Source organism: Aliiglaciecola aliphaticivorans, from assembly GCF_054782055.1.
On the sequence record NZ_BAAGTF010000044.1, the window covers coordinates 1 to 57,671 of the forward strand.

At 41.2% G+C, this 57,671-nt stretch carries 45 protein-coding genes (1 of these 45 running past the window's edge); 19 read left to right on the forward strand and 26 right to left on the reverse strand.

What is annotated here, in order from left to right:
* Positions 1 to 709: transposase (locus tag ACYVIL_RS17835; RefSeq protein WP_460313870.1), on the forward strand; the 709-nt coding region annotated here is incomplete at its 5' end.
* 641 nt (positions 710 to 1,350) lie between these two features.
* On the opposite strand, the gene ACYVIL_RS17840 is transcribed toward ACYVIL_RS17835, so the two are convergent.
* The 4 genes from ACYVIL_RS17840 to ACYVIL_RS17855 all read right to left on the reverse strand — a co-directional run bounded on the left by ACYVIL_RS17840 (position 1,351) and on the right by ACYVIL_RS17855 (position 6,542).
* Positions 1,351 to 2,871 carry a catalase gene (locus ACYVIL_RS17840; protein WP_303473942.1) on the reverse strand — a complete coding sequence of 507 codons (1,521 nt, stop codon included), beginning with the start codon at positions 2,869 to 2,871 and terminating at the stop codon, positions 1,351 to 1,353.
* 220 nt (positions 2,872 to 3,091) lie between these two features.
* Entirely contained in the window at positions 3,092 to 4,060 is a 969-nt protein-coding gene (locus ACYVIL_RS17845; protein WP_460313872.1) for a hypothetical protein, read from the reverse strand.
* Positions 4,053 to 4,652, reverse strand: coding sequence for a sigma-70 family RNA polymerase sigma factor (locus ACYVIL_RS17850; protein ID WP_460313874.1), 600 nt, complete (start codon positions 4,650 to 4,652; stop codon positions 4,053 to 4,055). The genes ACYVIL_RS17845 and ACYVIL_RS17850 overlap by 8 nt, the downstream gene beginning before the upstream one ends.
* Positions 4,653 to 4,673: 21 nt before the next feature.
* A complete protein-coding gene (locus tag ACYVIL_RS17855; RefSeq protein WP_460313876.1) occupies positions 4,674 to 6,542 on the reverse strand; it encodes a vWA domain-containing protein in 1,869 nt (622 codons plus the stop codon).
* A 413-nt stretch (positions 6,543 to 6,955) separates the two neighbouring features.
* On the opposite strand from ACYVIL_RS17855, the gene ACYVIL_RS17860 reads away from it, so the two are divergent.
* Genes ACYVIL_RS17860 through ACYVIL_RS17870 form a run of 3 tightly spaced genes read left to right on the forward strand, consistent with a single transcriptional unit; the run spans position 6,956 to position 14,419 of the window.
* Positions 6,956 to 7,993 (forward strand): efflux RND transporter periplasmic adaptor subunit, encoded by a 1,038-nt coding sequence (locus ACYVIL_RS17860; protein ID WP_460313935.1) that lies wholly within the window; start codon positions 6,956 to 6,958, stop codon positions 7,991 to 7,993.
* 14 nt (positions 7,994 to 8,007) lie between these two features.
* Positions 8,008 to 11,358, forward strand: a complete 3,351-nt coding sequence (locus tag ACYVIL_RS17865; RefSeq protein ID WP_460313878.1) for an efflux RND transporter permease subunit — start codon at positions 8,008 to 8,010, stop codon at positions 11,356 to 11,358.
* Positions 11,351 to 14,419, forward strand: coding sequence for an efflux RND transporter permease subunit (locus ACYVIL_RS17870; protein WP_460313880.1), 3,069 nt, complete (start codon positions 11,351 to 11,353; stop codon positions 14,417 to 14,419). The genes ACYVIL_RS17865 and ACYVIL_RS17870 overlap by 8 nt, the downstream gene beginning before the upstream one ends.
* Before the next feature lie 155 nt (positions 14,420 to 14,574).
* Here the strand turns inward: ACYVIL_RS17870 and ACYVIL_RS17875 are convergent, their stop codons facing one another.
* A complete protein-coding gene (locus ACYVIL_RS17875) occupies positions 14,575 to 14,979 on the reverse strand; it encodes a tellurite resistance TerB family protein (RefSeq protein WP_303473934.1) in 405 nt (134 codons plus the stop codon).
* A 74-nt stretch (positions 14,980 to 15,053) separates the two neighbouring features.
* On the opposite strand from ACYVIL_RS17875, the gene ACYVIL_RS17880 reads away from it, so the two are divergent.
* From ACYVIL_RS17880 to ACYVIL_RS17905, 6 genes are all read left to right on the forward strand, one after another.
* Positions 15,054 to 15,599: an RNA methyltransferase gene (locus ACYVIL_RS17880; RefSeq protein WP_460313883.1), complete on the forward strand. Its 546-nt coding sequence runs from the start codon at positions 15,054 to 15,056 to the stop codon at positions 15,597 to 15,599.
* Between the two features lie 139 nt (positions 15,600 to 15,738).
* Complete coding sequence (locus tag ACYVIL_RS17885; RefSeq protein WP_303473932.1) at positions 15,739 to 16,911, forward strand: hydroxymethylglutaryl-CoA reductase; 1,173 nt, start codon at positions 15,739 to 15,741, stop codon at positions 16,909 to 16,911.
* A gap of 193 nt (positions 16,912 to 17,104) precedes the next feature.
* Positions 17,105 to 18,403 (forward strand): efflux RND transporter periplasmic adaptor subunit, encoded by a 1,299-nt coding sequence (locus ACYVIL_RS17890; protein WP_460313885.1) that lies wholly within the window; start codon positions 17,105 to 17,107, stop codon positions 18,401 to 18,403.
* Positions 18,404 to 18,483: 80 nt separating this feature from the next.
* Positions 18,484 to 19,200, forward strand: a complete 717-nt coding sequence (locus ACYVIL_RS17895; protein ID WP_303473930.1) for an ABC transporter ATP-binding protein — start codon at positions 18,484 to 18,486, stop codon at positions 19,198 to 19,200.
* 9 nt (positions 19,201 to 19,209) lie between these two features.
* Entirely contained in the window at positions 19,210 to 20,520 is a 1,311-nt protein-coding gene (locus ACYVIL_RS17900; protein WP_460313887.1) for an ABC transporter permease, read from the forward strand.
* Positions 20,521 to 20,533: 13 nt separating this feature from the next.
* On the forward strand, positions 20,534 to 21,763 hold the full coding sequence (locus ACYVIL_RS17905; protein ID WP_460313889.1) for an ABC transporter permease: 1,230 nt from the start codon (positions 20,534 to 20,536) through the stop codon (positions 21,761 to 21,763).
* A 239-nt stretch (positions 21,764 to 22,002) separates the two neighbouring features.
* Here ACYVIL_RS17905 and ACYVIL_RS17910 read toward each other — a convergent pair whose 3' ends face one another.
* The 10 genes from ACYVIL_RS17910 to ACYVIL_RS17955 all read right to left on the reverse strand — a co-directional run bounded on the left by ACYVIL_RS17910 (position 22,003) and on the right by ACYVIL_RS17955 (position 31,684).
* Positions 22,003 to 22,170, reverse strand: a complete 168-nt coding sequence (locus tag ACYVIL_RS17910) for a hypothetical protein (protein ID WP_303473927.1) — start codon at positions 22,168 to 22,170, stop codon at positions 22,003 to 22,005.
* A 124-nt stretch (positions 22,171 to 22,294) separates the two neighbouring features.
* Complete coding sequence (modC, locus tag ACYVIL_RS17915) at positions 22,295 to 23,365, reverse strand: molybdenum ABC transporter ATP-binding protein (RefSeq protein ID WP_460313892.1); 1,071 nt, start codon at positions 23,363 to 23,365, stop codon at positions 22,295 to 22,297.
* Positions 23,362 to 24,042, reverse strand: coding sequence for a molybdate ABC transporter permease subunit (modB, locus tag ACYVIL_RS17920; protein ID WP_460313894.1), 681 nt, complete (start codon positions 24,040 to 24,042; stop codon positions 23,362 to 23,364). Before modB ends, modC begins: the two co-directional genes overlap by 4 nt.
* Positions 24,042 to 24,806, reverse strand: coding sequence for a molybdate ABC transporter substrate-binding protein (modA, locus tag ACYVIL_RS17925; RefSeq protein ID WP_460313896.1), 765 nt, complete (start codon positions 24,804 to 24,806; stop codon positions 24,042 to 24,044). The genes modB and modA overlap by 1 nt, the downstream gene beginning before the upstream one ends.
* A 19-nt stretch (positions 24,807 to 24,825) precedes the next feature.
* Entirely contained in the window at positions 24,826 to 25,488 is a 663-nt protein-coding gene (locus tag ACYVIL_RS17930) for an SDR family oxidoreductase (protein ID WP_303473922.1), read from the reverse strand.
* Complete coding sequence (kdsB, locus tag ACYVIL_RS17935; protein WP_303473920.1) at positions 25,488 to 26,255, reverse strand: 3-deoxy-manno-octulosonate cytidylyltransferase; 768 nt, start codon at positions 26,253 to 26,255, stop codon at positions 25,488 to 25,490. Before kdsB ends, ACYVIL_RS17930 begins: the two co-directional genes overlap by 1 nt.
* A gap of 2 nt (positions 26,256 to 26,257) precedes the next feature.
* Entirely contained in the window at positions 26,258 to 26,458 is a 201-nt protein-coding gene (locus ACYVIL_RS17940) for a Trm112 family protein (RefSeq protein WP_303473919.1), read from the reverse strand.
* 5 nt (positions 26,459 to 26,463) lie between these two features.
* Positions 26,464 to 27,456 carry a tetraacyldisaccharide 4'-kinase gene (lpxK, locus tag ACYVIL_RS17945; RefSeq protein WP_460313899.1) on the reverse strand — a complete coding sequence of 331 codons (993 nt, stop codon included), beginning with the start codon at positions 27,454 to 27,456 and terminating at the stop codon, positions 26,464 to 26,466.
* Positions 27,457 to 29,208 carry a lipid A export permease/ATP-binding protein MsbA gene (msbA, locus tag ACYVIL_RS17950; protein ID WP_303473917.1) on the reverse strand — a complete coding sequence of 584 codons (1,752 nt, stop codon included), beginning with the start codon at positions 29,206 to 29,208 and terminating at the stop codon, positions 27,457 to 27,459.
* 145 nt (positions 29,209 to 29,353) lie between these two features.
* The gene (locus ACYVIL_RS17955) at positions 29,354 to 31,684 is read right to left on the reverse strand and encodes a DNA internalization-related competence protein ComEC/Rec2 (RefSeq protein WP_460313901.1); all 2,331 of its coding nucleotides are present in this window, start codon (positions 31,682 to 31,684) and stop codon (positions 29,354 to 29,356) included.
* Positions 31,685 to 31,722: 38 nt separating this feature from the next.
* On the opposite strand from ACYVIL_RS17955, the gene ACYVIL_RS17960 reads away from it, so the two are divergent.
* Entirely contained in the window at positions 31,723 to 32,247 is a 525-nt protein-coding gene (locus tag ACYVIL_RS17960) for a DUF2062 domain-containing protein (protein WP_460313903.1), read from the forward strand.
* Between the two features lie 46 nt (positions 32,248 to 32,293).
* Here the strand turns inward: ACYVIL_RS17960 and ACYVIL_RS17965 are convergent, their stop codons facing one another.
* The 4 genes from ACYVIL_RS17965 to smc form a co-directional block, all read right to left on the reverse strand.
* Complete coding sequence (locus tag ACYVIL_RS17965) at positions 32,294 to 32,716, reverse strand: DUF1801 domain-containing protein (RefSeq protein ID WP_460313905.1); 423 nt, start codon at positions 32,714 to 32,716, stop codon at positions 32,294 to 32,296.
* A gap of 292 nt (positions 32,717 to 33,008) precedes the next feature.
* Positions 33,009 to 35,042: an NAD-dependent DNA ligase LigA gene (gene ligA / locus ACYVIL_RS17970; protein ID WP_460313907.1), complete on the reverse strand. Its 2,034-nt coding sequence runs from the start codon at positions 35,040 to 35,042 to the stop codon at positions 33,009 to 33,011.
* A gap of 78 nt (positions 35,043 to 35,120) precedes the next feature.
* Positions 35,121 to 36,602 (reverse strand): cell division protein ZipA, encoded by a 1,482-nt coding sequence (zipA, locus tag ACYVIL_RS17975; protein ID WP_460313909.1) that lies wholly within the window; start codon positions 36,600 to 36,602, stop codon positions 35,121 to 35,123.
* A 20-nt stretch (positions 36,603 to 36,622) separates the two neighbouring features.
* Complete coding sequence (gene smc / locus ACYVIL_RS17980; RefSeq protein ID WP_460313911.1) at positions 36,623 to 40,102, reverse strand: chromosome segregation protein SMC; 3,480 nt, start codon at positions 40,100 to 40,102, stop codon at positions 36,623 to 36,625.
* A 142-nt stretch (positions 40,103 to 40,244) separates the two neighbouring features.
* Between smc and cysZ the strand changes: the two genes are divergently transcribed.
* Positions 40,245 to 40,994 carry a sulfate transporter CysZ gene (cysZ, locus tag ACYVIL_RS17985; RefSeq protein ID WP_460313913.1) on the forward strand — a complete coding sequence of 250 codons (750 nt, stop codon included), beginning with the start codon at positions 40,245 to 40,247 and terminating at the stop codon, positions 40,992 to 40,994.
* A gap of 92 nt (positions 40,995 to 41,086) precedes the next feature.
* Here the strand turns inward: cysZ and ACYVIL_RS17990 are convergent, their stop codons facing one another.
* The 3 genes from ACYVIL_RS17990 to nlpI form a co-directional block, all read right to left on the reverse strand.
* A complete protein-coding gene (locus tag ACYVIL_RS17990) occupies positions 41,087 to 42,766 on the reverse strand; it encodes a putative bifunctional diguanylate cyclase/phosphodiesterase (protein ID WP_460313915.1) in 1,680 nt (559 codons plus the stop codon).
* Positions 42,767 to 42,859: 93 nt separating this feature from the next.
* On the reverse strand, positions 42,860 to 44,296 hold the full coding sequence (locus ACYVIL_RS17995; RefSeq protein WP_460313917.1) for a tetratricopeptide repeat protein: 1,437 nt from the start codon (positions 44,294 to 44,296) through the stop codon (positions 42,860 to 42,862).
* Positions 44,297 to 44,312: 16 nt separating this feature from the next.
* Positions 44,313 to 45,206 carry a lipoprotein NlpI gene (gene nlpI, locus ACYVIL_RS18000; protein ID WP_460313919.1) on the reverse strand — a complete coding sequence of 298 codons (894 nt, stop codon included), beginning with the start codon at positions 45,204 to 45,206 and terminating at the stop codon, positions 44,313 to 44,315.
* 275 nt (positions 45,207 to 45,481) lie between these two features.
* Here nlpI and cdd point away from each other — a divergent pair, with 275 nt between their 5' ends.
* The 4 genes from cdd to ACYVIL_RS18020 all read left to right on the forward strand — a co-directional run bounded on the left by cdd (position 45,482) and on the right by ACYVIL_RS18020 (position 48,928).
* The gene (cdd, locus tag ACYVIL_RS18005) at positions 45,482 to 45,874 is read left to right on the forward strand and encodes a cytidine deaminase (protein ID WP_460313921.1); all 393 of its coding nucleotides are present in this window, start codon (positions 45,482 to 45,484) and stop codon (positions 45,872 to 45,874) included.
* Between the two features lie 160 nt (positions 45,875 to 46,034).
* On the forward strand, positions 46,035 to 47,273 hold the full coding sequence (locus ACYVIL_RS18010) for an adenylate/guanylate cyclase domain-containing protein (RefSeq protein ID WP_460313923.1): 1,239 nt from the start codon (positions 46,035 to 46,037) through the stop codon (positions 47,271 to 47,273).
* Between the two features lie 21 nt (positions 47,274 to 47,294).
* Positions 47,295 to 48,446, forward strand: a complete 1,152-nt coding sequence (locus ACYVIL_RS18015; RefSeq protein WP_460313925.1) for a cupin domain-containing protein — start codon at positions 47,295 to 47,297, stop codon at positions 48,444 to 48,446.
* Positions 48,447 to 48,469: 23 nt separating this feature from the next.
* Positions 48,470 to 48,928: a GNAT family N-acetyltransferase gene (locus ACYVIL_RS18020; protein ID WP_303473901.1), complete on the forward strand. Its 459-nt coding sequence runs from the start codon at positions 48,470 to 48,472 to the stop codon at positions 48,926 to 48,928.
* A 48-nt stretch (positions 48,929 to 48,976) separates the two neighbouring features.
* On the opposite strand, the gene ACYVIL_RS18025 is transcribed toward ACYVIL_RS18020, so the two are convergent.
* The 3 genes from ACYVIL_RS18025 to ACYVIL_RS18035 form a co-directional block, all read right to left on the reverse strand.
* A complete protein-coding gene (locus ACYVIL_RS18025) occupies positions 48,977 to 49,405 on the reverse strand; it encodes a DUF4826 family protein (protein ID WP_460313928.1) in 429 nt (142 codons plus the stop codon).
* Positions 49,406 to 49,423: 18 nt separating this feature from the next.
* A complete protein-coding gene (gene ydiJ / locus ACYVIL_RS18030) occupies positions 49,424 to 52,477 on the reverse strand; it encodes a D-2-hydroxyglutarate dehydrogenase YdiJ (RefSeq protein ID WP_460313937.1) in 3,054 nt (1,017 codons plus the stop codon).
* A gap of 153 nt (positions 52,478 to 52,630) precedes the next feature.
* Complete coding sequence (locus tag ACYVIL_RS18035; RefSeq protein ID WP_460313930.1) at positions 52,631 to 53,458, reverse strand: hypothetical protein; 828 nt, start codon at positions 53,456 to 53,458, stop codon at positions 52,631 to 52,633.
* 70 nt (positions 53,459 to 53,528) lie between these two features.
* Between ACYVIL_RS18035 and ACYVIL_RS18040 the strand changes: the two genes are divergently transcribed.
* Positions 53,529 to 54,467, forward strand: a complete 939-nt coding sequence (locus ACYVIL_RS18040) for a fatty acid desaturase family protein (protein WP_460313932.1) — start codon at positions 53,529 to 53,531, stop codon at positions 54,465 to 54,467.
* 186 nt (positions 54,468 to 54,653) lie between these two features.
* Positions 54,654 to 54,872, forward strand: coding sequence for a PGPGW domain-containing protein (locus tag ACYVIL_RS18045; RefSeq protein WP_303473897.1), 219 nt, complete (start codon positions 54,654 to 54,656; stop codon positions 54,870 to 54,872).
* Between the two features lie 79 nt (positions 54,873 to 54,951).
* Here the strand turns inward: ACYVIL_RS18045 and ppsA are convergent, their stop codons facing one another.
* Entirely contained in the window at positions 54,952 to 57,324 is a 2,373-nt protein-coding gene (gene ppsA, locus ACYVIL_RS18050; RefSeq protein ID WP_303473895.1) for a phosphoenolpyruvate synthase, read from the reverse strand.
* Positions 57,325 to 57,535: 211 nt separating this feature from the next.
* On the opposite strand from ppsA, the gene ppsR reads away from it, so the two are divergent.
* Positions 57,536 to 57,671, forward strand: partial view of a posphoenolpyruvate synthetase regulatory kinase/phosphorylase PpsR gene (gene ppsR / locus ACYVIL_RS18055; RefSeq protein ID WP_303473894.1) — the 5' end (the start) only. 677 nt of this gene lie beyond the right edge of the window; only the first 136 of its 813 coding nucleotides appear in the window; the start codon lies at positions 57,536 to 57,538; its stop codon lies off the right edge, out of view.

The following is a 57,671-nucleotide window of genomic DNA, read 5'->3' on the forward strand; positions in this document are numbered from 1 at the left end:
CTGGACGGACAAACAAGTGTGCGCAAGATGGCATAAATTACACAAAGGAACGCTGTTAACCCAGCAATTCTTGAGTAGTGAAACCACATCGTTTTCTGCGCCAGAATTAGACAGTTTGCAAGCCACGTTATCCATCTATCGACAACGGCTAATGGATATCAGTTGGTTCATGCGCGAACTTAACGAACCCATTGCGCGAAAAGCCAATCATGAAGACCAATGCACCGGCCATTTCTGGGAAGGACGCTTTAAATCTCAAGCGCTATTAGATGAGCATGCAATAGCCGCATGCATGGTTTATGTGGATTTAAACCCAATTCGGGCAAAATTAGCCAGCACACCTGAAACCTCTAAACATACCAGCGTCAGACGACGTATTATCGACTTGAAACACGGAAAACAACCTTCAACATTGATGCCATTTGTAAGCAACGTATTAACCCGTCAGGCAACCGTGATACCGTTTAATCTTATAGACTATCTAAAGTTAGTCGACCTTTCCGGGCGTAGTCTACATCCCACTAAAAGTGGTGCAATAAATATGAATCAGTCACCTATCCTTCAGCGACTTGGTTTTGATGAACAAACTTGGAATACCCTTTTTTCAAGCTTCGAAGAAACTTTTAGTGTCGCAGCGGGCCAAAACGACACTCTTAAAAGTTATAAACGACGACGTCGACATAAGCGCTTAGTTGGTTCAATTAAATAATAATTCAATCAAGTTAATTTCTGAATCGAAAAATACTGCTTAGTCATATATCGGCAAAACTATCGCGCACCTAATTAACTGCCACACTTCAATATTTCGTTTTTAGCTCATTTTAAAAAAGAATTATATTCACTTTTAGCTTGTCTATAAAAATAATTTAGCATTACATATTGATATTCATACAAAGTAGTGTCTGTCTAATTAAATAATTAACTATGCCTGTCCAAATTTAAAGATCATACAAAGCTATGCCTGTCCATTTAAACAATTTAATAATAATTCAATCAAGTTAATTTCTGAATCGAAAAATACTGCTTAGTCATATATCGGCAAAACTAACGCGCACCTAATTAACTGCCACACTTCAATATTTCGTTTTTAGCTCATTTTAAAAAAGAATTATATTCACTTTTAGCTAGTCTATAAAAATAAATTAGCATTACATATTGTTATTCATACAAAGTAGTGTCTGTCTAATTAAATAATTAACTATGCCTGTCCAAATTTAAAGGTCATACAAAGTTATGCCTGTCCATTTAAACATGCCTGTCCAATTTAAAAAACATAAAAAACACGATTTGTCCACAAAAAAACACCGTTTTAACATGCTAAAACGGTGTTTATGTTTGTCGAAGTTTTATTTACAAACAACTTGATAGATGAATAGCAGGATCCGCTTCTCTTGCTTTTATTGCATCTGCAACTGTTAAGCCTAGTGCTTTAGCTATACCCTCACCGTATTCTGGGTGACATTTATTACAATTGCGAATATGACGAAATTTAATAAAATCAAAAGTATCACCCATTTGCCTTGCAGTATTTTCAAATAGAGCTTGCTTTTGTTCATCATTCATTAAATTAAATAATGCACGAGGCTGACTGAAATAGTCTTCATCATCTTCACGGAAATCATAACGTTTAGCATAGCCATCTATTTTCAAAGGAGGTTCCGCGAACTGTTGTTGCTCCTGCCACTGTTGAAAGCTATTAGGTTCGTAGTGAGGTTTATCGCCGTAATTGCCGTCGACTCGACCTTGACCGTCACGAGCATTACTATTCACAGGGCAGCGGGCTTTGTTCACCGGAATTTGATTCAGGTTCACACCCACTCGATAACGTTGAGCATCTGCATAATTTATCAGTCTAGCCTGCAGCATACGATCTGGTGAAACACTAATACCTGGAACTAAATTACTGGGAGCAAAGGCTGCTTGCTCAACATCTGCAAAATAGTTTTCAGCGTTTTTATTGAGCTCAAACTCACCAACTTCTATTAATGGGTAATCTCCTTTAGGCCACACTTTAGTCAAATCAAAAGGATGGTAAGGAACTTTATCCGCTTCAGCCTCTGGCATAATTTGTACATACATCTTCCACTTAGGAAAATCTCCCTGCTCGATGGCCTCATAGAGGTCTTTTTGATTGCTTTCTCGATCCATAGCAACCACGTCTGCAGCTTCGCTATCGGTTAAGTTTTTAATACCTTGTTGAGTGCGGAAATGAAACTTAACCCAATAGCGTTCGCCTGCCTCGTTCCAAAAGCTATAGGTGTGAGAGCCAAAACCATGCATATGCCGATATGAAGCTGGAATACCACGATCACTCATTACCACAGTTACTTGATGCAACGCTTCTGGCAATAATGTCCAAAAATCCCAATTATTTGTAGCCGATCGCATATTAGTACGAGGGTCACGCTTAACTGCTTTGTTTAAGTCTGGAAATTTAAGAGGATCTCGCAAAAAGAAAACAGGGGTATTATTGCCAACCATATCCCATATCCCTTCTTCAGTATAAAACTTCAAAGCAAACCCTCGAATATCGCGTTCAGCATCAGCGGCACCGCGCTCTCCAGCTACCGTACTAAAACGCGCAAACATTTCAGTTTTTTTACCTACCTCACTAAATATTTTGGCGCGAGTGTATTTACTAATATCTTGAGTAACGGTGAACGTACCATATGCCCCTGAACCCTTAGCATGCATGCGCCTTTCAGGAATGACCTCACGTACAAAGTTGCCAAGCTTTTCATTTAACCACACGTCTTGCGCTAAAACCGGACCTCGTTTGCCTGCAGTTAAACTATTTTGATTGTCGACTACCGGCGCGCCACTGCTAGTAGTGAGGTCTGTTGGTTCATATGGACATTTTTTATCGCTCATTACACTTGCTCCTGTTAGAAACTAATCGGTATTTCATGTTTAGATCACAACTACCACAATTTTCGAAGTATAGAAGATGTCTTATTTTTTACTGAACATTAAAAATTTAAAAATAAATTTATGACTGTCCAACAATTTAACCTTAGAAATTAAAAAAATCATGCCTGTCCCAAAATACCTTTACCATGAAATAATGACACTAAACTGGTATTAATAGAGACTACTTAGCTAATTTCTCTTGTTGTTCTTGCGTTAACACTTTCCAATATTTTTCGTCAATCTCAACCAAAGGATCAGACATTTTGAGTAGCGACAAATAATCGAAAATATCTCCCTGCAATCTTTTTAACTCCTTACTTTTAAAGGAATCTGAGTTAGTTAGTGCAGCCTGTCCTTCAAGCTTTTTCAACAAGTTATCAAGATATTCGGTATTAACCTGAATCTTTGATTTTGAATCTTGAATATCACTAAATGCTGCTGCAGTATCTAATATAGACAATCTTTTGTTGGCTTGTTGTTCTTTTTTGGCTGACTGCTCAGTTGCCTGTCTGGCAAGTAAATCAGCTTTTTTCAATGCCATTTGTTCGGCTTCTTCCTGACTCAAGGCTATTTCTTCTGGAATTTGCTCATCAACTTCGACCTTTAAGGGTAGCTCAAGCTCCAATGCCAAGGGTTCAATTTCCACATTATCCATTGCCTTGGCAGCTAAAGTTAACGCTTCTTTTTCAGCATATTGGGCCCGCTCAGGTTCATCCAGCTGTTGCTCTGTAAATTCTTCTTTCTGGGGCAATGGTGCACTCGCCATTCGCGTCGAAACTGACGGTTTACTTAAATCTTTAGTTTGCAATTTAGCTTTGCTAGCTCCTTCTCTTTCATCCAAAGTCGCTTGATCAGCAATTTCATAGCTATCTACATCAGCCTGTGGTGCCTGTTCAAAACGCGGGTCGAACTGCTCGTACTGCGTGTAAACCACTAAGCTAATGAACATCACTGAAGCAGCAATTGATGCAGGCCATTGCCATTGTCGCCATTTAGTTGGCTGATTTTTAGCATCAATACGTTGCTTCGCTAAGGTTAAAATGTGGCTGTCCACTAACTGGGAAGGTGCTGGTTTATTTTGAGATTGGTATAAATTGCTGACTTCTGAGTCAACTATATCTTCACTAGAGGATGTTGGATTGTTATTCATGATGGGCATCCTCGGTTCCCCAATCTGGCATCTTTTTAGATAAACAGTCTCTTAACTGAGCATAGGCATAACGTAATCTACTTTTCGTTGCTTCATGGGAAGAACCAACGATCTCCGCAATTTGTTTTATCGTTAACGTCGACTCTTCTTTAAGTAGAAAAACATCCAAAAACTTCACGGGTAACCTTTTCATGCATTCTTTCAGGAAAAACCGCTGTTTATCAGCTATCAGCATTTTCTCCCCCCTAGTTTGATGAACTTCTGAGTCATTAATTTGGCCCTCTGCATCGTCCACAGAATCATCAATCACCTTTTCGACAACTTGCAAATGCCTCACTTGATCAACTACTCGGTTGCGCGCCATTGTGTATAACCAAGTTGAAAATTTAGCGTTTGGCTCAAATGACTCCGCATGATCGATAACTTTACTCCAAGTATCCTGAAATAAGTCTTCGGCTAATTGCTGATTTTTCAATTGCCTCAACAAATAACGATACAGACCGCCTTTATGTCGTTCATATAAAAGCTTAAACGATACTGAATCTCCACCAGCAAATCGTTTAAGCAATTCTTCATCTACTACTTGATTCAAACGAATTTATCTTCCCTTAAATTAATAAGACCTAGCCAATCTCACACCCTGTGTCTTAGTTTCTGTATTTTGTTTGCGCTCTTCATGGGTAGTTGAACCCGTGATTTCTGACTTCAGAGTTTTCGCCATTCTCACCAAAGAAACAAATTCAGCACGATAGCCATAATCATCCTTGCCTTTGTTGTCATTAGCAAGTTCTATAATCTTTTCAAAATCTAAATTTGCAGTGTATTTACTATTTCTCAATAATTGTGCAAAACCCACAACAGAAGTCGCAAATTTAAAATCAACAGATTGGGCATCGAAATCAATAATATTTTGTTTTTCAATTATTTGGTCAAGCAAAATACTGTTATCGTCATCCATGGGTTTATATCTTAGCTTGACATGTGCCAGTTCGTTTTCCAAATTAGAAGCGTCACTATTATGATTTTGTTTATAGCGTAAATCGTCGTTAAACTTGACTCCACCTTGCAATACCACTTCATAAAAAGCCGTCACAGTGTGGCCATCGCCTATTTCTCCGGCGTCTACCTTATCGTTGTTGAAATCCTCATTTTTCAAATTACGATTTTCATAACCAATTAAGCGATATTCAGCCACAGTATTGGGGTTAAACTCCACCTGAATTTTCACGTCACGGGCAACAGATTGCAAAGTCGCATTCAACTCTTCCACCAGTACTTTTCGTGCTTCCTGTAACGTATCAATGTAAGCGTAATTACCATTTCCTTTGTCAGCTAACTGCTCCATTAAATGATCATTGTAGTTACCTTGACCAAAGCCTAAGGTTGTGAGTTCAATACCTTGTTGTTTTTGTTGTTCAACTAATTCGATTAATTGTTGATGATTAACCCTACCTACATTGAAATCACCGTCGGTGGCTAGGATCACCCGATTGACGCCATTTTTCTTAAATGCCTGCTTAGCCAATTTATATGCCAGTTCAATCCCCTCACCTCCATTGGTTGAACCACCAGCGGATAAACGATTTAACGCTTGCTCGATTTTTACTGTCTGATTCGCCACGGTAGGCTCCAGCACCACGCCAGATGCGCCTGCATAAACCACAATAGCAACGCTGTCATTTTCAGTTAATTGTTTTGTCAGCATAGTTAGCGCACGCTTAACTAAAGGTAACTTGTTTGCAGAGTTCATAGAGCCCGACACATCCAACAAAAACACTAAATTTTTATCACTACCATTAACCTCCTGGTCAGATCCATCTGTTTGACTATTTTTTGGCTTATCTAAAGAATGAGCCTTTAGGCCAATTCGCATCAACAAACGCCCGTCATTCCAAGGTGAATTAGCCACTTGAGTATCAATTACAAAAGGATGCTCAGGGTCATCAGCTACGGGATATTGATAATCAAAATAATTCACGAACTCTTCGATTCGTATGGCATCAGCTGGCGGTAGCCACCCCTGATTTAGCATCCGCCTGGCGTTGCTGTAGCTCCCTGTATCCACATCTATTGAAAATGTAGAAACAGGATTAGTATTGGTTGTAAATACCTGATTTTCTTCTTGTTGTTGATATTTTTCAGTAAAGGTGGGGTTCTGCGGCATTTGTGGCGGATAATAACCAGGTGAAGTGGCGGATAAGTCAGCCATGGCAAACTCTTGAGTTTGCAGTCGCTGCCTCTTTTGCAATGCTCCTTGAGCCCTAGCGTGTGCCTCTGCCCGCTGAGCAGCTACCATAACCTCCTCAGTCTTAGCTGAATCTTTAACCTGTTTTTCATTTTCATTGATTGTGCAAGCCGCAATACTCAAGGCAAGTCCAGTCGTAGCAAACAAATAACTCATTCTTCTGAGGGTAAATTTAGGTTTAGTTACTAGGTTAATAGTATCTTGACGTTTTGAGTTGTCTGATTTATTCGTGTTCATTTTTATTCCTTTTACACTTAGTTATCAGTACCAACGAATGAGTATTAAAAAGGGGTTATTTATTTTTCAATATCTTATCAAAATGTATTCTGCAGCTTTTTCACTCAACTATTAGCAAATAAACCAAGTATTAGTAAATTTAACCAAACACAGTTAATCAATTTCAAAATAAAATTCATGAATGGCTATATCCACTTGATTTATATAGTTTTTTACAAGTGGCATGGTGAGTGCTTAGTTTACAGAAAAGGACTCTCTTACGAGTGGTCATTAATCAAAGCACAATGCAAATTGTCGTTACGAACTTAATTTAAAATGTTTGGTTAAATTTGGAAAATACAATGGACACTAATAATTATCACAACCATATTTCAATTTCACGCTCATCACTAAAACAGTTATCCCTAGCCGTTATGATTTGCTCGAGTTTCTTATTGACCGCATGTGGACAGGCAGAAGCCAATAAAAACGAAAAAACCGAAACAGAACAGGCTAAAGTTATTCCAATTCCAGTTGAAGTGAAGAGTTTGAGCCGTGGTGATATTTCTTCTAATTATGCAACAACCGCCGTTTTAGAGGCAAAAGAAGAAGCCTTTGTGGTTGCTAGAGCATCAGGGATCATTGATCAGATTTTAGTAGAAGAAGGTGATTACGTTAAAAAAGGCCAAATATTAGCGAAACTAGATCCCGAACGTTATGAATTAAACTTATTAAGAGCAGCGGCTGATTTACAAGGTATTGAAAAGGAACTTGCGAAAGTTAATAAGGTTTATCACAAAAAACTCATCAGTGATGACACTTATGACAAACTCACAGCTCAATATGAATCAGCAAAAGCAACCTTAGCCTTAGCTAAACTCGATTTAAAAGAGGCAACCATAGTCGCGCCTATTAGTGGCTATATCGCAGAAAGAAATGCAAAAGTGGGCAATCTAACGGAATCCTTCCAGCGCGAGCGCATGTTTCATATTGTGCAACAAAAGCAGCTATACGGAATTGTTTACCTACCAGAAAAAGAACTCTCTCGCGTACACGAAAATCAACAGGCTAGCCTATCAATATCTGCACTGAACGATACACTCATTAATGCTTATGTAGAGCGTATTAGCCCTGTCATTGACGCAAAAACTGGCACTTTCAAAGTCACCCTTAGGGTACCCAACGAGGATAATTTGCTAAAAGCAGGGATGTTCTCTCAGGTCAGTTTAAATTACGACACCCGTCAAAATGCGACTTTATTACCGCGCAAAGCTTTACTCGCCATTGACGACAAAACCAACGTGTTTGTGGTCGACGCCAATGGGATTGCTAACAAAATAGCCATTAAAGTTGGCTACCAGGAAGGCAACTTCGTAGAAGTGACCGAAGGTCTAATTGGTGGTGAAAAAGTAGTAGTGACTGGTCATCAAAACCTCAAAGACAAAGCTGTTGTTGAAATCGTAAACAGCTAATTGGGGAACAAATTATGAATCTAATTGAAATTGCGGTGAGACGTCCGGTAACCGTGTGGATGTTCACCTTAGCAGTACTGCTATTCGGCTTTGTTTCTTTATCACGTTTATCATTAAACCTGTTACCGGAGTTATCCTACCCCACACTTACAATTCGCACAGACTATGTGGGCGCGGCGCCTGGGGAAATTGAGCAATTAGTCAGCAAACCCATTGAAGAGGCCGTGGGCATTGTCAAAGGGGTGCGTAAAGTTACCTCGGCTTCAAAAGCAGGACAGTCAGATGTCGTTTTAGAGTTTGACTGGGGTACTGAAATGGATATGGCCAGCTTAGAGGTAAGGGAAAAGCTCGATGTTCTGTTATTGCCCCTGGACGTTAAACGGCCGCTGTTATTGCGATTTAACCCAAGTTTAGATCCGGTCATGCGCTTTGGACTTGGCGCAAACAAGGCAAATTCTGATAACGCCAGCTCTGCTAATCCTTCTTTTTCACAACAACCAAGTATGGATGAAGGGAGTATGAAGCGGATCCGGACCTACGCTGAAGAAGATATCAAGCGTAAGTTGGAGTCCGTTGAAGGAGTCGCTTCAGTGCGCGTCGGAGGAGGCCTGGAAAACGAGATCCATGTTTTGATCGATCAGCATCGCACGAGTCAATTAAACATTCCGTTAGCCGAGATAATCAAGCGATTAAAAGATGAAAATGTCAATGCTTCCGGAGGCCGTGTCGAAGACGGTTCCCAGGAGTACATCGTCAGAACCCTGAACCAATTTCAAACTTTAGACGACATGCGTAACTTGTACATTGCCACACGTGATGGCAGACACATTCGTTTAAGCGATGTGGCAGACGTAAATAATGCCTATAAAGAACGTTCATCCGTCACCCGCTTTGATGGATTCGAAGGCGTTGAAATTGCCATCTATAAAGAAGGCGATGCCAACACGGTTAACGTGGCTAATGCAGTAAAAACTAGGCTTGAAACCTTAAATCAAACATTGCCTGAAAACTACCAAATCCAAATGGTCTACGATCAATCTTTGTTTATTGCCAGTGCTCTTGAGGAAGTGAAATCGGCTGCCATCATAGGCGGAATCCTGGCCATGTTTGTGTTGTATTTTTTCCTGAAAAACATCTGGCCTACGTTAATAATTTCCATTTCCATTCCCGTGTCCATAATTGCCACCTTTAACTTAATGTATAGTTACGATATTAGTTTAAACATTATGAGCTTGGGCGGTATTGCCTTGGCTATTGGTTTGTTGGTTGATAACAGCATAGTGGTGCTGGAAAATATCGACAGGCATAAAAAACACAATGCCAATACATTAGAGGCTGCTGCCCAAGGAACAAAAGAAGTATCAATGGCCATAGTCGCCTCCACCCTCACCACTATGGCGGTATTTTTCCCATTGGTATTTGTTGAAGGCATTGCAGGTCAATTATTTAGTGATCAAGCCCTTACGGTGACCTTTGCACTTGCGGCATCCTTAGTGGTGGCACTCACTCTGATCCCAATGTTAGCTGCAAGAGAAAAATCTCGTCGCCCAAGCAAAGAAGTTGATTTAGGTCCTAGGAATATTAAACAAAAACCATCGGGTTGGTTACAACTAACCGGTTACTACCTGCTATTACCATTCACTCTTTTAGCAAAACTGCTGTTTTATGTGCTCCCGCTAGTATTAACAAGCCTGATTTTAGCTGTATTTAACGGGCTATCCAAATTGTTATCCGCACTATTCAAACCCGTACTATGGCTTTTCGATAAATTCTACAAGCTAATATCAGCAGCCTATTACTATAGTCTCAATGTTGCTATGCAAGCGCGCTTTGCAGTAGTCGCCATTGTGCTCACCTGCTCTGCATTGTCCCTGTTACTTTTGCCTAAAATTGGATTGGAATTGATCCCGCCACTGGCTCAGGGAGAATTTGATGTGGAGATTACCTTACCAACTGGCTCTAAGTTAGAAAATACTGATGCAGTGCTGGCGTCGTTGGCTACCTTTACGCAACAACAACCACAGGTTGCACGCACGTATTCATTAGCTGGCACCGGCAGTTTAATGAATGCCTCTCCCTCACAAGGTGGTGATCATTGGGGAAAATTAAATGTGGTAATGGCCAGTGAAGCTTCAACTGAAGATGAACAGCAGGTTATTGCTGCCATGCGCCAATATTTGAGCAATCAAGCGGGATTGCAAAGTAAATTTGGTACCCCCGAACTATTTAGTTTTTCCACCCCACTGATGATTGAAATATCTGGATACGACCTACAAATGTTAAAACGTTACGGTGACAAACTTGCACAAGTGCTGTCTGAAAATGGACGATTTGCGGATATCAAAAGCTCCCTGAAAAATGGTAACCCAGAATTAAGGGTACTCTTTGACCATGCCAAGCTAGCGCAACTAGGTTTGAATGCACCCGATGTGTCTAAATTAATTGCAGCTAAGATTGGCGGCGAAGTAGCCAGTCAATTTAGTATTGATGATCGCAAGATAGATATTTTAGTGAGAAACCAACATACCCAACGAGACTCCATTCAAGATATCTCTCAAATTGTCGTCAATCCGAGTAGCGCCAATGCAATTCCATTGGCTGCGGTTGCCTCGATTGAAATGTCGGTAGGCCCAAGTGAAATAACCAGAGTCGGTCAACAGCGGGTTGTATTGGTTAGTGCAAACCTTAACTATGGTGATTTAGGAACCGCAGTAATTGACGCCCAATCAGCCATAGAAACCCTCAATCTACCAGTCAGTTTACAAGCTAGGGTCACAGGTCAAAGTGAGGAAATGGAAGCGAGCTTTAATTCTCTATATATGGCATTAGCCCTAGCTATTTTCATGGTGTATTTGGTCATGGCATCACAATTTGAGTCCTTACTACATCCATTCTTAATTTTATTTACCGTGCCTATGGCCTGTGCCGGTTCAATTTACGGTTTATATTTAACCAATACCAACATCAGTGTCGTGGTGTTTATTGGCCTCATTATGCTCGCAGGTATTGTTGTAAACAACGCCATAGTATTAATTGATCGCATTAATCAACTACGTGCAAATGGGGAAGAAAAAATAGCAGCCATTAAACAAGCTGCACATAGCCGCTTGCGGCCAATTCTTATGACCACTCTGACCACAATTTTGGGCTTGCTGCCCATGGCCATTGGCTTAGGTGAAGGCTCTGAAATTCGCACACCTATGGCTATCACAGTAATATTTGGCCTGTTGTTCGCCACGTTTCTTACCTTATTGATGATCCCAGTCTTATACAGCCTATTTGATCGCAAAACTTTCGCCGCAGATAACGACAAGACGACTATTCAACACACTAAAACTGATACAAATGAGGTGGTGTATGGATAAGTTCGCCCATGCTGGCGCTGCATTGGCAAGCTTTGCCATACGACGTCCGGTTACCATCTCAATGGTGTTCTTTTCATTGTTAATCATGGGGTTGGCAGCCAGTCGACTGTTGCCATTGGAGAAATTTCCAGGCATAGATTTTCCGGAAATATTCATCCAAGTTCCCTACAAAGATGCAACGCCGGCGGAAATCGATAAAATGATCACTCAGCCCGTGGAAGAGGCGTTAGCCACTATGTCGGGAATTAAACGCTTGCGCTCCCGTTCTACGGAAAATAATGCGGAAATTCAAATTCGCTTTGATTGGGATGCCAATATTAAAGCCAAAAGCATAGAAGCCCGAGAAAAAATCGATGCGATACGCCATCTGTTACCAGAAGATGTAGAACGGGTATTAGTATTTAAATTTAATTTGAAAGATATGCCGGTATTTCAACTCAGATTGTCCAGTGACCGCGATATTTCCAATTCCTATGACTTACTTGAACGTAATCTAAAAATGCCCATAGAACGCATTAAAGGTGTCTCAAAAGTAGAGTTGTACGGGGTTCAGAAAAAACAAATCTCCATTCGTTTAGATCCCCAACGTATAGCAGCACTGCATATCGATACTGGAAAATTAACCAAAACCTTAAGGGACGCTAACTTTTCCATGACGGCCGGTCAGTTTTTTGATTTAGACCAAAAAATCACCGTTAATCCAGTGGGAGAATACCGGAGTATACAGGAAATTGAAGATCTTATTGTTCAGCCCAATGTGCGCTTAACCGATATCGCCACCGTTAAATATGAAACCCCACGGGCGGAAGAAGGACGCCATTTAGATCGCACCCATGCCATTGGTTTAAATATCTTTCGAGAATCCGGTGCGAATTTAGTCGCGGTATCCGATGCGGTTATGCAAGAAATTGAAAAAGCCCGCAATAGCACCGCGTTCAATGGCATTAACCTATTTATTATGGATGATGAGGCTGACTCGGTCACCACCTCCCTTCAAGACTTACTTAATTCAGGCCTGATCGGTGCAGTATTATCGATCATTGTTTTGTATTTATTTTTACGCAACTTAGCCACAACCTTGGTAGTGGTATTGTCTGTGCCCTTTGCAATATGCATAACATTAGCCTGCATGTATTTCTTAGGTTATACCCTCAATATTCTGTCATTAATGGGCTTGATGTTAGCGGTAGGCATGTTAGTAGACAATGCTGTGGTGGTCACAGAGAGCATTTTTCAAGCCAGAGAAGACGAACCTGACCCAGTGGAAGCAACGAAGAAAGGCGTCGCTTTGGTAAGTTTGGCGGTGATCGCTGGAACGGCTACCACAGCCATCGTTTTTTTACCCAATATTGTAGGGGCCAAAGAAGAAATTACGGTGTTTTTAGAACATGTAGCCGTGTCTATCTGTATTTCATTGTTTGCTTCTTTGATTTTAGCGCAAACGCTCATTCCCTTATTAACCACAAAGTTGAAAATAAAACCTAAGCCAAAACATATTAAGCCATCAAAACTGAAAGCCTTGTATAGGTCTATCTTAACCTGGACCCTTGCAAACCAAGGTAAGACGGCATTGATTGCAGTACTGATTTTAGTGAGCACTATAATCCCCATGAACCTGTTGAAAAGCGATGAGCAAAACAATGGTAACAATGGTCGTATTTGGTTGAATTACAATGTGCAGGCTAATTACAGCCTTCAGGAAGTAGAAAAGACAGTAGTTAAAATGGAGGACTATTTATACGCCAATAAGGAACGCTTTTACATTAAGCAGGTGTACAGCTATTTCACCACAGGTGAAGCACAATCAGGCATTACGTTAGAAGATGATATCCCCATTAAAATTGCAGATCTTAAAAAACGCATTAAAGATGAATTTCCTGCATTTGCACGGGCAAAACCGTCTTTCCAGTGGAATGAGAGCAGTGGCGGCGGCGTCAAAATATCATTATTCGGACAGTCATCTGAAACCTTAATGGAAATTGCCGATGAAATTGTCCCTGTATTGGCAAGTGTTGACGGTTTAACCGATGTTAAAGCGGATATAGATGGTCAAAATTACGAGTTACAAATTAAGGTTGATAGGAACAAGGCCTTTCGATTTGGTTTAAACACTCAGGATGTGGCGACTATGATCAGTACAGCACTGCGCGGTTCAAACCTACGCACATTCAGAAATGCCAGTAATGGAGAAATAGATATTCGATTGCTTTACGATGAAACATTGCAAACATCTATCGATGGGCTACGCAATTTAATTGTGTTTAGAAACCTTGAGCAAAATGTCACTCTGGATATGTTGGCTGATTTAACCATCAAACCAAGGATGTCTCATATTCAGCGAGACGGCAGACAAACAGCACTGAGCATCGGCGCGAATTTAGAAAGCGACCTCACCATTGAAGAAGCAAAAGAACGTATTGAAGCCATTATGGCCAATGTGCAACTTCCCAACGGTTACTCTTGGGCGTTAGACGGCAGTTTCCAGCGCCAGGACGAAGACGAAGGGGTAATGATCACAAACATGCTTTTAGCTGTCTGCATGATTTATATTGTTATGGCTGCGCTTTTCGAATCCTTGTTATTACCCACTTCGGTATTAACCTCGTTAATATTTTCATTTACAGGCGTGTTTTGGGCATTCTTAATTACCGGCAATCCCATGACGGTAATGGGCATGATAGGCATGTTAATTTTAATGGGAATAGTGGTGAACAATGGCATCGTCTTGGTCGACCGGATTAATCAATTGGTTAATCAAGGTTTAGCAGTTCACGACGCCATCATTGAAGGCTGTCTTACTCGGGTTAGGCCCATTTTAATGACCGTATCTACTACTGTACTTGGACTTGTTCCCCTGGCGTTGGGTGATGTGAGCATTGGCGGTGACGGCCCGTCTTACTCTCCAATGGCTATCGCCATAATAGGCGGTTTGCTATTCAGTACCTTAACTAGTTTATTTTTAGTCCCTTTAACGTATTTATTGCTGCTCAAATTACGTCGCAATACTGTACAGATGATATCGGATAGTAAACACCTAGTGGCGAAAATTACCGGAGCTTGAGGAATCGATAGAAAATGGCGCTCATGATGTCTCTTCATGAGAGCCTTTATCGACCGAAGGCTCTTAATTGGCTGATGGCTCTTAATTGGCTGATGGCTCTCAACTGGCTGATGGCTCTTATAAACTAATTAAGAGCCTTAAAAGGCGATTTGCTGTTAGCGTTTATCTGCTAATTTGTCCATTAGAAATGCTATGGCGGCCTTTTCAGACGGCGCAAAGTCACCATCGGCATTGGCGATTTCTTCAGCCAACTTTAAAGCTTGTAATTTCATCCAGGGATCTGACAATAGAATCGCGCGATGGGCTAAAAAGTTTTCAATTTCGTCTTCCGCAATGGCATCGACGACTTTCCTTTCAAGGGTAGTGTAATAATCTAGTTTATCGATATCGCTAGACCATTCCAGTTGTGCTAACCAGTCCTGCATATAGCGCCTTTCTTGCTCGTCAATCACGCCATCAATCATTACAAACATAAGCGCAATATCAAATAAAGCCTGACGTTGAATTTGATCTTTACACTGCCCCAAGTCTAACGCTTGAATAAAAATGGTAAACCTCATCAACTTACTCCATGGTGTTTTATAATCCAATCTACAGTATCCTAGTCCAAACTATCCTAATCTGCTAATCCAAAATGGTTAAATCTACCCAACAAAATCAAACGAATCATTGCATTGTCGGACTTATCAACCCCAAAAGTCCTACCAATGTAGGGGCAACATTGCGAGCTGCAGGGTGCTATTGCGCCAAATCAATTGTGTATACTGGCAAACGCTATGAACGCGCTAAAAACTTCGCCACTGACACCAAAAATGCCAATACACACATTCCGTTAATTCCTAAAGAAACGCTATTTGACGACTTACCAGAGGGTTATCAAAAAATCGCATTTGAATTAGTCGAGGGAGCAACACCACTACCCCATTTCCAACATCCAGAGAAGGCAATGTATATTTTTGGGCCGGAAGACGGTTCGATACCACAACAGGTTCTGAATCAATGTGATGACGTAGTTTACGTCCCTACGAAAGGTTGCATGAATTTAGCAGCGTCAGTGAACGTGCTCTTGTATGACCGAATGGCAAAACAACAAGACACCATATATTCCGATGACATCATTCGCAGCAGCCGAGATACCAATAATAAACTTAAACGAAAAGTGCCTTTTCCTGTGAAATAGTCAGTCAAATCAAGCCAAACACAAAATAATTACAAATTTATTACATACTTCCTTTCTAAATAGGCTTAATTATGCATTAATTGAGAAACAGCACCTTTTACGCTGTTTCCATTGTTGTCGATAAAAAAGGAACTCTACTATGTCTGAAGATACTCGGATTCCCCGTAACCCAGAGAATGATCACACTGTTGAAATGGCAAAAACCCGACGGGAGTTTTTGAAACAAAAAACCGGGGCGGATTTAAAATACACAGGTGAATTCAGTATCGATCCCGGGGTTTTACCCGGCAATGTAGAAAACTTTATTGGTATTGTGCAAATGCCTGTAGGTATCGCTGGCCCAGTGCAAATCAATGGTGAAAGTGCTAAAGGTTTATTTTACGTTCCCCTCGCCACGACAGAAGGTACCTTAGTGGCCAGTTATAGCCGAGGAATGCGGGTAATCAACGAATGTGGCGGAGTAAAAACCACAGTTGTGGAAGGTTGGATGCAACGCGCTCCAGCGTTTATTTTCGAAGATGCCAGACAAGCCCGTGATTTTGGCCAATGGGTAGAGCACAACTTTGAACATATTAAAGCCGTATCTGAGTCTACAACCAGTATTGGTAAATTAGAACACATTCAACAATGGTCTGTGGCAAAAACTCAGTATTTACGGTTTAACTACACAACAGGTGATGCGGCCGGCCAAAATATGGTGGGTAAAGCAACCCTAGTGGCATGTGAATGGATCAAAGCCAACTCCCCTATTCCATGTATGTATTTGCTTTCTGGCAATATGGATACAGATAAAAAACACTCCCATTTAAATATGCTGCACTCCAGAGGAAAACGCGTCATTGCTGAGGTGATATTGAAAAAAGAGGTGTTAGCACGGGTAATGAACGTCGATACAAAAGTATTAGCAGGAGCCACCACTCTGGCCAATAATGGCGCTCAATTAGCGGGGGCAGCTTATAATGGTCCTCACTCTGCGAATGGTATTGCTTCACTATATATTGCCACTGGCCAAGACGAAGCAAACGTAGTTGAGTCTCACGCTGGTATGCTATCCCATGAATTGCTCGATAACGGTGATTTTTATCTAGCCGTAACCTTACCTTCATTGATTGTAGCCACCTTTGGTGGTGGAACAGGGTTACCCACTCAACACGAATGTTTACAGTTACTCGATTGCGTAGGTAAAGACAAAGCCAATAAATTCGCTGAAATTGTGGCGGCAACGGTATTAGCCGGCGATATTTCACTGGCCTGTGCTGTTATCGCTGGTCATTGGGTTAGCAGTCACGACAAAATGGGTCGTAATCGCTAAGCTCATATAACATCAAAAAATTAACGCAAAGCGCCTGAGAGACCGGGTGCAGTGCAAATTGTGCCTATAATTAAAAGCCAGATACGGTTTAGGTTTCCCCTTTAAATTAAATTTATTTTAGGATCATTTAAACCTTTTCATCTTCACCTTCGACTTACTCTCTGATTGTTCTAATAATTTCAGAGAAAATGTCATGAAAATTGAAGATACCAGTGGGCAAGACGTCGTACTGGCGAATAAAAAACATAAAAAACCCTTTATCATCATCGTCGTCGTTGGTATTGCCTTATTAGCCAGCTATTTTACCCTAGCCCCCGCGTTGAGTAATTGGTCAAGTTCTGACTATTCCATTTCAGCTCAGCGCTTGCGTCTTGGTACGGTTCAAAAAGGTAACCTGGTAAGAGATTTATCAGTTCAAGGTCGAGTGGTTGCGTCGGTTAGTCCAAGACTTTACAGCCCTGCTCAAGGCACCATTACCTTTAAAGTAGATGCTGGCGATTCAGTGAAAATGAATCAAGTGTTGGCATTAATTGACAGCCCAGCTTTGACCAATGAACTAAAACAAGAAGAGTCCAGCTTACAACGTTCGCAAATGGAATTAGATCGGGAAAAAATACAAGCTAAAAAACAAGCGTTAGAAAATCAAAAAGCAGTGGATCTCGCTTTAGTCGCCTTAACCGCGGCTGATCGGGAAAAACGCCGGGCCGACAAAGCTTATGCAACCCACTCTATCAGTCAAATCGACTATGAAAAAGCCCAAGATGATTTACAAAATGCCAAACTCGTCCACCAACATGCGGTGCGAGATGCCCAATTAAATCAAGAAAGCCTGGCCTTTGAAATTCAAACTAAACAATTGCAACTGGCTAGACAACGACTGCTGGTAGAAGAATTAACCCGCAAAGTCGACGAATTGACTATGCGCTCTCCAGTCAATGGCATCGTCGGCAATTTAGCTGTTCAGCAGAAAAATCAAGTAACCCAAAATCAGCCCATTTTAAGTGTAGTGGACTTATCGGAATTTGAATTGGAAGTTGATATTCCAGAAAGCTATGCAGACGATTTGGCAATAGGTATGCCCGCAGAGGTCAGTTTCAATGGCGAAACGCATTCAGCCACTCTGGTCACTATCTCACCTGAAATTGAGAACAATCAAGTGAACGGAAGAGTGCGTTTCGCCGCCCAAAATGCCGCTGGAGAGACCTTAAAGCAACCTCAAGGATTGCGTCAAAACCAGCGTTTAACCACCCGTATTCTGATGGAAAGCAAAGCGGATGTGTTAATGGTGCAACGAGGACAATTTCTTGACAGTGGTAGTGGTCGAATTGCTTATATAGTGAAAGATGGTATGGCGGAAAAAACCACAATTTCCACCGGTATCCGCAGCCTGTCAAATGTTGAAATCATGCACGGATTAAATGCAGGTGACACCATCATTATTTCTGGAACAGAACAATTTAACGGTGCCCAACGAATTCTTATCACCAATTAAAATGCTCGGTCGTGAATACCCAAAATGAAAATTCTAGCGACAAAAATTCAAAAAATAATAGAAACGAATAAGGAAAGTAGATGCTAACCATGACAGACGTAAAAAAAGTGTTTCGTACCGATCTCATTGAAACCCATGCCCTACGCGACTTTAATTTGCAGGTAGATGAGGGCGAGTTCGTAGCCGTCACCGGCCCTTCAGGCTCAGGAAAAACCACCTTTTTGAACATCGCGGGCTTATTAGAAACCTTTGAAGGTGGCACCTATCAGTTAGATGGTCAGAATGTAAGTCACCTAAATGATAGACAGCGCAGCCAACTCAGAAATGAAAAAATTGGGTTTATTTTTCAAAGTTTTAATCTTATCCCAGATTTAAATTTGTTCGATAACGTAGACGTGCCTCTGCGTTATCGCGGTTTCAAACGTAATGAACGTAAAAAGCGCATCGAAGAAAGTTTAGAATTAGTGGGGTTAGCTAATCGTATGAAACATCTACCCTCACAACTTTCTGGAGGCCAGCAACAGCGTGTTGCCATAGCACGTGCCCTTGCTGGTAATCCGAGGTTTTTACTTGCCGATGAACCAACTGGTAACTTAGATACTAAAATGGCATTAAGTGTATTGGAGTTATTGAAACAAATTAACCAGCAAGGTACCACTATCGTGATGGTAACCCACGATCAGCATTTAGCCTCCCAAGCCAAACGCAACATTTATGTGCGTGATGGTCAGGTAAGTGAAATGAGTGGCATCGCCGAGCCTGCTCATATAGAAATGCATCAAGCTGCCATAGGCTAAGGAACAACAATGTTTACTTATTATCTTCGCTTGGCCATGAAAAGTATTAAACGCAATCCTATTCTCAGTGCCTTAATGATTACCGCGATTGGCCTTGGCATTGGCGCTAGCATGACAACGGTTACCGTTAACTACTTAATGTCTGCCAATCCTATCCCCCATAAAAGCGAGCAACTTTTTTACGTGCAATTAGACAGTTGGTCTGAGTTCGAACCTGCAAGAGAGCCTAATGATCCACCCGACCAAATCACCTGGACGGAAGCGACCAACTTAATGCAGGCCAACCAAGCCTATCGACAATCGGCGATGGCATCTACAGGTGGCGTAATTGAACCCCAAGGGCAAGATGAAAAACCATTTATGGCCAGTATACGGCTGGCTTTTTCAGACTTTTTCCCAATGTTTGACGTCCCTTTTTTATACGGTAGTGGCTGGCCAGATAGCAGTGATAAAAACCGAGACTACGTGGTTGTGATCAGCAAAGCCACAAATGAGCGTGTGTTTGGTGGTGAAAACTCTATTGGCCGCACCATACGAATTGTTGGTGAAAATTTCCGAGTTGTGGGGGTATTAGATGATTGGCTTTTAGTGCCACGCTTTTACGATGTTACCACAGGGGCATTTGACGAAACCGAAGAAGTCTTTATGCCCTTTTACATGAAACAAGAACTAGAGCTGACCAATGGTGGCAATACCAATTGTTGGAAGACCCCTGAGGGTGAGGGATTCACTGCATTTTTACAATCTGAATGCGTGAACTACCAAATGTGGGTCGAACTAAGAAACGATAATGAAAAAGCTCAATACATGAACTTTCTAAACAATTATGTAAATGAGCAAAAGTCTTTAGGTCGCTTTGCCCGCCCACTAAACAACCGCATTTCAAATGTGATGGAGTGGATGGAAAATCAAGAGGTAGTTGCCGATGATGCGCAGATCATGATGTGGGTGTCCTTTATGTTTTTATTGGTTTGCTTGCTAAATACAATAGGTTTGCTGTTAGCCAAATTTACTGGCAAAGCCGCAGAAATTGGTTTACGCCGAGCAGTAGGCGCGTCAAAAACCGACCTATTTATTCAGCATCTGGTGGAAACGGCTTGTATTGGTATAGCCGGCGGAATTTTGGGCTTAGGCTTGGCCTACTTAGGGCTGGAGGGGATTAAGTCATTGTACGGCGAATTCGTACAAAATTTAGTTGGATTAGACGTGACTATGATGGCCAGCGCTATTTTGCTCGCCCTAGTATCGAGCATATTGGCTGGCATGTACCCCACTTGGCGGGCTTGCAATATCGCGCCAGCCAGCCAATTAAAAAGTTAACAAGGAGAATACGATGAGCTCTAACCAATGGGAAATCGGTCCAATTTTTCGCGCCTTAATGCGCAATAAAGTAGGTGCTATTTTAATTGCCATTCAAATTGCTGTGACTATGACCATAGTAGTGAATTCAATATTTATCATTCTAGAACGAGCACAGCGCATTGAACGAGATAGCGGTATTGATGAAGTGAATAGCTTTTATCTCACCACCACAGGTTTCGGCGAAAACTTTGATCCTAAAAGTACCGCGTTTAATGACTTAGAATTGATTAGAAATACACCTGGGGTGTTAGACGCAATTCAAATTAATGCTATCCCTGTTAGTGGCAGTGGCTGGTCAATGAGTTTTCAAACTGAGCCTGGGGAAGAAAAAGAAACGCAAGGGGGCGCCATTTACATGGTGGATGAGCACGCTATAGATGCGCTCGATTTAGAAGTGATTGCTGGAGAAAACTTTCTCCCCATTGACGTAAGATTCCGGCAACCAGGTGTAAGAGATTGGCCAGACAATGTGCTGATCACCAAAGTACTAGCGGAGTCTTTGTTTCCCGATACGCCCTATCAAAATGTGGTAGGTAAAACCATTTATATTAGCCAAACTGAACCCATGATCGTAAAAGGTATCGTCGATAAAATTCAGGCACCTTGGGTAGGTTGGGATGACTTAGAACACACAGTACTGACACCTGAGATAACAGGTTTCGAATCAAATCGATATTATGTCCGAGCACAAGCTGGGCAGCGAGACGCAATTATGCCGGTTATTGAAGAGGCGCTAGCGTCGTCAAATAAACAACGTATTATTCGCGGTATGCGCACCGTTCAGGAAACCCGAGAACGCAGCTACCGTGGTGACACAGCGATGATAAAAATACTGTCAACGACCATGGTTATTCTCACCATAGTTACAGGGTTAGGAATTGTTGGTTTAGCTAGTTTCAGTGTCAATCGTCGGAAAAAACAAATTGGCACGCGTCGAGCGTTAGGCGCAAGCCAAGGTTCAATAGTACGCTACTTTATGATTGAAAACTTTTTGATAAGTACGGTCGGAGTGAGTTTAGGTGCGGCATTGACCGTTATTTTAAATATGCTATTAGTGGAAATGTTTAGCCTAAATGCATTGGATTGGTATTTCGTGCCTACAGGTATGATAGTACTTTGGGTTGTTGGCCAACTTGCGGTGTTTGGCCCCGCCAAAAAAGCGGCAACTATTCCGCCAGCAATGGCGACCAGAACCGTCTGATAGATAAAAAAGCGGAAATTCATTGCAAGAATTTCCGCTAACAACTTCTACTTAGGAAAGTTGGGACAAAAGGTCCTAAAATTATTTCGCTTTTTTAAGCTGCTTTTTCAATTTAGCTAGTTTGTTTTTTTGCTTAGCGATTTTAGCTTTGCTGGTCTTAATTTTTGCTTTTAATGTTTTTGCTTTAGCCATGATGGCATCTCCTGAATAAAAATAATCAAAACAAGAACAGGGATCGATTAATCTTGATCCTTATGTTCTTTTAAAAAATCACGAATAAACCGCCGGACTTCACGGGCTGCACTAGTGTCTAGCTCTTCACAAAGCATGACAAACTCCGCTCTTTCCTGATCATTAATCCTAACTATTAACTGGCTATTCTTTTTCTTTGATTTTTTGTGCTGCAAAATAATCTCCAAATCACCATTAAATTGAGAGGTTTAACTACGTGATAGAATGATAATGACAGATACCAAAATGATAGTCAATGTATATACATTGTATATCCATTGAAAAGATAGCTATGCATAATTATTTTATAACCACACCTTTAATTTGTGCGAATAGGTGCAGATCCTTGGCTAACTTTAAATGCTGAAAAGATTTTTGTGTGATTTGACTGAGGATAACGCTACTACCCACTTTCAATTTTAAAATAACACTACCGCTTTGGGTAAACTTGAAATCCAGTAGTTGTGCCGGAAGTACATTGAGGATACTGCTATCAGAGGCTCGGGTTAGGCTCACACTCACATCCTTTGCGTGTATAACCACTTTCATTCGTTGCCCGGCGGCTTTGTTTGTGATGCTGACCCAAAGCCGCCCGGCGGGTGTTTCTATGGCACTAACATGTTGTTGTACATCAACTAGATCAACTTTGGCACTAAGCACACTTTGCAGATCCGGTCCTAAGGTTAGCGATTGATTTAGATCAGTAAGCAACTCGCTAGTCGTCCCCTGCCCCGTCACTCCCGTTTTGTCCATTAACACAACCTGTTTAGCTAATCGAGCTAATTCAGATTTAGAATGGGTAACATAAATAACGGGTATGGATATTTGCTCTAGTAAGGGTTCGAGGTAATCTAAAAATTGACTTTTAAGCTCATCATCTAGAGCGCTGAGGGGCTCATCCATTAACAATAGATCCGGCTGTGTCGCTAAGGCTCTGACGATAGCCACCCTTTGCTGTTCACCACCCGACAACGTATTAGGAGCGCGCCTTAATAAGGGGGTTAACTTTAGTAACTCAATAAGCGGAGGGACATTAAAGCGTTGCTCTCGATTTTTATGGTTTTTCAATCCCCTATAAAAATAAATATTTTGTTCAACATTTAAATGCTCAAACAAACTAGGCTGTTGAAACACCATACCAATATGACGATTTTGAGGTGGTACAAACGTATTTTCATTTTGCCAAAGATTATGTTCAAAAATAACCTGCGCATCAGTTAAATTATCTAACCCCGCAATAACCCGCAATAACGTTGTTTTTCCTGCACCAGAGGGACCAAACAAGACAGTTACGCCATTAGATTTAAGGTCTAAATCAACCTTAATGGAGCGGCTATTTAGAGGTTTCATGAAACGAACCTGTAAACTCATTTATTCACGACTTTGTAACCTTTGTTGGTTGCATATACGATCAACAACAAAACAAACGAAAACAACAATAGTGCAGCAGCCAACCAATGAGCCTGTTGATACTCAAGTGATTCTACGTGTTCATAAATGGCGATTGAAACAACCTGTGTTTGGCCGGGAATATTGCCTCCAATCATTAATACTACGCCAAACTCGCCAAGGGTATGGGCAAACCCCAATACTGCAGCGCTAATGATGCCTGGTCTTAGTAACGGAACAACAATCCGAAAAAAGCGCTCAGACTTTGACGCACCTAAAGTAGCGGCGACGTCTAAAGGCCATTGTTGTAAATTCGTAAAAGCAGTTTGCAAAGGCTGAATCACAAAAGGTAAGGAATAAATACAAGAGCCAATAATTAAACCGGTGAAACTAAAAGCTAGATTGCCTGCTCCCAAAGCATTTGATAATTGACCAAGCGTTCCATTTGGGCTCATTAAAATCAATAGGTAAAAGCCAAGCACCGTAGGAGGCAAAACTAACGGAAGAGCTATCATCGCTTCAAAAATAAATTTAAATCGCCACTTTGACTTAGCTAACCAGAAGCTCAAGGGAAAACCGATTATGAGTAATAAGAATGTCGAAACAAATGCTAATTTGATAGTTAGCCAGAAGGCAATTAAGTCAGCTGAATCCAACATTATGGCACGCCATATCCGCGCTGTTGAATAATAGTGCGCGCAGCTTCAGAGGATAAAAAAGTGATAAATTCAGCGCCAGCTTGTCGATGGGTAAGTAAAACTCCCTGTTGTTTGATTGGCTGATAGTCCTTGCTATCCAGCTCAGTGAAACGACTATCAAGCTCTTGTTGCACCATCGACAAGGCAACAATGGCAACTTGCGCATTGCCTGATTTCACATATTGCAAAGCCTGATTGATATTTTCTCCCATGACGACTTTATGGGTAATTGATGTCCACACACCTTTGTGAACTAGCCATTGTTTTGCTGTTTCGCCATAAGGAGCAAGTTTAGGGTTGGCGATAGCAATGTGTTCAACGCCTTTATTGGTTAAATACCCTAAAGAGAACTGAGAAGACAGAATACCGGGATGAAATACCACTAACTTGCCATAAGCATAGGTAAAGGGTTTATTCTGTTTAGTTAACCCTAACCGTTGCAACTGTTTTGGACGCACATCGTCGGCAGAAAGAAATATATCGTAAGGTGCGCCGTGGGAGATCTGTGCAAACAATTTACCAGTGGAACCAGTGCTGATCAAAATTTGGCTGTTATGAGTCTGTTCAAACTCTGACTTTAAGTGCTTAAATGTCGATAAAAAGTTGCTGGCAACGGCCACGTGAAGGCTTTGATCGGCTGCAGCGTTATGCAAATAGAAAAGGGCTATGATCCCACATAGCACCTTGAGCAATTTGTACCTAACCTTCTGCGTTGGTCTTTTCATCTCATCTGCATGGCGTGGTTTACCAAGGTAAAATTTCACCATTTGAATGCCAAAAACTACCGGTATTATCTAAATTCAACTCTTCAATACGAGTTAATAATCGCCCTGCCGCATCTTGTGCAGAAATATCGCCTCCGTAACTCACCATTTCAGTTTGTACATACCCTGGGTGTAACAGTGCGACTGCAATTCCACGCTCTTTAAGATCATTGGCCATGGACACGCCAACAGCATTTAGAGCAGCTTTAGACATACGGTATCCGTAATAGCCACCAGAGCTATTATCAGCTAAAGACCCCATCCGACTGGTAATATGCGCTACTTTAGCGCCTTTTCTAAGCTGCTCGAGTAAAATTTGTGTGACGAGAAGAGGCCCCAAAGCATTGACTCTAAATTGATGTTCAATGGTATGAGGATCCCATTCTTTTATAGAATCACGACCTAAAACACCCGCGTTATTAATCAGCAAGTCTATTTTCAAATCTTTTAATTTAGCTAATGCATTTGGTAACGTATCTGGGTTGCCTACGTCGACTTTTGTCACAACCTTAGCGCCACTTTTATCTAACTCGTCTGAACTATTGCGGCACAATGCATACACGTCCCAGCCCTGAGCTAAAAGTTGCTTTGTAAGTTCTAATCCAATACCGCGATTAGCACCCGTTATCACTGCATTTGGCATTATCCCTCTCCATTTTTTAAGGTTTGAATGAGTTTTTCTAAGTCTTCAGGCGTATCAATGCCTGTTGGTGGCGCTTTCTGTGCTTCATCTACGTGAATTTTTTCGCCATGCCACAACACCCGAAGTTGCTCTAAAGACTCCACATGTTCAAGCCCCGACGGTGCCATGTTCACATATTGTTTGATGAAGCCAGCTCGATAGGCATAGATACCGATATGGCGAAGATAAAAATCGCCAATTTCATCAATGCTATCTGCATCCATAAAGCGAGACCGATCATAAGGTATAGCAGCACGAGAAAAGTACAATGCATAACCCATTTTATCGGTAACCACTTTAACCACATTAGGGTTAAAGGCATCTTCAACATCGGTAATTTTGACGCCCAATGTGGCCATCTCAGCATCTTTATATTGAAATAGGTTTTCTGCCACCTGACGAATATTCGCTGCAGGGATAAAAGGTTCATCCCCTTGCACATTGACCACTAATTCATGGGCTAAAAGCCCCTCAACATCAACCACTTCGGCCAACCTTTCAGTGCCTGATTCGTGATGGGCGGCCGTCATACAATAATTGCCACCAAAGTCCGTCACTGTCTTCGCGATGCGAGCATCATCTGTTGCTACTATGACGCGCGTCGCCCCTGCTTCCAATGCTCTTTCATAAACATGTTGGACCATAGGTTTACCATTAATTTCAACCAATGGTTTACCTGGAAAACGGGTAGAAGCATAACGTGCAGGAATAATTACGGTAAATTTCATTGTTAGCGTTGATCCAAATTTTCAATATCCGTGGATGTTAATTCACGTGCTTCATTTTCTAGCATGACCGGAATATTATCTTTTATCGAAAAGGCTAACCGGTCAAAACGACATATTAATTCTGAATCTTTAGCCTGATATTGTAGCTTACCTTTACACACTGGGCAGGCCAGTATTTCCAGTAGTTTTTTATCAAATGCCATTTGTTTTATGTATCCTTTTTAATGGAGTCTAATTTTTGTTTTAATTGTAGAGTAAAGCTTTCTGGCAGTTTTGCAAAAATAGGTAGATACCACCAATTATCTTTTGCCATATGACGACATTTTACCGCATCTTTTTCAGTCATCACTATATTTCCGTCGGGAAAATCTGATGGTGTAAATTGGTAATGGTCGATAAACGAAAGATGTTGTTTAACCGGCACCTGCAAATCGTCTAATAAATGATAAAAGCGTTGCGGGTTTCCTATTGCCGCAATGGCGGTCACAGCCTCGCTAAAACCAGTAACAGGTTTATGTAGACTAGCATCTTTTAGGTTAATAAAGTCACCTGAGATTATATCCATGGGGATTTCAGGAGATATTGGTGTACCACTGTTGTTGATCACGAAATCGACAGTTTGCAACCTGTTTTGGGGTTCTCTAAGGGGGCCCATGGGCAGCAGCCAGCCATTTCCATGTTTTCTAACACCATCAATTACCACAATTTCAATGTCACGATGCAATGCATAATGCTGCAAACCATCGTCACAAATCACCACATCGCAATGATGTTTATCCACCAAGTATTGAGCCCCCCTTGGACGCTTAGGATCTATGACCACGGGGCAGTTGGCTCTTTGTTTTAACAATAGAGGTTCATCGCCAACAAGGTTAACGTCGCTTTGCAAGTCAACACTGGCCGGGTAATAAGTGGCTTTGCCACCATAGCCACGGCTCAAGATACCGGGTGTGTAACCTTGTTGAGTTAACCAATCAGCTAAGAAAACCACCATGGGTGTTTTACCATTTCCACCCACGGAAATGTTTCCCACTACAATCACTGGCACTGGGACTTTATGGGTTTTAAAACAACCGATTTGGTAGCCCCTACGACGCATGCCCGACAACAACCAAAATAGGCAAGTCAGAGGAAAAAGAAGCCATTTAATCAACCGATGTTGAGGCGCAGGATTAAACCATACTCTTTCAATAAAGCTCACTTAGTGCTTATTCCCTTCACTAAATTGCATACTGTGCAGCTGCGAATACGCCCCTTGTTGTTGCAACAACGTATTGTGATCACCTTGCTCGATAATTTTACCTTGTTCGATTACCATTATTTGGTCTGCATTTTCAATCGTCGATAAACGATGGGCCACCACGATACTGGTTCTATCTTGTTGTAACTTGTCTAACGCGTCTTGAATTAAACGTTCAGATTCGGTGTCTAAAGCAGAGGTTGCCTCATCTAAAATAAGAATAGGCGCATCGAGCAAAATTGCCCGAGCTATGGCAATACGTTGACGTTGCCCTCCAGATAATTTTAACCCGTTCTCGCCTACCATAGTGTCATAGCCATCGGGTAATTGATCGACAAACTCCTGAACATGGGCGATCTTTGCCGCTTCCAGTACCCGCGAAGGATCAACATTAGCAGTTGCATAAGCGATATTATTAAAAATGGTGTCGTTAAACAGGGTGACGTGTTGAGAGACCAATGCAAACTGTTTACGTAAATCAGTGAGTTTGATGTCTTCAATGGGAATATCGTCTAAACGAATTTGCCCTTGCTGAATATTGTAGAATCGAGTTAATAAACTTGAAATAGTAGATTTACCACTTCCAGATCGCCCGACTAAGGCAAAGGTTTGACCCACTTCAACTTTAAAAGAGATATGACTTAACGCCTCTGTGGGTGTGCCTGGATAACTAAAAGTCACATTATCAAATTCAATCTTGCCATCTAATCGACTTATTTGTTTTTTCCCTGAGTCAACTTCAATGTCTTGATCAAGAACCTCAAAGATACTGGCACAGGCTGCCATTCCTTTTTGGAATTCACTGTTTACCGTCGTCAGTTGTTTTAGAGGCTTTAACAGCATCGTCATACATACCACAACCGTGGTAAAAATACCGGGGGTTAGATCTTCAACCATACTCGGTAGGCTAGAAATATATAACACCACTGCAAGGGCGATAGAGGCCAATATTTGAATGGATGAAACACTCAAAACACGAGCAACAACTAATTTCATATTTTGTTGACGATTATGATTATTGCGCTCATTAAAGTTTGCTTTTTCTTGCTTCTGGCCACCAAACATTAACACCACTTTATGGCCTTTGATAACCTGCTCTACTGATGAGGTTAAATTCCCCATAGTTTGTTGAATGGTTTTACTAACCTGACGGAAGCGTTTACTCACCACAGACACTATGACAGCAACCACGGGCCCAATCAAAATAAATACTAAGGACAGCTGCCATGAGTAATAAAACATAACCGCGAGTAAACCGATGACAAAAGCACCTTCACGTATCAAGGTCAGTAAGGCTTTACTGCCGGCCCCTGACACTTGTTCGGTATCGTAAATGACCTTTGATATGAGTCCGCCAGAGGCGTTATCATCATGGAAAGAAACAGGCAAGTACATATACTTTTCAAACAATTGTTGGCGCATTTTCATCACAATTTTGCTGCCTATCCAGGCCAACGTATAAGTTCCCATAAAATTAAATAAGCCGCGAGCGATAAAAATGGGCACGACAAAAAAGGCGGCAATTCGCAAAGTTTCAAAATTCTGTTTGCCTAAACTATTGTCAATAATGGGCTGGAGCTGTGAGAATATCCAAGAATCGATGGCGGCATATCCGAGCATGCCAATAATCGCCATCAAAAACGCCAATTTGAATTCCTTCAAATAGACTAGAAAACGTTTAAACAGAGATTGTGTTGGAAGCGTTGAATTCATTTATGTGCAACTTTTACGTTAGATAACTTGTTGATTATAGCTGTAATTCCAATCTAATAAAAATTGATATTACGATTACGAGATTGTTTGTCTAAATTCGCTTTATCCCTAGCCAAATTGAGCATTTTTAATACAAAAACACCGATTAATGCCATAAGTATCGATTAAACCAGCGTTGACGTGGGGCGTCTCGAAAACGCGTAACTTTAATGGGTTCTCCTTCGAAGGATAACGTCAAGCTAATTTGCCCAGATTGCGCCGTAGATATCAGCTCAATATTGTGTTTTACATACCGATTCACTACCTGTTGCTTAGGAAAATCCCAACGATTTAAATAACCTTGACTGAAAATAGCATACTGGGGAGAAGTTGCTTGAATAAACGACATGACTGACGATGTATCGCTACCATGGTGGGCAGCAACTAAAATATCCACATTCAACAACTTTTGATACTTTTCTACCAGTTTGTACTCAACTTGTTTACTTATGTCTCCGGGCAACAAAATGCCCTGATGTCCATCAGATATTAGCAAAACGCAAGAATAGTCATTCCCTTCTCCGACCGTACCAGCTTCTGGCCAAAGCCCGGTAATCGTTAGATGGAGCCATTGCATTGATAAGTTACTGTTGCACCTATCTTGATTGGATATAAAACCAGAGACGTCAACCCCTGCAAGTAGTTGCGCTAAACTGCCCCCGTGATCATTGTCAAAATGACTGACAAAGACCCAATCGAGTTTGCTTATATTGTTATTTTTTAATACCGGTAACACCGCGGCATCAGCCATATTAAAGCCACTTGGGTAAGCGGCCCCGGTGTCGTACAAAAGCGCTCCTTCGTCTTGTTCAATTAATACGGAAAGTCCCTGCCCCACGTCCAATATATGTACCTTCCAAGTATGAGTTGTGGCAGCGAAAAAGTAACTCAGTAGTGGTACCACTGCGATTAAACTAAGCAGTTTAAAGGAACGCTTAATTGGCATACATAACATTATGATCACCAAGAACAGCCATGCCCACACAACCTGTGGAATGCCAGGGAGTTCAATACGGGACCAACTTAATTCGGAAAAGCGCGCTAAACCTATAAGGCTAAAATCTAAAATCCAGTCAACCCAGGAAAATAGTAATGCGGCCAAATAGTCATTACACAAGAGCAGTAAACAGCCAATTAAACACATAGGCACAATAATTAACGTAACCAAAGGCACTGCAAGTAAGTTTACCAAGGGCGAAATAACCGACACCATGGAAAAGTAAACCGCCACTATGGGCATCATTAAAAAGCAGAGTATCAGTTGCAATCGCAATACCACTTTCGCGGAGCCCTTAACACGGGCCAGCAAAGTTTGTGACTTAGGGTTATGTGGATTAACCGGCCACAACCAAGCGACTAATCCAATAAAAGTAATTGCCCCAAAACTCAGCCAAAAACTGGCACTTAATAAACTCATAGGGGAAATCAAAATAAAGATAAAAATATTGCTCAATATAAACCAGCTAAAGGTCATAAATCGAGCAGATATAAGCAGCACTGCCCATGCGCATAACATTACCCAAGCGCGCAAGGTCGGTAATGAAAATCCGGCTAAATAGGCATAGCAAAATGTCAACATCAATGTGGCGACTACCGTTAAGTGTTGATAATTCAAACGCTGGGGGAACTCGATAAAACGACCAAGTAAACCCAAAGCGATATTGAACAGCCCATAACAAAGAGACGCCACAACACCTAAATGCAATCCTGAAATGGCAACTAAATGCGCCACTCCTGTTGCCTGGATCATTTGCCAATCAGTTGGCTGCAACCCGGTTCGGTCACCAAAGGTTATGGCAGCAATCCAACCACTGTTTTGTAAATTAATTTGCCTAAATTTATCAATTAGTTGTTGTCGACGGCTGACAGTATCATCAATTAACTTCGCACCTTTGTTGAGTACGTAACCTGTGGCAACGATGTTCTCAGAGAGCAACCACTTCTGATAGGAAAAGCCTCCTGTATTGGCTAGCCCGTGGATAGGCTTCACTTTTATTTGTAATGCGACTAATTGCCCCTGTTTAAGTGACCATGATGGCGCTTTCCAAGTGAGTCTGATGCGGGATTTTGCGTAGTGCGTTTGGCCGTTGATACTTGCGACTATTAAATTAAATCTGGCTGTTTGTTTTGTACTGATGATAGTTTCGATTGAGCCTGTAACTTGCCTAATTTGTCGAATATCTTGCTCTGGGAGTTGCCAATTAACCCGCCAATGGCCTACACTCGCCATCCACACGATTGCAAATAGCGCTCCAGAGATTAATATTGCTTTCGAAAAGCCAATTCCTTGGGGATTTCGTGTAAATAGCCAGGCAATGAGAAGTAATACTGGCAACCAATAAACACTTGGGAGATGGGTCCACAAGATACTGGACATTGAGATTGTCACAAAACTGACAAGCCAAAGTTGTTTATTACGTTGTATAGTGTTTAGCAATTCCTTTGCCTCAACAGTGGTATGAAATTCGGTTAACTATGCCTAAAAAGTTTATTAAACGCTTTTTACCAGATCACCAAACGATCAAGAAGCATAAAGCGTTAAAAATGTTCGGAACTGTACTTCATGACCCCAATTTGTGGCATTTGAACAGAAAGTCCGCTTCAGGTGCATTTGGTATTGGGTTGTTTTTCGCATGGTGGCCGGTGCCCTTTCAAATGTGGTTAGCCGCCGCATCAGCCATACCTTTACGGGTGAACCTGCCCCTTTCAATGGCAACGGTTTGGATTACTAACCCGTTCACCATGCCCCCAATGTTTTATCTTGCTTATCTATTAGGGACTAAAGTACTGGGCACGCCAGAGCGGCATTTTAAATTTCAATTGAGTTGGGATTGGGTGGTACAAAGTATGGAAACCATAGGGCCAGCGTTCTTGGTTGGCTGTGGTATCTGCTCCATTGTGTGCAGTATTGTTGGCTACTTTGGTCTTAACGCCATTTGGCGATACTCGGTGAATAAAGCCTGGAATAAGCGAAAATTACGGCAACATAAAAACCCATAAAGCCAGACGTGAAGCGACTAAATAGGTGAATGCTGCTCAATAATATTTATGTCGGATAACGTTTATCCATAATGTGTAAATCACTACTGATGATTTGTTTCAATATCTGTAAATCAATATCTGCTAAGGTATTTATATACAAACAAGCCTTACTGGTTTTGTGCTTACCGAGTTTGTCTAATAAGCTGTTATTTTCAGACAGAAATGCACCAACATAAATGGATAAATTTTGTTTGCGGGGGGAAAATCCGCTGCGTAAAAACTGCTCTTGTTTACCACTTGCTAAAGTGTAAGTGTAGCGGCCAAAACCAATAATACTGCTGCCCCACATTGTTGGATTCTGGCCAGTCACTTGTTTGAATATATCCAGCAACACTAATGCATCCTCGCGGCGTCGAGTGGCCTCTATACGATGAATGAATGAGACAACATCTACATCATTTGCTTGGGTTTTATTTTCACTTGCCATGGTACAGTTACCTTATTCGCTTTATTCAAACGGACATTTTGTCACTGTGTTTAGTCGATGTATGTTTAGAGCATACCGAGCAATTGACTCACTGACAAACTCCCCCTTGCAAACTGCCAATTCAAACAACCTTCCTGTAAACAAAAGATGCCCTTTCAATGCAAACTTAGAATAAACACTAGGCTGCCTTCGGAGACTGTTTTTTTCTGAGACCGTTTTTTCTGAGACTGCGTTGTACCGCAGTCTCAGGTAATCCATTTAACAAATGAATGTCACTGTCACTTAAGCAAGATTAATCAGCATGTTGGTCAAGTAAGTCAATTAAATCCTGTTCAGTTAACACCGCCACCCCTAAATCTTGTGCTTTAGTGAGTTTAGATCCGGCTTTATCACCGGCAACAAGGTAATCTGTTTTAGCGGATACACTCCCCGACACTTTAGCCCCCAAAGCTTGTAACTTTGCCTTGGCATCGCTGCGCCCCATCGTCTCCATTGTCCCAGTCAACACAAAGGTTTTATCTTTGAGAGGCATTTCATCCACTGATTTAGGAATAATGTCTGGCCAAGTTATTCCCACTTCCAGTAAATCATCGATAACTTGAATATTGTGGGGTTCACGCAAAAAGTGAAATACATGGGCGGCTACAATTACGCCTACATCACTGACTTCTTGCAAGGACTCTTGATCCGCAGCTTTTAACGCTTCTAAGTTACAATAATGATTAGCTAAGTTCGCTGCTGTTGCTTCTCCGACTTCACGAATACCTAACGAATACAGAAATTTAGGAAAAGTAGTGTGTTTGGCATCTAATAGCGCATTCACCAGATTTGCCGCCGACTTTTCTCCCATGCGTTCCATATTGGAAAGTTGCGCTAGATCTAATTTGAAAAAGTCTGCAGGACTTTTAACTAAATCCTGTTCTACTAATTGTTCAATTAGCTTGTCGCCTAAACCATCTACATCCAAAGCTTTGCGAGAGGCAAAGTGCTTCATGGCTTCTTTACGCTGTGCAGCACAGAATAAACCGCCGCTACATCTGGCGACGGCTTCGCCTTCTATTTTTTCAATGGCTGAATCGCAGATAGGACATCGGCTTGGGAAGACGATTTCTGTGGCATCCTCCGGCCGCATTTTAGTGACGACAGAAACGACTTGTGGAATGACATCCCCGGCTCGGCGAATAATCACCATATCGCCTTTTTTAACACCTAAGCGCTGAATTTCATCTTGATTGTGCAGTGTCGCATTGGATACGGTTACTCCTCCGACAAAAACCGGTTCCAAACGGGCAACTGGGGTTATAGCACCGGTGCGTCCTACCTGAAATTCAACATCGAGGAGTTTTGTCATTTGCTCTTGAGCTGGAAACTTTTGGGCAATAGCCCATCGTGGTGCTCGCGATACAAAGCCTAGCTGTTGTTGCAACGCTATGTCGTTCACTTTAAAAACAACACCGTCAATCTCATAACTTAAACCATCCCGCATTTCACCGATTTTGGCGAAATACCGGTGACAGGCTTCCACTCCTTCTGCCACATCAATTTCGTTACAAACCGGTAACCCCCAAGCAACTAATTGGGCAAGGCGTTCACTGTGTTTGTTCGCCATCGGCTCTACTTCACCTTCGACTAACCCCATTGAATAGGCATAAAATAACAACGGACGACTGGCTGTAATTTTAGGGTCTAGTTGTCGTAAACTTCCTGCAGCAGCATTACGCGGATTAGCGAATACTTTTTTATCTGCACTGCGTTGTCTTTCATTAAGTTGTTCAAAGCCCTTTTTCGGCATAAACACTTCACCGCGCACTTCTAGTCGAGCTGGAAAGTCATCTCCCCTTAACATTAACGGCACGTTTTTAATGGTTTTAACGTTGCTGGTAATGTTTTCTCCTACGCGACCATCCCCCCGGGTGGCCGCTCTGACTAAGATACCGTTCTCATATAAAATACTCACTGCTAAACCATCTAATTTGGGCTCGCAGCTATACTCCAAAATTACATCTTGTTTAAGCCTATCGACAATGCGTTTATCAAATGCACCCAACTCTTCGTCATTAAACGCATTGTCCAATGACAACATCGGTACTTCATGTTCAACTTGGGTAAAGGAAGATAATGCTTCGCCCCCAACTTTTTGACTTGGTGAATCGGCAGTAATTAATTGCGGATGCGTTTTTTCGATAGCATTGAGTTCACGCATTAAACGATCGTATTCAGCATCAGGTACCGAAGGATCATCGAGAACATAGTATTGATAATTATATTCGTTAATTTGAGTTCGAATATGGTTTAACTGCTGCAACAAATCGGCAGATGGGCTCATGAATTTACCTACAAATCGGAATAGATGGGAAATGAATAATTGGGGGGCAGCCATAATCACTGCCCCATTTAATCTAGTTTAACGCGCTATCATGCGTTTTCTTTCAAACTCTCTGATTTTTTCAACATACTGCTGCAGACTTTGTTTGGTCAAAGCACTGCGTCTTCCATCGAGTACTTGAGCAGAAAACTCGTCAGCAATTTTGCGCGCGGCGTTGTGCATCATATTGAAGACTTGATGTGGATCTCCCTCAATGGGCAACATCATAAACAATGACACCCCCAAAGTAGTAAAGTTCTCCAAGTTATCGATATCAAACACACCAGGTTTGAACATATTGGCCAAACTAAATAATACCGGTCCTTTGCCATTGCTATTTACGTGACGATGGAAAATATCTTGATCCCCAAACTTAAATCCAAGGGTTAGCAGCATAGGTAGTAAAGCGGCTCCTTGAATGGGATTATCGTCATTTGCCCGCACATTGAGCACTAAAACCTGTTGTTCTGGTGGCTCTGTATTTTCGCTGCTTGCGCCACTTGATGGGCTTTGAGCGCTTTTTTGCGTAGCGGATGCATCAGAAGTTGCTTCGGGTTCATCAAAATCGATTTTCATCTGATCTTCACGTATTTGCGGTTCTTTGCGCTTCCGCGGCTTAGGCTCAGCTTTACTGCGTTTAACAAAATTGCGAGCTTGATCTGCAAGGCTAACTTTATTGTCTACAGGTGTTTCAGCTTTAGGCTCAGGCTCAATTTTAGGCTCGCTCTTGTGCTCAGTGTCAGGTTTAATGTTAGGCGAATCTGGGGATTTAGGCTTTGCTGTTACGTCAGGATTGGCAGCAACTTCATCGACCGCCGAAAAGTCCATTACTGAATCCGTTACATTAGGCTGCTCACCTGATTCAATCGCTGGTTGTCCACCAGGCGCTTTACCAGTCTCTAGCTCGTTTGTTCTTAGTAAAAACGGAGGAGGTTCTGGAATATCACTTGGATCAGCATTATCAATTGCACTCATACGAGAACGCATGGCGTGAACTTGTTGAGCTGCATATTCAGGCTTAGGCTGAGTGACAACTGACGAATAAATTTTAGGTTTAACTGCTTGTGAATCTACTGCTTGTTCTGTGACATCTTGTTTAATCACATCACCGGCATTTTCAGACAAATTTGTCTCAGGAATATCGTTTGTTTCACCTTGCGCATTTTTTGTGCTTAATGGCGTTTCAGGATCCGCGGCATTTTGCTGATTGGAAGCTTGGCTCACCACTCGAACCGCTCCTATGCCAAGTTCATCGAAATTATCGCCACCTAAACTAGGCTCAACTTTATCGTTAGATTTAGCCGCAGCACCCATCTCGATGACGTCTGAACTTGCGCTCGGTTCGGAATCAGTATCGATGTCTTCAATATCTTCATCGTACTCATCGTCCCAACCTTGAGTTTCTAAATTCGCATGCCCTTTTTCTTGTGCGTTTTTACGCACACTCCACATGCCATGTGCCAAAATGCCTATGATGGCTACCCCACCAATGACTAAAAATGCTAGTCGTAATTCTTCCATATGAGCTTAATACCCTATTTTTATGCTTGTGCAATCGCCACAGCTTCTTCAACATCCACTGCAACCATACGTGAAACGCCAGGTTCCGCCATAGTAACACCAGTCAAATGTTTAGCCATTTCCATCGCGATCTTATTGTGGGTGATATAAATAAATTGTACGCTTTTTGACATTTCTGACACCAATTTACAAAAGCGCCCAACGTTGGCATCATCCAACGGAGCATCTACTTCATCAAGAAGACAAAACGGTGCTGGATTTAATCTAAAAATCGCAAACACCAATGATAAAGCGGTTAACGCTTTTTCTCCACCAGAAAGAAGGTGAATTGTACTATTTTTCTTTCCTGGCGGTCTTGCCATTATGGTTACCCCTGTTTCGAGTAAATCTTCGCCAGTTAGTTCCAAATAAGCTGAGCCACCTCCAAACACCTTGGGAAACAGTTCTTTTAAGCCATTATTCACATTTTCAAAGGTCTCTCTAAAGCGAGTTCGTGTTTCGCGATCTATTCTTCGGATTGCACTCTCTAAGATTTCCAGTGCAGCCATCAAATCGTCGTTTTGGTCATCCAGGTGCTTTTTACGTTGGAATTGGATTTCATATTCTTCTACTGCCGCTAAATTCACCGCTCCAAGACGAGACACTGCAGCAATAGTGCTTTCCAATTGTTGTTGCCAGCTATTTTCTTCGGCTTCTTCTGGCATATTTTCCAACAGCGTTTTAAGGTTTTGATTGAGCTCTTCCAAATGCTCTAAAGTACTGTTAGCGCGGACACGATAACCTTCACACTCGAGCTTTTTACTTTCCAAAAGACTTCGCATTTGTTGAATTTTATCAACAATTCCTTGTTGTCCTTTCTCCGCTTCAGACAGTAAATTTTCCACTTCAGCTAAATTATCGCTAACCTGTGTTTGTTGCAATTCAACTTCAACCCTTTGTTCCAATAGGATGGCCAACTTTTGCTCTTGTTCATCCGCCGGCTGAGATAACTCAGCAAGCTCGTCACAAAGCTGGTTTTTGCGGGTCAGCATATTTGCAATTAACTGTTGAGTGCGTTGATTCCCATCACTAACGCCCTGAATTTGGCTTTGTAACTGTTGTAACAATAAGGCAAGTTGATGGGACTGAGTAGTCAGGGTTTCAACTTGATGACGTGCTTGCTGTTCCCTGTCCTGCAATTGAGCTCTTTGTTGCTCGAACTCGAGTTGTTTTACTGACATTTCTTCAAGTTGCAATTCTAAGTCTTGAACTTGCTCTGCCAATTGCTCAGATTGCATTTTTTCATCTTCTAAAAGTTGCAATTGGCGGCTAAGTTCTTGTTGCAGTTTTGATTGTCTTACCACTGTTTGTTGTTGTTGCATTTCTAACAAGTTCAGTTGATTCTGTTTTTGAATCATGTCTTGTTCAACCTGAAAAAACTCTGTTTGCTTTTCTTCCAGTTGAGTTTCCAGTTGCTCAGTGGTGTCGGCTAATTGGGCAGATACCGCTTCCAGCTCGGTCAACTTTTCATCGACGAGTTGCTGGCGAACCCCAGTTAATTCAGTGATTTTTGCTGCTCTTTCAATTAACCCCGCTTGCTTTTGAATTTTTCCTAAATCCAACCAGCCTTTGCCAAAACGTTGTCCTTTTTGGGTAACGATACTTTGTCCAGGTTTTAAAGTTGCTTGCAATGCCATGGCTTGCTCGTTAGTTTCTACCGCTATTATCTGAGCAAACCAATCTGGCAATTCTGCATTTATAATTTTACTTGCTAAGCTACCTTCGGGTTTTATCTGACTCAACTGATCAGCAAAGATCAGCTTGCCACCTTCCAATTTCAAATAATCTTCAAGATGACGTCCTTGCTTCAACCAATACCCTTGCTGCCATTCAGTAGTCACCGCCTCAACGGCTTTTTCCCAACCTGCTTCAACTTGCAGTACTTTCCATAATGGTTGGTAATCTTCACCTTTTGCCTGCAACAGTTGATCTAGGGTTTGATGTTCACTAGAACTACTTTGCAAACTTTTTAAAGCGGATATTTGCGCATCCAGTTGTTGCACTTGTCCTTTTAAGTCAAACAGTTCGCTCTGTTGTACTTTTTCTTTTTCTCGTGTGTCGAGTAAACGCTCTTTACTGTGTTCAAGTTGTTGTTTGGCATCATCAAAGCGCTCTTTTCCTTGAGCAATTTGCAAATGTAAACTATCAATTTGTTCGGCGACCACGTCCTGTTCTAATTCATCTTGCTCTTGTTTTAATTCGCTCAGCCGTTGCTCAGTGCGCATTTGCATATTCATTGTCGATTGAATTTGACTATGGCAACTTTGCACTTGCTGTTTACAACCTTGATAGGCCTTTTCATGGTCATGAAAATCATTATTCAGCAACCTCGATGCCTCTTGATGCTCCAGTAAGGTTTCTTGTGCATGTTCTAATTGTGCTTGCACTGCCTCGGACTCAGGTTCTGACTCCGCGAGCTTAACTTCAAGGCTTTCAAGTTTAGCCGCTTCTTCAGCTGCGACTAGTTCAGATTCTTCAATGGATTGATTGAGCTGTTGCAGTTCGTTTTCAATTTGTGTTTCTCGTTGCTTGGCATGCAAACGACTTTGCTCCAATTTGGTAATATCAGTGCCCAATTGGAAATTCTGCTTCTGTAAATCTGTTAATTGTTGCTTAAAATTTTGTTGTTGTTCCCGATAAACGGTTATCCCTCGCTCATCGCCTCGTTGTTTTGCCACAAAGGCTTCAACATCATTCTGCTGCTGTTCTATTTCACTTTCCAGTGCTGCTATATGTTCACTGTGTTTTAACCAGCGTAACGCGGCGAGCTCCCCTTTTAGGTTGCGTTCTTTGGCTTTTAGGTCTTTATACTTTCTGGCTGCATTAGCTTGACGTTGTAGCTTGTCTATCTGCTGCCCCAATTCTGAACGCACATCTTCTAACCGTTCTAAATTTTCTTTAGTATGTCGGATACGATTTTCTGTTTCACGACGGCGTTCTTTATACTTAGATATTCCCGCCGCTTCTTCTATAAATACTCGAAGTTCTTGGGGCTTAGACTCAATGAGTCGAGATATGGTGCCTTGTTCAATGATCGCATAACTTCTAGGTCCCAATCCTGTACCAAGAAACAAATCAGTCACATCCCGGCGACGGCACTTAGTTGCGTTTAAGTAATAAGTTGATTGGGCTTCGCGGGTGACCACTCGCTTAACAGAAAGCTCAGCGTAGTTTGCAAACTCCCCTTGTATTCGCCCGGAGGAATTGTCAAAAACTAACTCAACACTACATTGAGACACGGGCTTGCGTGCATTGGAGCCATTGAAAATGACATCAGTCATTGCATCCCCACGCAGATTCTTAGCAGAACTTTCGCCTAACACCCAACGCACCGCATCGATGACATTAGACTTTCCACAACCGTTGGGACCAACAATTGCTGTCATATCATCTGGAAACGGAATATTGGTAGGATCAACAAAAGACTTGAACCCAGCCAATCTGATTTTTTTTAAGCGCATTCGGGATAGAGGATCTTTATTATAGTTTGTATTGAATGTATCAAATGTCATCAGGTGTAACAATTGAGGATTTGTATTGATTCACTACAAAGTTATACTTAATGCCTATTTTTGAACCTAATTTGCGAGTATGAGTAAAAATATGCAAAGTAATAGTGGCGCAGGGTATTTTCTGCAGGGCTTTTCATTAATTAAAACTAAAGGCCTAAAACGATTTGTTTTTGTTCCTTTAGCAGTCAATTTAATACTTTTTTCTGTGGCCCTATATTTTTTAGTGGGTCAGATAGAGACTTCAATTCTGTATATCGTTAACATTATTCCCGATTGGGAATGGCTGAGTTGGTTAAAACAAGGTTTAGCATACATACTTTGGCCCCTTGCGGTGATAACAGTGCTACTGGTGTTTGCTCTTTTATTCGGTACCCTTGCCAATTGGATAGCTGCACCTTTTAATGGTTTACTGGCTGAAAAAGTGGAATTGCACCTCACTGGCAAAGGTTTAGGCGATTCTGGTTTACTGGATGCTTTCAAAGATATTCCGCGCACCCTAGGGCGAGAAATGGCCAAACTAGGATATTATATTCCTCGCGCCATTGGTTTCCTTATTCTGTTTTTTCTTTTGCCCGTGGCTGGACAAGTTTTGTGGTTCCTATTTTCAGCTTGGATGATGGCAATCCAATATTGTGACTATCCATTTGATAATCACAAGGTCGATTTTAAAACCATGCGTCGCACTCTAAACGAAAGCCGTACCCACTGCTTTTCGTTTGGCATTTTGGTCAGTGTGTTTTCGATGATACCTATCATTAACTTTTTGGTGATGCCTGTGGCAATTTGTGGCGCAACATCTATGTGGGTTAACCAATTACGAGACAAAGTTCCCCAGCATTAAAAAGCGTCGAAGGGTGATCGATTCTAGGTTGGTCACCTTCGACTTCTTTATGATGAGATTAACGGGTTTAGGTAGCCATCATAATAAGTGCATTAAGTGAGCGATGACTTTGTCTTCATAAAGACCTCAAAATCTTGGCTACTTAAGGGTTGACTAAACAAATATCCCTGCATAATAAAGCACGCATTTTGGGCTAAAAATTCCGATTGCACCGCCGTTTCAACGCCCTCAGCAACCACAGAAATGCCAAGGGTTTCAGCAAGCTGAATGATCGCTTTAACAATGATTTTTTCCTGGGGGTTATTCTCTAAATTACGCACAAAAGATCTATCGATTTTAAGGGTATCAACGGGTAACTGTTGCAAGTATCGTAAGGATGAATAACCGGTGCCAAAATCATCTAATGTGATACTAAATCCCGACGTTTTAATTCGCGTTAAATGTTCCAACAAATCACTTTCGCTTTCCTGCAGAGTACTTTCGGTTACTTCAATGCGAATAGCATCGGCAGGCACTTGATGCTTTTTGATTAAGTTATCTATTAAATCGAAAGTTTTGTGTTGATAAAATTGCCGATTTGAAACGTTAATAGAAAGTGGGATGCGTTCATTCAATGACATTGTCCAGTCATCTATTTGTTCAAATGCCTTGGTCAAAACTTGTTCGAAAACGTCAATAATTAAACCTTTCTTTTCCGCTACATTGATAAACTCAGTAGCGGCTAACACTCCTCGTTTAGGATGTTGCCAACGGGCTAAACATTCAACGCCGACGATTCGATTATCGCGTAAGTCAAAGACAGGCTGGAAGTAAGGTACAAATTGGTCATCAATCAATCCTTGTTGTAATTCTTGTTCAACCACACGAATATCATTCAATTCTTGGTTTAATGCTTCGCTGAAAAACTGGTAGCGATTACCACCATCGTGCTTAGCGCGATACATTGCGGCATCACCTTGCTGCAACAGAGATTCAGCGGTTTCACCATTATCAGGGTAAATGCTAATGCCAATACTGCAGCCAACCTCCATCACATTGTTGCCACTTCTAACCGGCTTCTTCACTTCACGGATGAGTTTTTCACAAACCTTTGAAATGGTTTCAGTATCTTTGATATTACTCATGATTACAGCAAATTCATCGCCTCCCATGCGCGCGATAAGATCACTTCTGCGTAATGATTTTTGTAACCTTTCTGCCACTGCACATAACAATGCATCACCCGCATCGTGCCCCATATTGTCATTCACCAGCTTAAATTTATCTAAATCCATAAACAACACAGCAAAGCGTTTTGCTAATCGTTGTGATTGACTAATTTCATGGTCGAACAATTGACTGAATAAGTATCTATTCGCTAGACCTGTTAAACTATCTCGATATGCCAGCGTCGTTAAGCTTTGATCGGGCAACGCATCAATGGATTTATTACTCAAGCGGGCCAAAAAGCAAACAAAACGTCCTTCATCAACGATGGGTGAGAGATGCAGACTGCAAGAAACAAGGTGTTTAGATTTACCGGCAATCAATACATCAAGGGTACAAACCTCTGTGAGGGCCATATTCAACGCGTTTTGCCAACTGTTAGCACTCGTTTGCCGTAACAAAAACACCTCATCTAAAGCTTCCATTGATTGACTTTTTTGATTATCACCAATGAGTTGTGCAAAGGCGGTATTGATAAACAATAGCTTACCAGTTTCATCCACAATGCCTGTTGGATCAGGTAAGAACTCATAGGCGTCACTTAACGAGGTCACATCAATTGCCATGTTTTAAATATCTCATTTTTAATTAGTCAAAATTGTTGTGGTTTAGCATTTCACAAAATGTAACGGCCATATAATGGGCGTAAAACTGAAACATTATGAACGGAAGTTTTTATACTTATACCACCAATACCCGGCTTGCTCATAATCCCCCGTTGACTCATACCATTGGGCAAAATTGACGTAAATGGGGGTTAAGCTAAGCTTGTCGTTTAACGAATCACGCCAGATTTTTAAATACAAATCAGGGATGACACCAACATCATGATGCTCCATAAAGGTAGTATGTTTTACTGGTTTATAAGCATTTCCTGTAGTTTGGTCACAAGTTGCTGTCTTGGTAAGTAAGATTTTTTCATACTTATTTTGATATTGGGCAAACTCGGTATCAGAAATTAGCGGTTTATTGGCGGCATATACCAAGTTGGGAGCTTGGCCGGATAGACATAATTTCTTCGCCACTAATTCATCTATTTCATATTCATCAATGAAGCCTGCGAAATGAGCCAGTTCATGTAAAAACACCTTATAGTCATCTTCCTTATCAAGAAACATGACACCGTTATGGACATTGGCCACTCCCCTATCGGCAATCACAATTGCATGGGTGAAATCAGTCGAACTCGCCAGTTCAGAAACAGTCTGCAACGAGCAAGAAAGGGGTTGCTGTTTTTCACCGCTACAGGCTAAATCATCTGGCGCTAGCCAAACTGGAGAATTAAAGCAAATGGGGAAAGACCTAAAACGAGGATCAGATTGAAAACGCTCAGAAAACTCATCAATTTGGGTAATTGCCTGCAATGAGCCGGCGATAAACTGTATTTTCATGGCGCACAGAGGCTGTTTCATACCATCATTTGTTGATCGTCGTTGATGGGTTTCTTGCCAGCGCATGCTTTCAATATTGGCAACCAAATCCTGTGTCAGTTTTTGAACGTTGCCCTCTTGGTTGTCACTTTGGTTAGCCAACCATTGAAAACTGACTTCAGGGCTCTGATGGTTCCATAGGAGAGCGGCGTAAACCCGAGTTAGATGCGGATTAAGTTCAGCGGCCTTGCTTAACCACTGGTTGTCTTCATCAGTAGTGCCTAATTGATTGAGCAAATAATACAGGGAGACGATGGCTTTTTTATGTCCAGATGACGCTGCATTTTCAAGTAACCTTACCTTGGCAGACGTGGTAGATGCGAATAGAGCCAGTTGGAATTGGCTCTCAGAATCACCAAGCTTTGCAGCACGGGTAAGGTAGTGTTTTTTCGTATCCGTGTCTGCAGTGTGCGCTGCGAGGAATAAAAGTGCGTCTATTGAGCCAATTTCCGCACTTTTTTGAATCCAATAAACTTGATTTTGTTCTATGGCTAGAGTCGATAATCGTTCTAAAGCCCTTGCATGTTTCTGTTTAGCAGCCATAAACAAAGGGCTGTATTGTTGAGGTTCTCGAGTGCCTAAATTATATAAAAACTTCGTCGAAAATACGCTATCGGCTCGCAATAGCATGGAAATTAGAACAAACGGCAGTAAACGGATTATCATTGTTTGAACAATAGACTTAACTTTTTAAGTCTTCTGACGCCTGTTTACGTAACTTATCTATCTCCAGCCGCGCATAACGATGTTCTACATAATCATAAATATTAGTGCTCAAAACCATTTTGAAATAATTTAACGCTAAACCGCGATCACCACGACTTTCATAAAATTTACCCATATAAAAATACACTTCACACATACGTTGATTCAATTCAACGGTATTTTTTGGGCCTATTACAAAGCCATTTAGTAATTTATTCCGAGTCACTTTGCCCAGGTAAAAATCAACGATGATTGTTCCCCAATTATCATCGGCAAGGTTTTCACGATGCTTTTCTAGTTGAGCTAACGCTGTTTCATAATTCACTTCTTTATGCGCTAAGAAAAGCCATAAGGCGGAAAAAGGATTCCCTTTGTCCTTGTTGTAAAAACGCGTGAGATCGTCCACGGCGAGCTCATTACGTTGACCGTAGTAAAGTGCAATGCCGCGATTTAATAACGCAAAGTCTAATTCTGGATTAATTTCTAAAGCAGAATCAAAAGATTCATAGGCTTCATTAAAATCCATCTGCTGGGTGAAATGGATGCCAATGGAATTATACGCTTCCGCCAAATCAGGCTTTAATTGTTTTGCCCTACCAAAATCGTATTGCGCCAATCCAGCCAATCCAACGGTATCGTAATGGGTACCCCGTAAAAATAATAACTCGGCTTTTTCTTCATTACTCAATGATGTTTGAGTCAGGATCTGGTTGTATCTTGCAATGGCAAGTTGTGATCTAAAATTTAATGGTTGAGGCTCTGGAATGAGAATACTTTCGACTTTTGAGTGCAGCGCGGAACCCGAGTTAATGCTGCACCCAGTAAGGACGATAGAAATAAAAAACAAAGATAGCAAAAGGTGTCTATTCATATTGATGGCAATGGCACTTGAAAGTTGGACAAAAAATAACAGAAATTAAATCAATTGTGATCTAAAGGTTAAGAAAATAACGCCCAAAAGAGCAAGATAAGACTCGCCTATTTAGCCTAAAATGTAAAGTCCAGCAGTGCATAAATGCGAATTATTCAGAGCTAAATTAGTGCGTTTTATTATAGTTATTCAATGTCTATTTAGATAAACACTTGTCAACAGCTTAGGTTTTATCGCAAACTATGTGGCCGTTTTAAAAATGTAAGATAAAATACTTGGAAAATAAAATACAAAAACTAATCCAGGCGGCTAAACAAGCGCAATTGAATTCTTATGCCCCTTATTCACATTTTAAAGTAGGCTCGGCAATTTTAGCGGACAATGGTAAAGTGTATGCTGGCTGCAACGTAGAGAATGCGGCCTACCCTCTTGGTCAATGTGCCGAGGCCGGTGCAATTGCGGCCATGATTTTGGACGGTGGCAAAAAAATAGTTAAAATTTTAGTCGCCAGCCCGAATGAAAAAATCTGCTCCCCTTGCGGCGGCTGCCGACAAAAAATCAAAGAATTTGCCGATAAAAATACCGAAATTTTAATGTGTGACAGTCTAGACAATATTCAATCTATTGATATGAATTCATTGTTACCTCTGGCATTTGAACTAGATTAAACCTTTTGCTTTATAAGCACTCTGCTGTTTAAGATTAGGCAATTAACAACACCACTTTTCAAAACTCGGCTTTTAAAAACTAGACTGGGTTAACATGGGAAAAATGTGGCTTTGTTGCTAAGTTTAAAAATATATTAATTAACAAGGCAAGGAATGCCATATGTTAAAGGATCTATTTCGGCAAATTGCATTTCTTGGCATCAATGAAAATGATTTGGACAACGTTAGTCATATAAAAATAGTTAACACTATTTCATTGATGGTGTTAACATTTTTAATAATCCAACTGCCTTTTATCATTGGGTTTTGGCAATATGGCGGCTCTCCTGTTCTTATTTCATGCGCGTTACATATCGTCGTTTTCATCCAAATACTGCGTTTCAATTGGCGTCATCATTTTGTATCTGCAAGATCTTTACTCATGTGTGGTTTTGTCTCCTACATTGGTATATCCAGTATAATTTGGAGTATCAACCTGCAATTTCACTTTTTCTTTTTAATTGGCTTGTTTGTTAGCCCGTTTTTATATCGAGACTGGGAAACCCGCCAGTACATACCGAACTTAATTATCTATGTTGCGTGTTTTTGTGGCATTGAAGCATATTGGCAATTCCCACGTCATGCTTTTCAGCCCAATGAATTAGAGAGATTTTGGTTAACAATGGGAACCTGTCTGTTGATCTCTGGCGCAGCTATCACTGCAAGCCTGTTAGTCTATCAAAATACTCGTAGGGCTCATGTGAGAGTCACTCGGGACAAAGCTCGCATCTCACATTTATTGCAGAAAACCTTACCTAAACCTTTAATTAAAACTCTACTGACAAACTTTACAACTAATCAATCCAGTACTCAGTTGGAACAGCATTCTTGCTCCGTATTATTCGCCGATATTCAAGGGTATACCCAACATTGTAGTCATTCCAACACACAAGAAACCATGCAATTACTGAATGCTTTTTATTGTGAATTTGATTTAATCAGTAGAAGAAATCAACTGCAAAAAATAAAGACTAATGGTGATCAGTATATGGCTGTTTGCGGCATTTATGAGAAACGTATCAATCCCGCCATACAATCATGTCAAGCAGCCAAGGCGATGCTGAAGAGTTTCAATCATCTTTGTTGTGAATTAAATTTAAACTTACAAATAAGAATCGGTATAGCCAGCGGTCCGTTAACCGCGGGTTGTGTAGGATTAGATAACATGCTTTTCGATGTATGGGGGGAAACCGTTAATTTAGCCTCACGCTTAGAAAGTAACGGAAAAGCAAGTAAAATTCTCGTTTGCCACACGACTTATTTGCATAGCCGTAGCCATATCAAATTTGAAAGTGGAGACAAGCTTAATCTGAAAGGACTTGGTACACTTACCGCCTATTTCATAAGTGACACTGAATAATAGAGGAAATCGTTAAACTTAATGTATAAATTAAATCTCCCCAATAAACACCATTTCCTAACAGAGCACTGGCAAAAAAAGCCCATTGTTATTCGTAACGCTTTTCCTAATTTTGCCGACCCTTTAGACGAACATGAACTTGCAGGCCTTGCGCAAGAAGAAGACATTGATTCTCGAATCATTTCCAAAAAACAAGGTGTTTGGTCAAATACCCAGGGCCCATTTTCTGATTTTACGCCCTATTGTATTGGTGATTGGTCGTTGCTGGTGCAATCGGTCGATCACTATATTCCCGAAGTAAAAATGCTGTTAGACAGTTTTGATTTCATTCCCAATTGGCGAGTTGATGATTTGATGGTCAGTTATTCAGTAGCGAATGGAGGAGTTGGTCCTCATATCGATCAATATGATGTCTTTATTATTCAAGGGCAAGGGACCCGACGTTGGCAAGTTGGAGCAAACAAGCACCATGAGTCCATTCAACCCGCCAAAAATTTAAAACAGATCACCGGTTTTGATCCCATCATTGATGAAATTCTTGAGCCAGGTGATTTAATTTATATCCCTCCAGGGTTTCCACATAATGGCGTAGCGCTAACATCCTGTTTAAACTATTCCGTCGGATTCCGTGCACCAACCCAGCGAGAATTGCTGGATGGGTTTGTTGATTACGCGCAAGCAAAAAATTTATTCAATCAGCGCTATAGCGATCCCGATATTTCGCCCCGTGACTCCCGTTTCGAAATTAAAGCTTCGGAAATCGAAAAAATGAAAAGTATGTTTATGCAAATGATTAATTCTGTTCATTTTGATGATTTTATCGCAACTTATTTTACGGAAACCAAAGATGTAGATATGTATGCAGCTGATTTAACAGAAAATTATTCACTAAATGAAATAATTAACTTACTCGACAATGGGGTGATATTTCAGCGTAAACTCGACACCAGAGTAATTCAACAAAAATTAAGAATAAACGATAAATATCAGACAGTTACCTGGGTTAACCAACACCGGATAAACGTTGAAATAGAACATGAAAATATGCTGTTAAGCATGCTTAATGCTAATTATTTAGATAACCAAGAGAAAATAAATTACGCTAACGGCTTAATTTTTAATCAAATATTGGCTAGACTCGTAAATGCAGGGGGTTGGTACCCTGATATTTAACAAACTTTGAGGAGAGTGCTTCAGTGACGTTAACTGTACAAAACGTTGACTGGGAAAAAGCCAAACATACATTAAGTAGGTTAAGAGAAAAGGTTTTTGTTTACGAGTGGCGCATTCCAAGAGAATGTGAATTTGATCAACAGGATATGCATGCGATTCATGTCCTTGTCTTTGACAATGAAAAACAAGAAATCGCAACCGGCAGATTAACCACAAGAGGTGAAATTGGTCGTGTTGCAGTTGTTCCAAAATTTCGTGGGCCAGAAGTCTACCGCACACTATTCGCGGCTCTAGTTGATAACGCTAATCGATTAGGATTGCAGCAAGTATACGTCCAGTGTGATTTGGAAGGAGTAGAATACTATAAAAACCAAGGATTCAACCCAGTCGGTCCAGTTTATATGGATGCCGGAATAGCCAGACAAAAAATGGCATGCTCCACCGCAGAATTTTCACTCAATAGAGTGGAATTAACACATTAATACAGCACCTTTGGTGCTGTATTTTTTTAAGTAGGATTTGCTCCTAACCTATGCTTTACCACCCTTAATTTCTTTCCACAACTCTTCTTGATTGTACAACGCATAAAGCCCTTCTGCTCGCGTCACTAGCATCTTAGCAAACTCTTTTTGAGTGGCATCAATATTTGCACTTTCTTCAATATCTTGTGCTTTTAATTGCCATTGAAAAGAGAATCTTCGCAGTACATCTCTGGCATTTTTCTCGCTTTCATAAGGCATGAAGTCGCAGGGTAGATCGCCACTTATCACCCAATAAAACCTATTGTCTAAGGCTTTTATTTTCCAAATTGCGACATAGGGTGCTAAATATCGACATTCTTCGGTGACGACAGAGTCAAAAATAACGCCATTTTCTGCCAAATGTTTATTTGCCCGTTGAAACTGTGAACGTACCCATTGAGTCATTTGCTCCTGACTCATTTTTTGAGGTTGTGTCATAACTATCCTTATCCAATTCTAATTCTGTAATACTGCTAACAGTGCCTGTACTGGATGCTTTGGCTTGAAGCCTTCGTATCTGTTCACTTGAGTACGGCATGAATATCCTGTTGCCAGAAGCGTATGCTGTGGAGTTGAATTCACCACTTGCTTCCAACTTAAGTCATAAATTCCTTTTGATTCTTGTTGATGAATTAACTCATGGCCGAATGATCCCGCCATTCCACAACAGCCCGTAGCGATGGGAGTTAACTCTAAACCAAACCAAGCAAATATTGCCTTCCAATGATCATCATTTCCAGCGATGCTGGTTTTTTCAGTACAGTGTGAAATAAGCTTAAAAGCAACATCGTTTTTGCCATGAACTTGCATTTTGTCTAGTAACTCCCGTTCAAGAGTTTGACTAGCGAGCCACTCATTTACCAACTGCACGTTGAAATTGCCGCGTTGGCTGCCAAGGATACGACTATATTCATCCCGGTAACATAGCACTAACGAACCATCGATACCTATCATAGGCAGATTTAATTTTGATACTTGATTTAAGAAATCTGCTGTATTTTTTGCAGTTTTCGCAAACTTCGCTAAAAACCCTTTAACATGTTGTGGCTTGCCATTGGGCTTGAATGGCAGTACAACCGGATTAAAGTTCATTTTTTGCAATAACTGAATTAACTCTTCCACAACTTCAGCTTCATAAAAGCTGGTGAAAGGGTCTTGCACTATCAGCACCGTTTTTGATTTTTCGGTTTCATTTAATCCAGACAACGCGTGCAAATCGAATGGCATAAGTTGCTTTTGTTCAAGCCGCGTGTCCAGCGCAGGCTCAGACAGTAAAGGGGCGTCTACGTAACCTACATAACGCTCTATGCCTTTCTTCAGCCAAGGTTGGCGTTGGAAGAAATTAATCATTGCCGGTGCTTTAGCCATCCAAGGAGCCATTGACTCAATATTGGCGGTTAATACATCTTTGGCCGGTCGCAAATAACGTTGATAATAAATGGCTAAAAATCGCGAACGAAAAGAAGGAACATCTACATTCACCGGACATTGGCTGGCACACGCCTTACAGGCTAAACAGCCCTCCATGACTTCTAACACTTCGTGGGAAAAGTCTGCATTTTTAGACTTATACCGAGTATTTTGTAAACGTTCAAACCATGAAGGACGCTCCTCGCCTTTTTCCAGTTCAATAATATTCACGTTTTTTTGGCTAAGTAAACGTAACCACTCTCTAATCATTCCAGCTCGTCCTTTAGGCGTATGACGACGATCCCGGGTCACTTTACTGGAAGGGCACATGGTTGAAGTGGTGTCATAATTATAACAAAGGGCGTTACCATTACAGCTCATTGCAGGCTCAAAAGAATTGCGAACGGCAATGGGTATTTGACTATCAAGATCGCCACGTTTCAGATCTGAAACTTTGACCAGTTCTTCGGTTGAATCAATTGGTGTGCATATTTTGCCCGGATTCATTTTATTCAGAGGGTCGAAAACACGCTTTATTTTTCGCAGCTCAAGAAATAACCCTTCTCCAAAAAATTCCGGCCCGTATTCACTACGGTAACCTTTGCCATGCTCCCCCCACATTAAACCGCCATATTTAGACACGAGGGCGACCACTTGATCAGAAATGTCTTGCATTATTTGCTGTTGATTAGGGTCACTCATATCCAAGGCTGGTCGAACATGCAAGACACCTGCATCTACATGACCGAACATTCCATATTGCAGCCCTTTACTATCCAACAACCCTCGAAACTCCATAATGAAATCAGCCAAATTCTCAGGAGGTACCGCGGTATCTTCCGTAAAGGGAATAGGCTTTTTCCAGCCATCGGCTTTACCTAATAAGCCCACAGACTTTTTCCGCATTGCGTAGATACGATTAATATCAGCTACATCATAGGTCAATTGATAACCAATGATGCCATCTACCCCCTGCTTTTGAGCGTCGTCTAGCCTTTCACATAGCTGCGCTATTTTCGTTTCTATTTGAGTTTTATCTTCACTGTTGTACTCCACCATATTCAAACCGAGTACGTCTTTACCCGGCACGTCTTGAATAAGGTCTTTGACTGAGTGCCACACAATATCTTGCTTGGCCAAATTGAGTACTTTACTGTCAACCGTTTCCACAGATGTTGCATTAGCGGCGACCATATGAGGAGCATGGCGAAGTGCTGATTCGAACGAATCATATTTAATATTAACCAAGGCTTTGCACTTGGCAATGGGCGTAATATTTAGCTTTGCTTCAGACACGAAAACCAGCGAGCCTTCTGAACCCGTTATCACACGGCTAATATCTAACTGAGTTAAATCATCTGACACCGTATGCTCTAAATCGTAACCTGTTAAAAAGCGATTTAAGCGCGGAAACTTAGCTAAGATTTGTTCTCGTTTACCCACACAGGTTTCAATTAATTGCGTGGCAATTTCAGTTAAACGGGTGTTTTCAGCCCCTGTCTTTTGCACGTCTTCGATAGCCCTAGGCGCGGTTTCTAAAATCGTACCATCCACTAACACAGAGGTGAGCCCTAAAACATGATCACTGGTTTTACCATAAACTAATGAACCTTGCCCTGATGCATCCGTACTAATCATCCCCCCAATAGTGGCTCGATTACTGGTTGACAAATCAGGAGCAAAGAAAAACCCCAGTGGACGTAAGGCGTCGTTTAATTGATCTTTTACAACCCCCGCTTGCACTCTCACCCAAGATTGTTCAGCGTTGATCTCAAGAATCTCATTCATGTGACGAGAAACGTCGACAATAATGCCATTTGTAAGGGACTGTCCGTTAGTGCCAGTACCGCCTCCACGAGCGCTAAATCTAACCTCATCAAAATTATTTGCTGTGCGACCAATTAATGACAAATCAGCGGTAGATTTTGGAAATAACACGGCTTGCGGTAATTTTTGATAAATGGAGTTATCAGTGGCAACAGCTAAGCGGCTAGCGTAACTGTACTCAATATCACCAGAAAAGCCAGAAGACGTTAACTCTTCTAAATACATTTGATAATGATTTTCTAACGCAGATTGTGGGTCAATACTCGGTAACATCGTCACTGTTTTAAACGTCCAAAAAAGATAGGCATATTATAACCTTTTGCTTTGTGCTTTACCTAAATTCATTCGATATATTTTATAAATCGAATTCATCATAGTAGATCAACTATCTAATTGATTTATATGAAACTAAAATTAACTATGGTGCTATGCCTGCTTCATTACATTTAGCCACATTGGTGTAATTTGTTGATAATATTCAACCGTTTTATCAAATAATCTCGTACGCGCTGGTAAATTAATTAAGGTTCCAGGCAACCAAGGATCTTTCGATAAATATTCTACGACCAGTCGGCCAATTGCAAAACTACGAACCAAAATATCTTTGTCTGATAATGACTCAACACTTTGACATTCATTGACAATCAACTCATTGGCATCAACATAAAATTGATTTAATTCATCTAATGGCCAACTTTGCGAAAATAAGTGAGTCGTACCGGCATCAATATCCGTCAAATTACCGATTAGCATCTGAGGCTGCTCAACAATCGAATGAAAATGAAAAGCGGTTTCCTCTAGCAAATCACTCAAGTTGTTAGGTCTTACCCAACCTAAATTATGAAAAAACTTAAACCCAAGTAACTCTGCTTTGTTGTGTAAGCGTCGCATTATCGTGGGGCTAAATTTATGCTGTAGCTGATTCACTAACAACCATTGCCCGCTCCAATTCAAGTTACGCTTTTTCAAATCCAACCAGAATCGAGGCAGAACAAATGAGTTTTTACTTTTTGCCAGAGAATATTTGCCGTTATCTCTAATTAACTTCCCCTGCTTTGTTTGGCGGGATAATGCCATTCGCATTGAAGCTTCACTTATTCCCAACTTATCAGCAATTAATAGTAACTGTTTCGCTGAAAGACTTGTCAATTCAGATATTTGAAAACCTTTAATAGCACTCAGTAATTCTAACACTTTTTTATCGGCGCTATCTGCGTCGAGTCGTTCCATAGCAGTTTGATAGTTTAACTTCATAACAAATTATTTGCAATTTCCTTATTTTTTGTTATACCTAAATTAGGTGTTTCTTTTGGGATATTTGACCATGCTAAAACTTTCAGAACATATTTCGTCTGACGAATTAAAAGCCCTATGCCAAACTTCTGATTGGGTGGGATGGTATCGTGTTTTAACTAACTATGCATTGATTTCCATTGCAGCAATAATCCTAGTCACCTTCCCCTATTGGTATACCTTTATTTTCTGTAGTTGGATCCTAGGCGGTCGCATTTTAGGCATTGCCATCCTCAATCATGACGCTGGACATGACACTTTATTTCGCAGTCGTCAGCTTAATCATTTTGTGGGCCGTTGGTTATTAGGGGGCTTAGTATTAGTAGATTATGAAGCGTTTAAGAACGGTCATCAACAGCACCATCGCTATGCCGGTACAGCAAAAGATCCAGATAAATTATTCGTAATTAGCTACCCAGCAACGCCCGTAAGTATGTTTCGAAAATTCCTGCGTGACCTGAGCGGCATTAATGGTTTCAAGGAAATTGCCTATCAAATAAAGGTGTCTAGCTGGCACAAGCGACTTCCGAATATCCTGGTTCATAGCGTTATGATTGTAAGCTTAGTGCTTTTGGACGTATTTTGGGTGTATGGCGCATTTTGGGTAGGCTATATTTTCTTTTACCCTGCCTTGAGTAGACTTAGGATCATGGGTGAGCATGGTGCAGTTACCGATATAAATGCGTTAGATCCGCGTTTAAATACTCGTACAACTTTAACCAACCCATTAGTGTCACTGTTATTTTGTCCAAACGATGTTAACTACCATTTAGAACATCATATTCATCAAAAAATACCCGCACAAAATTTGAAAAAAGCCCATGAGCTATTTAAACAAAGAGGTATGTATGACGGTTACGATTGTCTTGAAAGCAGCTATTGGCGGGTGCTGAGAAAATGTATTTCAAAACGCCATGGTAAATCAAAACTTGCACACCATGCGCCTTCTTCCGTGAGTAATATGAGTTAAGTATCAACAATCATTAAAGAGTAAAAAGAGAAATCAATCAACACAACTTGTTACATGAGGAAACACATTTAAATTAAAATATAGACTACACTGGCATTGTATTTTGGGGAGTTTTATAAGCATCAAAGCTGATACTCAATATATCACTATTCATGCTCGTTAATGGTAAACAGAGAAAGGAAGATTATGAAAAAGACAATACGAATTGCCCTTGGCGCGGTGTTATCTGCAGTTGGAATTGTGTTTGCAATCCTACCAGGCTCTATTTTATTTTTAATAGGCGGCCTTGTGTTATTGAGCTATGACATACCTTTTGCCCGAAAGTGTTTAGCAAAGTGTCAGAACTCTATGAGTGTTAATGCACGGCGATTAGACAGGTTCTTACTAAATCGCAAATATCGCTAACCCCTAGCAAGCAAATTTTACGCAAAATAAAGGCAGGATTAACCTGCCTTTATTGTATTTATTGTCTTATTACCTGAGATTAAGCGTGTTTTTCGCCCAAATATAACCATGTTTCTACAACAGTATCTGGGTTTAGGGAAACACTATCAATTCCCTGTTCCACTAACCAAGCTGCAAGGTCTTCATGATCTGATGGTCCTTGACCACATATACCCACGTATTTTCCGCGTTTTTTCGCCGCTTTAATGGCCATACTTAAGAGTACTTTCACAGCTTCGTCGCGTTCATCAAACAAATGAGCAATAACCCCTGAATCACGATCCAGTCCTAATGTTAACTGGGTTAAATCATTAGAACCGATTGAGAACCCATCAAAGATATCCAAGAATTGATCAGCAAGTAATGCATTTGAAGGGAGTTCGCACATCATAATAACCCGCAAACCGTTTTCACCTTGCACTAATCCCTGCTCAGCGAGTAGTTCAATGACTTTTTTGCCTTCGCCTACAGTGCGCACAAAGGGGATCATAACTTCAACATTGGTTAGCCCCATGGTGTTACGAACACGCTTAATGGCCTCACATTCTAGAGCAAAACAATCACGGAATTCCTCTGAAATGTAGCGACTTGCACCACGGAAGCCCAGCATTGGGTTTTCTTCATCAGGTTCATACTGGTAGCCGCCTACCAAGTTGAAATATTCGTTTGATTTAAAGTCTGACATACGCACGATTACTTTCTCCGGTGAGAAAGCCGCCGCAATGGTAGAAACCCCTTCCACAAGCTTTTGAATATAGAACTCAACTGGTGATTCATAACCCGCAATCATTTCAGAGATTTCATCTTTCAACTCTTCAGGCTGATTTTCAAAGTCCAACAAGGCTTTAGGATGCACACCAATCATTCGGTTGATAATAAACTCTAAGCGCGCTAAACCTACGCCTTTATGGGGTAATCTTGCGAAATCAAATGCACGGTCAGGATTACCGACGTTCATCATGACTTTCAATGGAATATCTGGCATAGAATCAATGCGTGATGTCACCACATCAAACTCCAACTCAGCATCGTAGACATACCCCGTATCACCTTCGGCACAAGAAACGGTAATCTTATCGCCAGTTTCTATGGAATCAGTTGCATTTCCGCAACCCACCACGGCGGGTATACCCAGTTCACGAGCAATGATAGCCGCATGACAGGTTCTTCCACCCCGATTGGTGACGATAGCTGACGCCTTTTTCATGATGGGTTCCCAATCAGGATCTGTCATATCTGTGACTAGCACATCCCCTGGAAGAATTTTACCCATCTCATCAATTGAGCTTAGTACTTTGGCTTCACCTGCACCGATTTTATGGCCAATTGCGCGACCTTCAGTGACAATCTTCGCTTTGCCTTTCAATTGGAAGTTTTCAATGACTTGAATATCTTCACGAGAACGCACAGTTTCCGGACGAGCCTGAACAATATAGAGCTTGCCGTCAGTGCCATCTTTTGCCCATTCGATATCCATTGGACGTTTATAGTGTTTCTCAATGATTTGAGCTTGCTTGGCGAGTTCCATGACTTCTTGATCAGTAAGAGAGAACTCCAAACTTTGAGATTTGTCGACATCAACAATTTCAACTTGTTTACCGTGGGACAAATCTGGAGAATAAATCATTTTAATTAGTTTGCTACCCATATTGCGACGCACAATAGCAGGTAAGCCTTTATCTAGGGTTGGTTTGTGCACGTAAAACTCATCTGGGTTTACGGCCCCTTGTACAACCATTTCCCCTAAACCATAGGAAGATGTAATGAAGACTACGTCTTCGAAACCCGACTCAGTATCAATGGTAAACATAACACCAGAAGAACTTACGTCACTTCTTACCATACGCTGGATACCAGCAGATAAAGCAACCCCTTTATGGTCGTAACCTTGGTGAACACGATAGGAAATAGCACGGTCGTTAAATAGCGATGCAAATACATGTTTAATGGCAACAAGTACTGACTCATAGCCTTTAACATTCAAAAAGGTTTCTTGTTGACCTGCAAAAGAAGCATCTGGCATATCTTCAGCCGTTGCAGACGAACGCACTGCAAAAGAAGCCTCTTCACCAGCATCTCCTTGTAACTTTTCAAATGCAGATTTGATTTCACTTTCGAGTTTCGGTAAAAACGGGGTTTCAATCACCCAGTTGCGAATATTTTCACCTGCTTTGGCTAGCGCTTCCACATCGTCAACATCTAAGCTGTTCAAAACATCATGGATACGACCTTCTAGTCCACTTTGTTCCAAAAATTCGTTAAATGCATATGCGGTTGTAGCAAAGCCCCCCGGAACTTGAACACCTGCATTAGACAGGTTTGAAATCATTTCACCCAATGATGCATTTTTACCGCCAACGCGATTCACATCATCCATTCCCAACTGCTCATACCAAAGTACATATTCTTGCACTGCTAACACCTCAAAGTTTTTTGTCCTGGGCTCGATTGCTAAGGCGCAAACGAAATAAGTTTTATCGCAAAATAGTGTTCAGATTGGTGCATACGAATTTATTTTGTTCACCTTCTGGCTTTTTGCGTCAGGGATTTTAGAATGGTGTAAAGATGAAAGTAAAATTTAATTTCTTTCTGTAATAAAATTACAACATTGTTAAGGAATTGTAGTGAGATCAGCTTTTTACATATCTGATGGCACAGCCATTACCGCAGAAGTGTTTGGCCATGCTTTACTGTCGCTTTTCACCGTAGAATTTAAACATTACACCGAACCTTTCGTAGAAACTGAACAACAAGCTAAAA

Coding starts and splice junctions, on each gene's coding strand:
- ACYVIL_RS17930 (WP_303473922.1), bottom strand. CDS start 25,488: ATGCCAAATGCAGTGATAACGGGTGCTAATCGCGGTATTGGATTAGAA.
- ACYVIL_RS17960 (WP_460313903.1), top strand. CDS start 31,723: ATGCCTAAAAAGTTTATTAAACGCTTTTTACCAGATCACCAAACGATC.
- smc (WP_460313911.1), bottom strand. CDS start 40,102: ATGCGCTTAAAAAAAATCAGATTGGCTGGGTTCAAGTCTTTTGTTGAT.
- ACYVIL_RS17885 (WP_303473932.1), top strand. CDS start 15,739: ATGTCTGAAGATACTCGGATTCCCCGTAACCCAGAGAATGATCACACT.
- ACYVIL_RS17995 (WP_460313917.1), bottom strand. CDS start 44,296: ATGATAATCCGTTTACTGCCGTTTGTTCTAATTTCCATGCTATTGCGA.
- modA (WP_460313896.1), bottom strand. CDS start 24,806: ATGAAAAGACCAACGCAGAAGGTTAGGTACAAATTGCTCAAGGTGCTA.
- ACYVIL_RS17940 (WP_303473919.1), bottom strand. CDS start 26,458: ATGGCATTTGATAAAAAACTACTGGAAATACTGGCCTGCCCAGTGTGT.
- msbA (WP_303473917.1), bottom strand. CDS start 29,208: ATGAATTCAACGCTTCCAACACAATCTCTGTTTAAACGTTTTCTAGTC.
- ACYVIL_RS18025 (WP_460313928.1), bottom strand. CDS start 49,405: ATGACACAACCTCAAAAAATGAGTCAGGAGCAAATGACTCAATGGGTA.
- ACYVIL_RS17990 (WP_460313915.1), bottom strand. CDS start 42,766: ATGGCAATTGATGTGACCTCGTTAAGTGACGCCTATGAGTTCTTACCT.
- modB (WP_460313894.1), bottom strand. CDS start 24,042: ATGTTGGATTCAGCTGACTTAATTGCCTTCTGGCTAACTATCAAATTA.
- ACYVIL_RS17890 (WP_460313885.1), top strand. CDS start 17,105: ATGAAAATTGAAGATACCAGTGGGCAAGACGTCGTACTGGCGAATAAA.
- cysZ (WP_460313913.1), top strand. CDS start 40,245: ATGCAAAGTAATAGTGGCGCAGGGTATTTTCTGCAGGGCTTTTCATTA.
- ACYVIL_RS17845 (WP_460313872.1), bottom strand. CDS start 4,060: ATGAATAACAATCCAACATCCTCTAGTGAAGATATAGTTGACTCAGAA.
- modC (WP_460313892.1), bottom strand. CDS start 23,365: ATGAGTTTACAGGTTCGTTTCATGAAACCTCTAAATAGCCGCTCCATT.
- ACYVIL_RS17855 (WP_460313876.1), bottom strand. CDS start 6,542: ATGAACACGAATAAATCAGACAACTCAAAACGTCAAGATACTATTAAC.
- ydiJ (WP_460313937.1), bottom strand. CDS start 52,477: ATGTTACCGAGTATTGACCCACAATCTGCGTTAGAAAATCATTATCAA.
- ACYVIL_RS17900 (WP_460313887.1), top strand. CDS start 19,210: ATGTTTACTTATTATCTTCGCTTGGCCATGAAAAGTATTAAACGCAAT.
- ACYVIL_RS18040 (WP_460313932.1), top strand. CDS start 53,529: ATGCTAAAACTTTCAGAACATATTTCGTCTGACGAATTAAAAGCCCTA.
- ACYVIL_RS17865 (WP_460313878.1), top strand. CDS start 8,008: ATGAATCTAATTGAAATTGCGGTGAGACGTCCGGTAACCGTGTGGATG.
- ACYVIL_RS17860 (WP_460313935.1), top strand. CDS start 6,956: ATGATTTGCTCGAGTTTCTTATTGACCGCATGTGGACAGGCAGAAGCC.
- kdsB (WP_303473920.1), bottom strand. CDS start 26,255: ATGAAATTTACCGTAATTATTCCTGCACGTTATGCTTCTACCCGTTTT.
- zipA (WP_460313909.1), bottom strand. CDS start 36,602: ATGGAAGAATTACGACTAGCATTTTTAGTCATTGGTGGGGTAGCCATC.
- ACYVIL_RS17895 (WP_303473930.1), top strand. CDS start 18,484: ATGCTAACCATGACAGACGTAAAAAAAGTGTTTCGTACCGATCTCATT.
- ACYVIL_RS17840 (WP_303473942.1), bottom strand. CDS start 2,871: ATGAGCGATAAAAAATGTCCATATGAACCAACAGACCTCACTACTAGC.
- ACYVIL_RS17965 (WP_460313905.1), bottom strand. CDS start 32,716: ATGGCAAGTGAAAATAAAACCCAAGCAAATGATGTAGATGTTGTCTCA.
- ACYVIL_RS17905 (WP_460313889.1), top strand. CDS start 20,534: ATGAGCTCTAACCAATGGGAAATCGGTCCAATTTTTCGCGCCTTAATG.
- ACYVIL_RS17870 (WP_460313880.1), top strand. CDS start 11,351: ATGGATAAGTTCGCCCATGCTGGCGCTGCATTGGCAAGCTTTGCCATA.
- ACYVIL_RS18035 (WP_460313930.1), bottom strand. CDS start 53,458: ATGAAGTTAAACTATCAAACTGCTATGGAACGACTCGACGCAGATAGC.
- ACYVIL_RS18045 (WP_303473897.1), top strand. CDS start 54,654: ATGAAAAAGACAATACGAATTGCCCTTGGCGCGGTGTTATCTGCAGTT.
- ACYVIL_RS18010 (WP_460313923.1), top strand. CDS start 46,035: ATGTTAAAGGATCTATTTCGGCAAATTGCATTTCTTGGCATCAATGAA.
- ligA (WP_460313907.1), bottom strand. CDS start 35,042: ATGAGCCCATCTGCCGATTTGTTGCAGCAGTTAAACCATATTCGAACT.
- ACYVIL_RS17875 (WP_303473934.1), bottom strand. CDS start 14,979: ATGAGGTTTACCATTTTTATTCAAGCGTTAGACTTGGGGCAGTGTAAA.
- ACYVIL_RS18015 (WP_460313925.1), top strand. CDS start 47,295: ATGTATAAATTAAATCTCCCCAATAAACACCATTTCCTAACAGAGCAC.
- nlpI (WP_460313919.1), bottom strand. CDS start 45,206: ATGAATAGACACCTTTTGCTATCTTTGTTTTTTATTTCTATCGTCCTT.
- ACYVIL_RS17880 (WP_460313883.1), top strand. CDS start 15,054: ATGGTTAAATCTACCCAACAAAATCAAACGAATCATTGCATTGTCGGA.